The organism is Anoxybacillus sp. UARK-01 (assembly GCF_002075365.1).
Taxonomy (GTDB): Bacteria; Bacillota; Bacilli; order Bacillales; family Anoxybacillaceae; genus Anoxybacteroides; species Anoxybacteroides rupiense.
Genome location: NZ_NASY01000048.1, coordinates 1 through 57671, shown reverse-complemented (window position 1 = coordinate 57671; position 57671 = coordinate 1). Strand labels below are relative to the sequence as shown.

The 57671-nt window shown below is 43.5% G+C and carries 44 protein-coding genes, 10 tRNA genes, 2 rRNA genes and 3 pseudogenes; 9 read left to right on the top strand and 50 right to left on the bottom strand.

The genetic code is table 11. From position 1 onward, the window contains the following. Nucleotides 1–233: 233 nt before the first annotated feature. The 19 genes from B6A27_RS14995 to B6A27_RS14905 all read right to left on the bottom strand — a co-directional run bounded on the left by B6A27_RS14995 (nt 234) and on the right by B6A27_RS14905 (nt 27230). Nucleotides 234–1097, bottom strand: a complete 864-nt coding sequence (locus tag B6A27_RS14995; protein ID WP_066148975.1) for an alpha/beta hydrolase — start codon at nt 1095–1097, stop codon at nt 234–236. Between the two features lie 43 nt (nt 1098–1140). Next, nucleotides 1141–1902 (bottom strand): alpha/beta hydrolase, encoded by a 762-nt coding sequence (locus B6A27_RS14990; protein ID WP_080862528.1) that lies wholly within the window; start codon nt 1900–1902, stop codon nt 1141–1143. Nucleotides 1903–1936: 34 nt separating this feature from the next. After that, nucleotides 1937–2503, bottom strand: coding sequence for a nitroreductase family protein (locus tag B6A27_RS14985; protein WP_080862509.1), 567 nt, complete (start codon nt 2501–2503; stop codon nt 1937–1939). Nucleotides 2504–2547: 44 nt separating this feature from the next. Further along, the gene (locus B6A27_RS14980) at nt 2548–3573 is read right to left on the bottom strand and encodes a FecCD family ABC transporter permease (RefSeq protein ID WP_044742585.1); all 1026 of its coding nucleotides are present in this window, start codon (nt 3571–3573) and stop codon (nt 2548–2550) included. After that, nucleotides 3566–4573, bottom strand: a complete 1008-nt coding sequence (locus B6A27_RS14975; protein WP_044742586.1) for a FecCD family ABC transporter permease — start codon at nt 4571–4573, stop codon at nt 3566–3568. The genes B6A27_RS14980 and B6A27_RS14975 overlap by 8 nt, the downstream gene beginning before the upstream one ends. Nucleotides 4574–4594: 21 nt before the next feature. After that, nucleotides 4595–5581, bottom strand: a complete 987-nt coding sequence (locus tag B6A27_RS14970; protein ID WP_080862508.1) for an ABC transporter substrate-binding protein — start codon at nt 5579–5581, stop codon at nt 4595–4597. 99 nt (nt 5582–5680) lie between these two features. After that, a complete protein-coding gene (locus tag B6A27_RS14965) occupies nt 5681–7318 on the bottom strand; it encodes an AraC family transcriptional regulator (protein WP_201722571.1) in 1638 nt (545 codons plus the stop codon). A gap of 313 nt (nt 7319–7631) precedes the next feature. Further along, the gene (locus B6A27_RS14960; RefSeq protein ID WP_236631850.1) at nt 7632–8423 is read right to left on the bottom strand and encodes a 4'-phosphopantetheinyl transferase family protein; all 792 of its coding nucleotides are present in this window, start codon (nt 8421–8423) and stop codon (nt 7632–7634) included. Between the two features lie 246 nt (nt 8424–8669). Further along, entirely contained in the window at nt 8670–8876 is a 207-nt protein-coding gene (locus B6A27_RS14955; protein WP_019416996.1) for an MbtH family protein, read from the bottom strand. 19 nt (nt 8877–8895) lie between these two features. Beyond that, entirely contained in the window at nt 8896–16056 is a 7161-nt protein-coding gene (locus tag B6A27_RS14950) for an amino acid adenylation domain-containing protein (protein WP_080862506.1), read from the bottom strand. Between the two features lie 17 nt (nt 16057–16073). After that, nucleotides 16074–16976, bottom strand: a complete 903-nt coding sequence (locus B6A27_RS14945; protein WP_066148967.1) for an isochorismatase family protein — start codon at nt 16974–16976, stop codon at nt 16074–16076. Between the two features lie 23 nt (nt 16977–16999). Beyond that, the gene (locus B6A27_RS14940) at nt 17000–18625 is read right to left on the bottom strand and encodes a (2,3-dihydroxybenzoyl)adenylate synthase (protein ID WP_044742592.1); all 1626 of its coding nucleotides are present in this window, start codon (nt 18623–18625) and stop codon (nt 17000–17002) included. A 17-nt stretch (nt 18626–18642) separates the two neighbouring features. After that, nucleotides 18643–19881, bottom strand: coding sequence for an isochorismate synthase DhbC (dhbC, locus tag B6A27_RS14935; RefSeq protein WP_080862505.1), 1239 nt, complete (start codon nt 19879–19881; stop codon nt 18643–18645). Nucleotides 19882–19903: 22 nt separating this feature from the next. Next, the gene (locus tag B6A27_RS14930) at nt 19904–20689 is read right to left on the bottom strand and encodes a 2,3-dihydro-2,3-dihydroxybenzoate dehydrogenase (RefSeq protein ID WP_066148965.1); all 786 of its coding nucleotides are present in this window, start codon (nt 20687–20689) and stop codon (nt 19904–19906) included. A gap of 876 nt (nt 20690–21565) precedes the next feature. Then, nucleotides 21566–22363, bottom strand: a complete 798-nt coding sequence (pdxK, locus tag B6A27_RS14925) for a pyridoxine/pyridoxal/pyridoxamine kinase (RefSeq protein ID WP_080862504.1) — start codon at nt 22361–22363, stop codon at nt 21566–21568. Nucleotides 22364–22782: 419 nt separating this feature from the next. Next, nucleotides 22783–24273 (bottom strand): NCS1 family transporter, encoded by a 1491-nt coding sequence (locus B6A27_RS14920; RefSeq protein ID WP_080862503.1) that lies wholly within the window; start codon nt 24271–24273, stop codon nt 22783–22785. Between the two features lie 286 nt (nt 24274–24559). Continuing rightward, nucleotides 24560–25795: a Zn-dependent hydrolase gene (locus B6A27_RS14915; protein ID WP_080862502.1), complete on the bottom strand. Its 1236-nt coding sequence runs from the start codon at nt 25793–25795 to the stop codon at nt 24560–24562. Between the two features lie 432 nt (nt 25796–26227). Then, entirely contained in the window at nt 26228–26545 is a 318-nt protein-coding gene (locus B6A27_RS14910) for an AzlD domain-containing protein (RefSeq protein WP_066148960.1), read from the bottom strand. After that, the gene (locus tag B6A27_RS14905) at nt 26538–27230 is read right to left on the bottom strand and encodes an AzlC family ABC transporter permease (RefSeq protein WP_080862501.1); all 693 of its coding nucleotides are present in this window, start codon (nt 27228–27230) and stop codon (nt 26538–26540) included. Before B6A27_RS14905 ends, B6A27_RS14910 begins: the two co-directional genes overlap by 8 nt. 211 nt (nt 27231–27441) lie before the next feature. On the opposite strand from B6A27_RS14905, the gene B6A27_RS14900 reads away from it, so the two are divergent. Beyond that, complete coding sequence (locus B6A27_RS14900; RefSeq protein ID WP_044742600.1) at nt 27442–28017, top strand: helix-turn-helix domain-containing protein; 576 nt, start codon at nt 27442–27444, stop codon at nt 28015–28017. 446 nt (nt 28018–28463) lie between these two features. Here the strand turns inward: B6A27_RS14900 and B6A27_RS14895 are convergent, their stop codons facing one another. From B6A27_RS14895 to B6A27_RS14875, 5 genes are all read right to left on the bottom strand, one after another. Next, nucleotides 28464–29033 carry a hydrolase gene (locus B6A27_RS14895; RefSeq protein ID WP_044742601.1) on the bottom strand — a complete coding sequence of 190 codons (570 nt, stop codon included), beginning with the start codon at nt 29031–29033 and terminating at the stop codon, nt 28464–28466. Between the two features lie 15 nt (nt 29034–29048). Continuing rightward, nucleotides 29049–30272: a multidrug efflux MFS transporter gene (locus B6A27_RS14890; RefSeq protein WP_044742613.1), complete on the bottom strand. Its 1224-nt coding sequence runs from the start codon at nt 30270–30272 to the stop codon at nt 29049–29051. A 105-nt stretch (nt 30273–30377) separates the two neighbouring features. Beyond that, the gene (locus B6A27_RS14885; protein ID WP_044742602.1) at nt 30378–31208 is read right to left on the bottom strand and encodes an AraC family transcriptional regulator; all 831 of its coding nucleotides are present in this window, start codon (nt 31206–31208) and stop codon (nt 30378–30380) included. 67 nt (nt 31209–31275) lie between these two features. Continuing rightward, nucleotides 31276–32025 carry an oxygen-insensitive NADPH nitroreductase gene (gene nfsA / locus B6A27_RS14880; protein WP_080862500.1) on the bottom strand — a complete coding sequence of 250 codons (750 nt, stop codon included), beginning with the start codon at nt 32023–32025 and terminating at the stop codon, nt 31276–31278. 115 nt (nt 32026–32140) lie between these two features. Next, a complete protein-coding gene (locus B6A27_RS14875) occupies nt 32141–33067 on the bottom strand; it encodes a helix-turn-helix transcriptional regulator (RefSeq protein WP_080862499.1) in 927 nt (308 codons plus the stop codon). Nucleotides 33068–33221: 154 nt separating this feature from the next. Here B6A27_RS14875 and B6A27_RS14870 point away from each other — a divergent pair, with 154 nt between their 5' ends. Next, on the top strand, nt 33222–33665 hold the full coding sequence (locus B6A27_RS14870) for a VOC family protein (RefSeq protein WP_044742605.1): 444 nt from the start codon (nt 33222–33224) through the stop codon (nt 33663–33665). 248 nt (nt 33666–33913) lie between these two features. Here B6A27_RS14870 and B6A27_RS14865 read toward each other — a convergent pair whose 3' ends face one another. Together B6A27_RS14865 and B6A27_RS14860 are read right to left on the bottom strand one after the other, a co-directional pair. Next, a complete protein-coding gene (locus B6A27_RS14865) occupies nt 33914–35341 on the bottom strand; it encodes a polysaccharide deacetylase family protein (RefSeq protein WP_080862498.1) in 1428 nt (475 codons plus the stop codon). 293 nt (nt 35342–35634) lie between these two features. Next, complete coding sequence (locus B6A27_RS14860; RefSeq protein WP_066148956.1) at nt 35635–36006, bottom strand: SH3 domain-containing protein; 372 nt, start codon at nt 36004–36006, stop codon at nt 35635–35637. A 349-nt stretch (nt 36007–36355) separates the two neighbouring features. On the opposite strand from B6A27_RS14860, the gene hxlR reads away from it, so the two are divergent. The 4 genes from hxlR (at nt 36356) to B6A27_RS14840 (ending at nt 39607) form a co-directional block, all read left to right on the top strand. Further along, nucleotides 36356–36721, top strand: coding sequence for a transcriptional activator HxlR (gene hxlR / locus B6A27_RS14855; RefSeq protein WP_044742606.1), 366 nt, complete (start codon nt 36356–36358; stop codon nt 36719–36721). A gap of 298 nt (nt 36722–37019) precedes the next feature. Continuing rightward, nucleotides 37020–37877: a carbon-nitrogen hydrolase family protein gene (locus B6A27_RS14850; protein ID WP_080862497.1), complete on the top strand. Its 858-nt coding sequence runs from the start codon at nt 37020–37022 to the stop codon at nt 37875–37877. Between the two features lie 12 nt (nt 37878–37889). Further along, a complete protein-coding gene (locus B6A27_RS14845; RefSeq protein ID WP_080862496.1) occupies nt 37890–38558 on the top strand; it encodes a GNAT family N-acetyltransferase in 669 nt (222 codons plus the stop codon). Between the two features lie 425 nt (nt 38559–38983). Further along, nucleotides 38984–39607 carry a GNAT family acetyltransferase gene (locus tag B6A27_RS14840; protein ID WP_066148954.1) on the top strand — a complete coding sequence of 208 codons (624 nt, stop codon included), beginning with the start codon at nt 38984–38986 and terminating at the stop codon, nt 39605–39607. A gap of 217 nt (nt 39608–39824) precedes the next feature. On the opposite strand, the gene B6A27_RS14835 is transcribed toward B6A27_RS14840, so the two are convergent. The 3 genes and pseudogenes from B6A27_RS14835 to B6A27_RS18870 form a co-directional block, all read right to left on the bottom strand. Beyond that, nucleotides 39825–40478: an HAD family hydrolase gene (locus tag B6A27_RS14835; RefSeq protein ID WP_080862526.1), complete on the bottom strand. Its 654-nt coding sequence runs from the start codon at nt 40476–40478 to the stop codon at nt 39825–39827. Between the two features lie 173 nt (nt 40479–40651). Next, nucleotides 40652–41098 (bottom strand): annotated as a pseudogene (locus B6A27_RS14830) (transposase); the annotation flags it as partial. Nucleotides 41099–41664: 566 nt separating this feature from the next. After that, nucleotides 41665–41792: pseudogene (locus tag B6A27_RS18870) on the bottom strand (ATP-binding protein); the annotation flags it as partial. A gap of 146 nt (nt 41793–41938) precedes the next feature. On the opposite strand from B6A27_RS18870, the gene B6A27_RS19160 reads away from it, so the two are divergent. Beyond that, the gene (locus tag B6A27_RS19160; protein WP_236631854.1) at nt 41939–42301 is read left to right on the top strand and encodes a transposase; all 363 of its coding nucleotides are present in this window, start codon (nt 41939–41941) and stop codon (nt 42299–42301) included. Between the two features lie 255 nt (nt 42302–42556). On the opposite strand, the gene B6A27_RS14815 is transcribed toward B6A27_RS19160, so the two are convergent. Then, nucleotides 42557–43984, bottom strand: a complete 1428-nt coding sequence (locus tag B6A27_RS14815) for a formylglycine-generating enzyme family protein (RefSeq protein ID WP_044743295.1) — start codon at nt 43982–43984, stop codon at nt 42557–42559. Between the two features lie 400 nt (nt 43985–44384). Between B6A27_RS14815 and B6A27_RS14810 the strand changes: the two genes are divergently transcribed. Next, nucleotides 44385–45620, top strand: coding sequence for an MFS transporter (locus tag B6A27_RS14810; RefSeq protein ID WP_052660959.1), 1236 nt, complete (start codon nt 44385–44387; stop codon nt 45618–45620). Nucleotides 45621–45689: 69 nt separating this feature from the next. After that, nucleotides 45690–45848 (top strand): annotated as a pseudogene (locus B6A27_RS14805) (ATP-binding protein); the annotation flags it as partial. A 242-nt stretch (nt 45849–46090) separates the two neighbouring features. On the opposite strand, the gene B6A27_RS14800 reads toward B6A27_RS14805, so the two are convergent. The 20 genes from B6A27_RS14800 to B6A27_RS14700 all read right to left on the bottom strand — a co-directional run. Further along, entirely contained in the window at nt 46091–46438 is a 348-nt protein-coding gene (locus tag B6A27_RS14800; protein ID WP_080862525.1) for a DUF4260 domain-containing protein, read from the bottom strand. A 556-nt stretch (nt 46439–46994) separates the two neighbouring features. Next, nucleotides 46995–48797, bottom strand: a complete 1803-nt coding sequence (gene glmS, locus B6A27_RS14795) for a glutamine--fructose-6-phosphate transaminase (isomerizing) (RefSeq protein WP_066148950.1) — start codon at nt 48795–48797, stop codon at nt 46995–46997. Between the two features lie 392 nt (nt 48798–49189). Then, on the bottom strand, nt 49190–50536 hold the full coding sequence (gene glmM / locus B6A27_RS14785; protein WP_080862495.1) for a phosphoglucosamine mutase: 1347 nt from the start codon (nt 50534–50536) through the stop codon (nt 49190–49192). A gap of 21 nt (nt 50537–50557) precedes the next feature. Continuing rightward, complete coding sequence (locus B6A27_RS14780) at nt 50558–51796, bottom strand: CdaR family protein (RefSeq protein WP_201722570.1); 1239 nt, start codon at nt 51794–51796, stop codon at nt 50558–50560. Beyond that, nucleotides 51789–52610, bottom strand: a complete 822-nt coding sequence (gene cdaA, locus B6A27_RS14775; protein WP_066148944.1) for a diadenylate cyclase CdaA — start codon at nt 52608–52610, stop codon at nt 51789–51791. The genes B6A27_RS14780 and cdaA overlap by 8 nt, the downstream gene beginning before the upstream one ends. A 101-nt stretch (nt 52611–52711) precedes the next feature. Beyond that, nucleotides 52712–53314, bottom strand: coding sequence for an anti-sigma-W factor RsiW (rsiW, locus tag B6A27_RS14770; protein ID WP_066148942.1), 603 nt, complete (start codon nt 53312–53314; stop codon nt 52712–52714). Nucleotides 53315–53327: 13 nt separating this feature from the next. Next, nucleotides 53328–53891, bottom strand: a complete 564-nt coding sequence (sigW, locus tag B6A27_RS14765) for an RNA polymerase sigma factor SigW (RefSeq protein ID WP_080862494.1) — start codon at nt 53889–53891, stop codon at nt 53328–53330. Nucleotides 53892–54037: 146 nt separating this feature from the next. Beyond that, a complete protein-coding gene (gene rocF, locus B6A27_RS14760; protein WP_066148937.1) occupies nt 54038–54940 on the bottom strand; it encodes an arginase in 903 nt (300 codons plus the stop codon). Between the two features lie 275 nt (nt 54941–55215). Then, nucleotides 55216–55288: transfer RNA gene (locus B6A27_RS14755), tRNA-Ala, on the bottom strand. Between the two features lie 24 nt (nt 55289–55312). Continuing rightward, nucleotides 55313–55384, bottom strand: a tRNA-Gly gene (locus tag B6A27_RS14750). A gap of 10 nt (nt 55385–55394) precedes the next feature. After that, nucleotides 55395–55467: transfer RNA gene (locus B6A27_RS14745), tRNA-Lys, on the bottom strand. Between the two features lie 13 nt (nt 55468–55480). Beyond that, nucleotides 55481–55555, bottom strand: a tRNA-Gln gene (locus B6A27_RS14740). 121 nt (nt 55556–55676) lie between these two features. Continuing rightward, nucleotides 55677–55761: transfer RNA gene (locus B6A27_RS14735), tRNA-Tyr, on the bottom strand. Nucleotides 55762–55771: 10 nt separating this feature from the next. Next, nucleotides 55772–55847: transfer RNA gene (locus tag B6A27_RS14730), tRNA-Thr, on the bottom strand. A 175-nt stretch (nt 55848–56022) separates the two neighbouring features. Continuing rightward, nucleotides 56023–56095, bottom strand: a tRNA-Val gene (locus B6A27_RS14725). Nucleotides 56096–56111: 16 nt separating this feature from the next. Beyond that, nucleotides 56112–56183 (bottom strand) — tRNA-Glu (locus B6A27_RS14720). A gap of 15 nt (nt 56184–56198) precedes the next feature. Next, nucleotides 56199–56271, bottom strand: a tRNA-Thr gene (locus B6A27_RS14715). 1 nt (nt 56272) lies between these two features. Further along, a tRNA-Asn gene (locus B6A27_RS14710) sits at nt 56273–56347 on the bottom strand. 162 nt (nt 56348–56509) lie between these two features. Next, nucleotides 56510–56626, bottom strand: a 5S ribosomal RNA gene (gene rrf, locus B6A27_RS14705). Nucleotides 56627–56891: 265 nt separating this feature from the next. Then, nucleotides 56892–57671: ribosomal RNA gene (locus B6A27_RS14700) — 23S ribosomal RNA — on the bottom strand; the annotation flags it as partial.

Genomic DNA, 57671 nt, shown 5'->3' with positions numbered 1-57671 from the left:
TTTACCTGATGATGCCAATAATAACACCTTGATATCCCCCGCTCCTAACTTAAGAATAAGAGAATGGCCCTCATAGAAAAGCAGCTTGTATCCGATTGAGATTCAAATAATAATAAGGGCTCAGATCTTCCGATCCGAGCCCTTTTTGTCTGCCATCTCTAATGGCACTGATATTTTTATTGCCTAACATGTGAAGATGAACATTTGATGCAACCTAAGGACGAAACGATTCGTTATATGCTGTTTCTCGATACAAACCGTAGAGCTCGGCTGATGAGGGCTGGCAATACCGAAACATGCCCTTCTCCGGCAAATTCCTGAAACTCCACATATACCCCCAAATCAGCTAAAGCGGAAAGGCGTTCCGCCAGTTCTTCAGCATGAGCGTTAATTCGGCTTTTGTGGCTTCTTTCCAACTCTCCAGCCGCCAGAAGTACGTCAACGTTGAGCGCTTCTTGTTTGATGCGAGCAACAAAGCGTTGTTCCGCTTCAAGCAATAGCTGTTTGCTCCAATGAATCGAAGGGCTTCCAGCAATATACGTTCTGAAAGCAGTCGGCTTCGTAAAAAGCACCTGCAGAGCAAAGAGGCCACCGAGAGAATGGCCAAAAATGGCCTGCCTCGTCCGATCAATTGGCCATTCTCGCTCTATTTCAGGCTTCAGTTCCGTTTCAATAAATTCCAAAAAAGCCGCTGCTCCTCCCATTTCCGGCCATGCGGTTCCATCTGGACGAGCAGGTAATTCGCTTTCCGGAACAGACATGGTAAAATCGTAAAAACGGGCAGGAGAAAATGGCTTTTCTGTTGGATAACCAATACCAACAATCACCGCAGGAACAACTCCTGTGCGATCAGGACGTCCTGCCTGCACGCGCATCGCTTCCACCATCGTGCCAAATACCGAATTGGCATCAAGTACATAAATCACCGGAAATCCCGAAGGAGGCGGATCCGCATAAGGTTGAGCGACAAAAATCCGATATTCACGATTCCCATAGTGAGAATACATCACACGCTGCTTCGTTCGCGGAATTGTGAACTCACTAACGCCTGCCGTATGAACAGCTGAAGAAAACAACTCACTTTTTTTAGCATCCAACCCTACTCCCTCCTTTCTTGCTCATCGAATCATCAGCCGCCTTCTACTGCTCCCCTTCTGTATTTGAATATAACCACTTCACTGCGCTTGGAAATCGTTTAATAAAAAAAGGGCGAGCATGAGGAGCCCCCTCCTCTATGACAAATTTGAGTCTCTTGTTGCTTAGCTGTTGATTCATTAATATCGCATAGGCTGCTTTTGTTCTTGAAACCATTTCTCGTTGAACATTTTGTTTTTCAATGCCCTCTATGCTTCCTACGTCCATATAAATCTTTAAATCGGAGGCAACTATATGTGACTCCATGAAATGAAGAAAACCTTCATACCAAAATGAACCTGAAAGACAGCCGATTTTGCCAAATACATGCGGATATAAATAAGCCGCATACATCGAGATGAGACCGCCAAGAGAAGCTCCGACCAGGCCTGTTTGCCGCTGACATCCATCTGTTTGATAGGAAGCATCTATATATGGTTTAAGGTCTTCGGCAAGAAAGGCGAGGTAATGTGAGCCCTTTCCGCCAAAATCGGCAAACCGTTCAGATAGCGCCTTCGCATGCCACGGTGTATATTCATCCAATCGGTTCTTTGTCTCAATCCCCACAAATAAAAGCTCCGGAAGCTCCCCGTGGGCAAACATAAGCTCAAGCTGGACTAGAGCATCACTTTGAAAGGGATCAAATAAATATCCTCCATCTTGAACATAGACAACTGGATATCGGCTAACGCCTTTTGCATAGGAGGGAGGAAGATAAATCAACAGCTTTCTCCCTCTCCAACTCTCCGTCGTCAATGTTCCCCTAATATGACTTTCCTTTAACATACGACGAACCTCGGCTTTATGCTTGATTAAAAATAGTGGTCAATTGCGCAGCTGGAATACGCGGCCGAGCGGGTGGAATCTTTGCAGGATAGCCGATATGGAGATTGCCAACGGCTTTCTCTCCGGGCTGAATTCCCATCGCTTTCCGAAAAATAGGATCATGTAGCCATCCATATGTCTCCCACACCATGCCGATCCCCTTTTCCCATGCGAGCAGACTAAAATTATGGATCACACAACTCGTTGCTGCATAATCTTCTTCTCTAACCACCAAATTAGGGTCCTCCCTCATCAACACCGTTAAAATCATGGGAATAGACATGATTTTATCGTAAAATTTTTGGCCGATTTCCTTTCTTTTCAATGGGTCCGCTTCTTTGTTTTCTTTCATTGTCCGCACGGCATCAGCAATTTTTCTACGGCCTTCTCCATATGTTAAAATAAACCGCCAAGGCTGAGTCAGACGGTGATTAGGAGCCCAAACAGCTGTATCAAGCAGCTCCATTACAAGCTCAGGTGATACAGGACGATCTTCAAATATATGAACGGAACGGCGATCTCGCAGCAATTGGCTCAGCTCCATAAGCAACCCTCCATTTTTCAGTTTTCAAGATGTCCCCTGTTCTCTTACACTTTCGTTTTAAATAGCAAGTACACGAAGTAAGGAATGCCAATGATGGCGATAACAATTCCGACAGACAGTTCGACAGGTGCAAAAACCGTTTTAGCAATAAAGTCTGAAACCACTACTAGCAACATGCCAATCGTTCCGCTAATAGGGATGACGCGCTGATGATAAATCCCGACGAGACGCTTGGCGATATGGGGAGCAATCAAACCAACAAAACCGATGTTTCCAGACACAGACACGCACGCACTGACAATACCAATACTCGTCAGTAGCAATATATTTTTTTCCTTTTCAGTAGAAACCCCTAAGCTTTTTGCACTATCTTCCCCCAATTGGAACAAATCGAGAATATAAGCTTTGCTTATAATAATCGGCACCAGCAGAATGATCCACGGCAACATGGCAACAATATATTGCCAATTGGCGTTCCAAATGCTTCCCGCCAGCCATACCGTCGCCATTTCAAAATCCTGTGGATTCATCTTTAACGATAAATATAAGGATAGAGCCCCAAAGCCAGACCCCGCGGCAATTCCCACAAGAATGAGGCGCTGCGTATCTAAATGGCCATTCTGTCGAGCAAATAGATAAATCAGCAGGGCGGCACCCAATCCGCCAACCCATCCAAACAGCGGCATCGCTAAAATCGATAACCAATCGCTTTCCACTGTCATGCGCCCTCCAAAGAAAAGCATAAAAATGACGATCATGGCTCCAGCTCCAGCATTAATGCCCAAAATTCCTGGATCAGCCAAACCATTCCGGCTAATTCCTTGGATGGTCGCTCCGGCAATTCCCAAGCCAAAACCGACCAACGCAGCAATGACAATACGCGGCAGACGGAAATCCAAAATCACCAAATCATGCTCCGGGACCGGATCAATTCGCAGTAGTGTTTTTAAGACATCTTGAACGGTTATATCAAATATTCCATTTGTTAGACTAATATAAATGGCCAACAATATAATGACAATATTACTAAATAACACTAACCAATAGCGCTTGGCTGAATGATTAAGCATCCTTTCCTCCCCCTCTCGTATAAATTAAATAGAGGAAGAAAGGCACACCAATCAAAGCTGTAACGACCCCGATCGGTGTTTCAAACGGATAATTTAAAAATCGGCTTAAAATATCGGAAAGCGCCAAAAAGATCGCCCCAAGAGCACCGGCACAAGGAATAATTCGGCGATAATCAACCCCCACTAAAAACCTCGTCATATGAGGAATAATCAAACCAACGAAACCGATATTGCCAGCCAAAGCAACAGAAATACCTGTCAAGATAACCACGCTGGCGATCGCCAAGGCCTTGATCACCATCGTTTTCTGACCTAAGCTGACCGATATTTCCTCTCCCAACGACAAAATAGTAATCGATTTAGAGATTATGATGGCAATAGCAAGGCCAACAATGGCAAAGGGCACTGCCAATTTAATTAAATGAGGGTCCATTTGATGCAGCCGGGCATTGTACCAAAAGCTCACATCCTGTGAAACTTGAAAATAAGAAGAGAGAGCGGCTGATATGCTGCTCAAAAATGTTCCGATAATCGTTCCAATAATCGCCATTCGAACAGGCGACATTCCATTGGGCAGGACGGAGGCCATCCAGAACACGAAGCCTACGGCAACAGCTGAACCAACCAACGAGTACATGATCATCTCAAGCGAAGAGGCGCCCGGCTGAATAATCATGCAAAGTGTAATCGCAAAAACCGAACCATCTGAAACCCCCATAATGGAGGGAGACGCTAAATAGTTCCTTGTCATCCCTTGCATAATCGCTCCTGAAATCGCAAGGAATGCACCAATCAAAAGAGCACCGATCACTCTTGGCAGTCTGGAATGCCTGACAATTTGATGATTCACATTATTCGGGTCAAAATCAACTATCGCTTTCCAAACAGTCCACGCATCTATATTTTTGGCCCCATACAAAATAGATGCGATGATGATAAACACCATCGCAACCGGTGAAAGCCATAAAATCAGGGCTGACGGAGAAATTCTTAATTGCATATTGACGCTACCTGCCTTGTATTATTCGTTGCCGAGCTTCTCCACAGCTGCTTTCAAGAAATTGATTTTGCTCCACGCTGTGCCGCCTTGTGCAAGCGGGTCGACAACGTTGACGAACACTTTATCATTTTTCACAGCATTGATGCTTTTCCAAATTGGATTGTTTTGCAGCTCTTCAAGTGCTTTAGGATTGTTTTTATTTTCATCTTCTGAGAATTGCACAAAAATATAGTCCGGATTCATTTCGCTAAATTTCTCTAAAGAAATCATTTCCTGAGCTTTCGCATTTTGAATTTCTTGAGGTACGGTCAGTCCTAAATCCGTATATAGCGAAGGATTGAAAAATACATCTGGCGGATAGATCATAATATTTCCGCTGCGAATGCGAACCGCCACGACCTTTTTATCTTTTAGCTTGTCTCCCAGCTTCGCTTTCGCTTCTTCTAAGTCTTTTTTATATTGGTTTAATACTTCATCAGCTTTGTCTCGTGTTCCAGTAACTTCTGCCAACACACGCAAATTCGCTTCCCAATCTGTTGAGATGTGAGAAACCGGGATCGTTGTTGTTATTTTTTCCAGTTTTTGTGCAACATCTGGCGGGAATTTTGTCGTCGAGAAAATAACGTCTGGTTTTAATTTTAAGATTTCCTCAATATTAGGCTGCACTTTCTCACCGATAGAGACAGTAGAGCCTGTAATGTCCTTAAACATTTCTGGGAACTTGCCGCCAACCGTAATGCCCCCAAGCGGCTTTACTCCTAACACAAGCGCATCTTCCATGGTTTCCATGCTTCCAGTGATAACGATTTTATCCGTTTTGACTGGAACTGTGTAATCTTTTCCAAGATAATGAATCGTATGCTTTTCATTTGGATCTGCTTGTGTTTCTTGTTTTTTATTCGAGCTATCCCCCGATTTTTCAGGCGCTGATGATTCTTTCGCGCCGCAAGCGCTTAATATTAAAATAAGTAGAGCTATCAGACCTAGATAAAGATAGTTTCTCTTCATGTCTCTCTTAAGTCCTCCCCTCATCCTCTAGGTGATAATGATTATCATTTATGATTATAATTTAGATCTTCCACCCTGAACATGGACAGTATCCGAAATTCATTTTGGACAAATTCCAGAAAAAAACTTTAACGATTCATCAATAATTCGATCATGGGCATATGCCGAGTACTCCACCCACGGATCGGAAGGAAGCACATATACTTGATGATGGCGAACCGCTTTCAGTTCTTGCCATGGAAGTGAATATTGCAATTGATTCCAAAAAGCTAACGTTTCTTCTTCCTGCCTAATTAATAGCAACAAACGATCCGCATCTATTTGAGCAAGCTGATCGAGCGCAATCGGCTCGTTGTAAGCACCGCTCTTAGGATACGCGGCATTCATTTGCAAATCCTGATAAAACACCTCTGACATGCCACGATTGCAATGAGCATATAAATGCTGCTTCGAGATTCGCACGACCAAAAATGTGTCCTCTCCTACTTCTCGCTTTAGCTGTTGTCTAGCAAACTTCACCTTTCGATCATACATTTGAAGCCAGTTCTCTGCTTCCTTCTCTTCTCCTAAAAATTCAGCCGTCAGCATCAGCTGCTCCCGCCAGTTTTTCTCAGTCCACGGAACATAAAAAATAGGAGCAATCTGTTCAAGCCTCGCCTTCTCCATCTTTTCGAGATCGTCTGTGCTAATAATCACATCCGGCCGCTCATGGGACAGAGCCTCAACTTTCGATTCCCAATCTTGGTTTTTGCGATAAGCACTGAGAGGGACAGAAATATCGTCACGGTACATTTTATAATAATAAGCCGTCCATTTCGGATGAAGCGGCGCCGCATAAGGAATAATCTTTAATGCAAGCAATTGGCCGGTAATCGGAGACGTATAAGCAGCAATTTTTCGCCGGCGGCTTTTCATATAAGCGGTCGGCGTAACCCCTACCTTCTTTTTAAATTTACGGCTAAAGTAAAATTCATCATGATAACCAACCTGATGGGCGATATCACGCAGTTTAGCGTCAGATTGCGCCATCAGACGCTTCGCCTTATTCAGCCGAAGCTCTGTTAAATAATCCATTGCGCTCATTCCATACGTTTTTTTGAACAAATCGACAAAATATTTAGGACTAATATTGGATATCCTTGCTAATTGCTCAATCGTCAAATTCTCATAAAAATAACGTTCCATATAGTTCTTAGCGGCCTCTAGCGATGTTCGTGATTCTTTAGGAAAAGGCGAACGATGCTTCATGATATAATAAAACAGCTCTTGGAAAGCAAGCTGGCAGCGAAACCGTTCCAGCTCATCCTCGCTTCGCCAATGATCATAAATTTCATCACATAACGAGATCAGCCGATCCGCAGGAAACACAGGGATTTCCCCCTGTAACGGAAAGAAGCATTCCCCGTGATCGGATAGGCACTCATATCCTGAACCTTTCCGTTGAAACACGTCAAACTTAAACAAGAACATTTTACTTCTTGCTTCTATTTCAATTCCATATGTATCACCAGGGGAGCACATATAAGCGGTATTCTGCCGCAGTCGATACCTGTGACTATTTAACATAAAATGTCCTTGTCCACCTTTAACGATCATCAGTACATGAGAAGTTGTAAGCTGCTGTTCGATCCGCCAATCGCCTTCTTCTTTGATAAACTGCATCTCCCGCATTCTAAAAAACGAGCGATCCCAAGCAAACTCATCGGCCTCTTGCTTGATCATTTCAGATTGGACCATGATCTTTCTCCCTCCTTCTTGCTTCTGCATCTATACATGAAAAAGAGCGATTTTATTCGAGCTTTGACCATTCATTGTTATTTAGCATTTGATAATGATTATCATTATTATAATAATTATATCAAATCATTCCCTTTTTCACAATATACTCCCATTCAAGTTCAACTATTTGATATAGATAGCATCTGAAAAGAAAGAGAATAGGGTGTTTTCAACACACGAAGATCAGGAACACGCAGACACACGGCAAAAAAACAAGGCTGTTCTCCTGTTGAGAACAGCCTTATCCATCCCTTCTCAATCATTCACATCTTTATTTATTATACTCATCTTTCCAGCCAAACCCTTCCCTCAGCAACCTTCCAGAATCATATCGTTCTATTTTTTGGCTCGCTTCATCCAGCAAAGCTAATGAGGCCACATAACCGTTATCAATCTCTAACGGATACATCGTTGCACGGTTTAGGCAATCAGGGTCATCTTTCAAATAAAGTAACCGTGGGGTTTGATGAGGCGCAGATACGATCACATGCAATGGAGAAATTTGCAATCCCTTGCCCGTTGCTTTCAATATCGCTTCTTTCCTTGTCCAATATGTATAAAAAGCCCTCTTTTGCTCCTGAGGCGATGCTTGAAGCACATGATATTTTTCTTCCTCTGCTAGCACTTCATTGGCCATTTGCCTTACATCTAAAGCGTGAGAGTCATCCATCCACTCAATGTCGACACCAACGGGGATGCCAGCTGTAAAAGCAACGAGAACTCTCTCACCGGAATGAGAAATCGACCATTGCAATGAACGGTCAGGCAGCTGCGGACGGCCATGAGCCTTACGACAAGCTGAGCAAGTGCGATCAATCGGCACTTCATGCGGAGCCATATTGAGCTGCGCCGCTAATACAAAGCGACTTAATACACAACCGATCATAAAACGAGCTCGATCTTGCTCTTTCCGAAATGATTGTACTCTTTCCTTTTCCTCCGCATTCAGCAATCGAATATGCCACGATTGTAGATCGCGGATGTTAGCGAGCCAAACCTGGCACGCATGCTTCGTTAAATGAGGAACTGAATTCGCTATTTCCCATTCCACCACGGCAACCATTCTCCTCTCTCATTTCCGTTTTGCTTGATCGTGTGGAAAATAAAAGAAGAGTTAAGCAGGTGTTCTAAGAGCTTGATCCTTTCCTGCTCAACTCCGATTTGGCACCGTTCATTGCCAAGTTAAAGTCGTTAAGTTTTTATTTAACCTATTCATCAGGTGTAAGTGGAAGAGTCCACAGAAGCCACTGCTCTACGACAAGTGTTGAAGCTACTGAACTTGATCCACGGTCTAGGCGGATGATCTATTTTATTTTTTGATTTCTCGCAAACTGTTAGGCCTCATGTCCGTCCAGTGTGTATGAATATAATCGTGGCAAGCGGCACGTGTATTTTCTGAAAACACAATTTTCCAACCGGAAGGAACCGCAATGGAGGACGGCCAGAGCGAGTACTGGCCTTCCTCATTGATTAAGACAACATAGGTCCCATCTTGATTTTCAAAAGGGTTGGTCATTTTATACCTCTCCCTCCATTCATTGGAATGAAATCACTTTATTTCTTAATTGATCAGCAAGAACGCGGCCAATTTCAGCCAATGGCCCAGGCTGGCACATATCCTTATGGCGGCATTCGATATCATATTGAATGATTCGGCCATCGATGTATGGTAGCCATGCCTCCGGCTCGATTGGATCAAACCATTCCGGAATAATGGTTGAGCGGAAGAATAGGAGATCTCCCTTATAGCGCCGTGGCATATATTCACTTAAAATACGGACAGAATTTACATACGTGTTTTTAAGATTTAAGATGGTGGACTCTTCTAAACTAGCTAGCGCACTACCGTCACCCCGAAGCATCTCAATCGTATTCTCCAAATTCAACGGCTTCCCATCCATGTTATCCGGATCATATCCTCCTAAAGCAAGCAATGCAATCAAGGCCTCTTGCTCATCCGGCGCCTTAGCAATCGGTAAAAAGTGGCTAGGGTATGCGTCTAACATCACTAGAAGTGCAATCTCGTCTCCTTGCTGCTGCAGCTGTGTCGCCATCGCATGCACGACATTTCCGCCTAGCGACCATCCTAATAAGTAATATGGTCCTTTAGGCTGAACAGCCTTCATTTGCTCAATATAATCAGCAGCCATCTCATCTAATGTCTCTGGCAATCTCTCAGCTTTCGCAATACCTCGAGCCTGCAATCCGTATATTGGATATTCCGTTCCGATCGATGTCATCAATCCTGCATAGCACCAGCTAAGACCTCCCGCTGGGTGTACGCAAAATAGCGGAGGCTCTGTACCAGAAGCTCGCAATGGCAACAATATATCCAACGCATTATGACTGCTTCCCATTTCTAATTTCTCAGCAAGACCCGCAACGGTAGGAGCTTCAAATAAATCACCTATGCTCAGCTCGACTCCAAACGTCTCACGAATACGGCTCATTAACTGAACGGCCAAGAGTGAATGGCCTCCAAGTTCAAAGAATCCATCGTCAATGCCGACACGCGGTAAGCGGAGAATCTCCATAAAGAGGTCACATAACATCTCCTCTTGAGGTGTTCGCGGCCCGCGCCCATTCACTTCGATCGCTAAATCAGGCATTGGTAACGCTTCGCGATCCAATTTACCATTCGGAGTTAACGGTAAAGCTTCGATCATGACAAAAGCGGATGGAATCATATAATCAGGCAGGCTAGCCGCAACATATTTCCGCAGCTCGGATGATTCAAACACGGCATCCTTTGCAGGCACAATGTAGGCTACAAGCCGTTTATCCCCCGGCTGATCTTCCCGAACAATAACGGCTACTTGGGCAATTTGAGGATGTTTTGCTAAAACCGCCTCAATCTCTCCCAACTCAATTCGATAGCCTCTAATTTTAACTTGATGATCGGCTCGACCAATATAATCCAAAGTCCCATCTACGCGCCATTTTGCTAAATCGCCCGTGCGATACATTCTTGAGCCCGGCGGTCCAAATGGATTAGCAATAAAGCGTTCAGCGGTTAAATCAGGGCGCCCTAAGTATCCTCTTGCTAATCCAGCTCCAGCCACATACATCTCGCCAATCACTCCCGGCGGAACCGGCTGCAGCTGATCATCTAATACATACACCTCTAAATCAGGAATGCTGCAACCAATTAAGCTGTTCCCTTTCAGAGAAAGAATCGTTCGATCCAATTCAATATAGCTGACATGCACCGTCGTTTCCGTAATACCGTACATATTAATCAGCTTCGGCTGATTCTCAGGGTGCCGCTCATACCAATCTTCTAAACGGCTCAACTCCAATGCTTCTCCACCAAAAATCACAAAGCGCAAGGAAAGCTGCTTCGACCATTCGCTGTTTTCCCGATCAGCCTGCATCAGCTGATAAAAAGCGGATGGCGTTTGATTAAGAACCGTGACGTTTTGCTCCACGAGCAATTGAAGAAACTCCTTCGGTGAACGGCTTACATGGTGCGGAACGACAACAAGACGTCCGCCATATAAGAACGGTCCCCAAATCTCCCAAACGGAAAAGTCAAACGCATAAGAATGGAATAATGTCCAACTATCATTTTCGGAAAATTGGAACCAATGCTCCGTCGACCGGAAAAGCCGAACTACGTTTTGATGCGGAATCATCACACCTTTTGGTTTTCCTGTTGAGCCAGAAGTATAGATGATATAAGCCATATGATACGGTGATAAAGCTTCGATTCGATCCGCATCATTCGGATTCGTTTCCGGATAGTGGCCAATTTGCCCCACAACATGCTCCGCATCGACTACGATATGCTCCACATTCGGCGTACGCGGAAGCTTAACGGCCATTTGCTGATTGGCAATCACATACATCGGCTGCGCATCTTCCATCATATAGGCAATGCGATCTTCAGGATAATTCGGATCTAAAGGCAAGTAAGCGCCTCCCGCCTTCAATACCGCTAAAATGCCGATCACCATTTCCAATGAACGCGGCAACGCAAGAGCGACTACTCTTTCTGGGCCCACTCCTTTACTGATGAGAAAATGAGCCAGCTGATTCGCTTTTTTATTTAGCTCGGCATAACTAAGCTTTTGATCTTCAAAAACAACGGCTGTCGCATCTGGAACTCTTTGGACTTGTTTTTCAAATAAAGCTGGCAGGGTTTCCGCAGACAGATGCCGCTGTCGATGCTCTGCTTGATTTAGAAGGAGCTTGCGTTCTTCTGGCAGCAGCATATGAATTTGTCCAATCGGCAATTCTGGATTCGTCACCACTTCTTTAAGAAGCCGACATAACCGCTTGGCAAATCGTTCAACGGTCTCCTGCTGGAATAAATCTCGGCTATACTCAAATAAACCTATTAATCCAGCTGGCGAGCCATCTCCCATCCGGTTTTCGCGAAGCTCCAGCGTCAAATCAAATTTGGCAGAACCGACGCTGCGAACCTCTAATCGACTTTCCAGACCTTGCAACTCCAACTTTGGCTCCGGTGTATTTTGAAATACAAACATGACTTGGAATAGTGGGTGCTTGGCCCGCGAACGAACCGGATTTAAAACCTCCACTAATCGTTCAAATGGAAGATCTTGATTTTCATAAGCTGATAGATTCACTTGCTTCACTCTAGCAAGCAGCTCGCGGAAGCTTGGATTCCCTGATGTATCCATACGCAGCACAAGCGTATTAATAAACATTCCCACAAGGTCTTCCAGTGCATCGTCGTTTCTTCCTGCGATTGGACTGCCGATTGGAATATCTGTTCCCGCTCCCAACCGAGTGAGAAGAGCGGCAAAGCCCGCTTGAAGCACCATAAATAAGCTTGTTTTATTCTCACGCGCCAAAGCTAATAGCCGTTGATGGAGCTCCGCATCGAGCTTGAATTCGACAACTCCCCCTTCATAGCTGGACTCTGCAGGGCGCGGATAGTCAGTCGACCACTCCAGCTCTTCAGGTAAATCAGCAAGCGTCTGCTTCCAGTAATCCAGCTGTTTAGCAACGAGATGATCCGGATGGTTTTCGTTTCCTAAAAATTCCTGTTGCCAAAGAGCATAATCAGCATATGTGACTGGCAAAGGTGGCCAATCCACTTTTTGCTGCTGGCAATGCGCGTGGTAAGCGCTAGCCAAGTCACGAGTCAGCGGAGTGAGCGACCAGCCGTCTGCTGCAATATGGTGCATTAAAAGCAGCAGCACATATCGATTCGCTCCAAGCACAAACAGTTGCGCTCGAATGGGCGGCTCTTTTGTTAAATCAAAGCTATAACGCACCGCCTCATTTAGCACGCGAGATAACTCATTTTCGCTAATTTCTTGAACGATCAGCTCCGGACGTGCTTGATGCGGCTCCAAAACGATTTGCCTTGAAGTGCCAGAACGATCCGGGAAAATAGTCCGCAACGTTTCATGCCGTTCCACCACATCATATAAAGCTTGGCGCAAAGCAGCAATTTGAAGCTCGCCTGTTAAATGCACAACGACCGGTATATTATACGTAGGGCTTGGACCTTCCAAATGATGTAAAAACCATAAACGCCGCTGAGCAAATGATAGAGGAATCTCGTCTTTATGAGCATACGCTTTCACTGGCGGCTTCCCGTGCGCCGCTTCCTTTAGATGATGAACAAGGCTCGCCACCGTCGGTGATTCAAACAGCTTGCCGATCGCCAGCTCCACGCCCAACACATCGCGGATGCGGCTGATTAAGCGCGCGGCCAGCAACGAATGACCTCCCAGTTCAAAGAAGTTATCGTCAATGCCCACTGCCGACAAATCAAGCACCTCAGCAAAAAGCTCACATAAAATTTCTTCTTGCGGTGTTCGCGGCTTGCGTCCCTTCATTGTCACCGTCCAATCTGGAACCGGCAGCGCCTTGCGATCAATTTTTCCGTTTGGAGTCAGCGGAAATTCCTCTAAAATCATAAAGGCCGATGGGACCATATAATCTGGCAGCTTTTCGCTGACATAAAGCCGCAGTTCGGTAAGATCAAGCGCGCCTTTTGAACCGCGAGGAATGAGATAAGCCACCAATCGCGGAGCGCCTGGTTGATCTTCACGAGCCACGACTACCGCCCGCTCTACCTCATCATATTTGGTTAATATGGCTTCAATTTCACCGATCTCAATGCGGAAGCCGCGCAGCTTCACTTGATAATCGACACGCCCGATATAATCTAAAGAGCCATCCTTGCGCCAACGTACAAGATCCCCTGTCCGGTACATACGGCTTCCTGGTGGGCCGTATGGATTAGCGACAAAACGCTCGGCGGTCAAATCCGGCCGTTTCAAGTAGCCTCTCGCTACCCCCTCGCCAGCAATATATAGTTCACCAGCTACCCCAGGAGGAACGGGCTGCAGATGACGATCCAAAACATACACTTGTGTATTCCAAATAGGTTTACCAATCGCAGGAGCAAGAATATCATCCTGCTGCAAAGTCGCCATCGTGGACCATATCGTTGTCTCCGTCGGTCCGTATAAATTCGTGATCTCGCACCCGAGCTGATCCAAAGCCGATGCAAGGCTGCTTGGCAACGCTTCTCCTCCAACAAGCACCCGCAACCCGGCGATGCTGTCTGGATGATACGTCACAAGCATATGCCAAAGTGTCGGCGTCGCCTGCATGATCGTAATCTCTTCATTAGAAATCAGCGCAGCGAGCGTTTGCGGATCATGAATGGCTTCTTTTTTCGCTACGATTAATCTTGCTCCGCTCATTAATGGGAGAAAGATTTCTAAAGCAGCAATATCAAAGGCAATCGTTGTCACTGCCAGCCAACGGTCACGCTCATTGAGCATAAATTTGTCTTGCATGGCAAATAAAAAGTTATTTAGGTTTTGGAATGGCACAACCACTCCTTTTGGCTTTCCTGTTGAGCCAGACGTATAAATAACATAGGCTGGATGAAGAGCAGAGCGCCCATTTTCAACATTTGTGCTAGGATAGCGTTTGATTGCCTCTTCGGTTTCTGGATGATCAAGCACAATCATTGAAAGCGGAGAAATCGCCGATAATTTCGGTTGTGTCGCTGAGTTTGTAATGATGCAAAGCGGTTCCGCATCATCAAGCATAAAGGCTAAGCGCTCTTTTGGATATTCAGGATCAATCGGCAGGTAGGCTGCACCTGCTTTTAGTACCGCTAGCATCGCGATAACCATATCAGCGGAACGCGGCAGAGCCAATGCTACATACTGTTCGGGGCCTGCTCCCTTTTCTACAAGCAAATGGGCCAAACGATTGGCTTGTTCATTCAGCTCTTGATAACGAAGCATTTGATTTTCGCAAATGACCGCCATCGCTTCTGGATGTTGCTGTGCTTGTTTTTCAAACAACTGTAAAAAACTTGCTTCTGAATGATGCCGTGTCGTCTCGTTCCATATTTCGATGACTTGGCGGCGTTCTTGCTCAAGCAGCAGCTCTACACTTCCAATTGTCACATCCTCTTGCAACACTGTGATCATATCCAAAATCTGTAAAAACCTAGATTGATGAATGGCAAGGTCATCAGCTTGATAAATCTCCGGATTTGCATCAAAATCAATTCTTAGACCATTTCCATCTGTTCGGTCGTATACATTAATCGCCAAATCATCCACAGGCCCAGCTGAAAGGTTATGCGTAATTCCTTGATATCCGTCAAAACGCAATCCATAGTCAAACGGCATAATATTGACTTGCACGCCAAATAGGCGTTGATTTTCCCCTAATAGCTTCAAATCGCGGCGCAGCTGCTCATGGCGATATTTATGATGCTGCTTGATTTCTTTGATTTCCTGGCGAACAGTGCTTAATAGCTGTGACATTTTCATATCTGCATGCAGATGCAGACGAAGCGGAACCAGATTCATCACCATAGCCGGCACATTCAACGCCACGGAACCTAAGCGATTCATCATCGGCAAGCCAAGAATAACATCGGTGGCGCTTGTCAACCGATGAAGATAAAGAGCCGTTGCCGCAAGGAAAAGCTCATGCCATCCCGCTTTCCAATATTGAGTCGATTGTTTCAACCGTTCGGTTTGAGCCACGGATAAATGGACGGTTTTCCGAATAAACGTATGCGAAGCGCGCGCCGCTCGATCAGAAAGGCTTACGGCTTCAGGCTGATCGCGAAAACGCTCTAACCAAAATTGGCGGTCACGCTCATATTGCTTAGAGGCATGATAAACTTTCTCTTCTTCTATCACCTCACGAAATGAAGCAAAGGCTTCATCAGCGATCATTCGATCGTTCATAAGCGCCGTATAAGTCTCCGCTACTTTTTGGGCAATCAGTGAAAAGCCAAAGCCATCGATGGCAATATGATGAATGCGCTGATACCAGAAAAAGCGCTGATCAGAAAGCTTAAATAACGCTTCCGTAAAAAGCGGATCGCATTTTAAATCTACCGGTTTAGATAGATCTTTTTTCATCCAAAAAAGCGCTTCAGACTCCGGATTTGCGGCTGTGCTCACGTCGATGAAATAAAATGGGAAATCCGGCGAAGGATCAATGATCTGCCATGGCCCATTTTCATCTTCGCCAAATTGAGCATGCAATGATTCTGCTTGGACCAACACATGACGCAATGCTTGTTCAAAGCGAGCCGGATCAACCGGCCCGTGAATTTCAACGTATTCTCCTGTATTATAGATAGGATTTGCTGGATCGAGCTGTTGAGCAAACCAAATACCCGCTTGCGCCCCCGATAAAGGCAAACGCAGACGCTGATTCATGGACATGGATTCGGCCTCCTTTACTACGAATCTTGGTGAGATAGCACCTTTTCTCGTGGAAAATATAATAAGTTCCACCAATCGGAAAGAGTCGGCCGCGCAGCAAGATCCGCAAAGGTAACTTCTGCTCCCGCTCTTCTCCATTTTTCTACTAAACTCATAATGCGAATGGAGTCCAATCCTCTGTCGATTAAATTCTCTTGATCGGAAAGATCAGCCGCTTCCTCTTGCAGAAGCTCGGCTACCTGACGCCGCACATCTTCTAAGCTGAGCGGCAGCGGATTTTGCGCTCTTTTTAACACCCCAAGAAGCTGCTGCGTAGACATGGTAAATGCGCAACGGCTGGCCGCATATTGGATCGCCATTTGGTGCTGTTCACGCGAAAAATCAGCCACTGCATCGGCGACAAAAAAGACTTGGATATCTTGCATAAAAGCATCGCTAGCTGTTAATAAGCAGCCAATATGAGCGTAAACTCCGCAAATGATTAACTGATCTCTCCCTTGTTCTTTTAATATTTCAGAAAGATTCGTCTTTTTGAATGCGCTATACCGCCATTTGGTCAGAACGATATCATCGGCATCCGGCGCTAGATCATCAATAATTCCTTTTTGATAAGGATCGTCGGCAATGCCTTTTCCCCAAAAATCTTGAAGCAATCCGCGCTCCTCCGGGGCTTGCCCTCCTGGCTGTGCCGAGTAAACGACAGGCACTCCTAGCTTTTTGCATTCCTGTTTAATCTGTTGAATATGGCTTACAAGCTCCACTAAAGGAGAAGCGTTTGGAGTAAAAGCGTCAAGAAAATAATTTTGCATATCGTGGATCAATAAAACAGCCCGCTTAGGGTCAAGTGTCCATAACACTTTATTTTTCGGCAATTCTGACAACAAAGGCATCGGATAAGCTGGAATAGCTGGAATACCCATCTGACCACTTCCTTTCTCTATGGTTATACCGTTGTCTTTTGAGATGCTTGCAGCTTTTCAGTAATCCTTTTGCGCAATTCTCTTTTGTTGATTTTTCCAACAGGCGTCTTTGGAAATGAATCAACAAACTCAATTCGATCCGGTATTTTAAAGGCGGCTACCCCACGCTCTCGCAAAAATGCTCTCAATTCCGTCGCTTTCAAGGACGCATCACGCGGAATGATAAAAGCGCATGACCGTTCGCCAAGAAATTCATCAGGCATGGAGACAATTGCCGCATCGCGTACCGCAGGATGAGCAAGAAGATGATTTTCCATTTCCTCAGCGGCGATTTTTTCACCGCCCCGGTTAATCTGATCCTTTACGCGCCCCTCCACCACCAAGTAGCCGGACGGAGTCATTCGCACTAAATCACCCGTTCGGTAAAATCCATCAGAAGTAAACGCTTTTGCATTATGCGCCTCCGCTTTATAATAGCCGCGGATCGTATAAGGTCCCCTTGTTAACAGCTCACCCACTTCTCCCGGTTCCACTTCGCGATCCTCCTCATCAACAATGCGGATTTCATCGTATGGTGACATCGGCCTTCCTTGCGTATGAATCACAATTTCCTCCGGATCGTCTAATCTCGTATAATTAACGAGCCCTTCAGCCATACCGTATACTTGCTGCAGCTTGCAACCCAACACAGGCTGAACTCTTTTCGCCACTTCCGCACTAAATTTAGCACCGCCGACCTGCAAAACTTGCAAGCTCGATAAATCATATTGCCGGGAAGAGGCGGCATCAAGCCAAATCCAAACGAGCGGCGGCACAAGCGCCGTAATGGTCACCTTTTCCTGCTGGATCAGCGGAAACGCCTCATCTGGGCTAGGACTTTCCGACAAAACCACTCTTCCGCCAGCATACAACGTTCCTAGCACTCCTGGTGAGCTAAGCGGGTAGTTATGAGCCATCGGCAGAGCAGCAAGGTAGATGCTATCTTGATTTAACTGGCAAATTTCCGCACTGATGCGCAGGCTGTAAATATACTCATCATGAGTGCGCGGAATCATTTTTGATAACCCTGTGCTGCCGCCCGATAATTGAAAGAACGCAATGTCGCTGGAACGGACAATAGGGAGCTCAATCGGCTCGATAAACAAGTCTTCTAATGATAGAAACTCTTCTGCTTCTCCTGTGACGATGACATGCTTCAATGTTGGAACAGCTGCCTTTACCTGCCGGGCAAGTGATCGAAAATCAAATCCCGCATGCTGATCAGCAATAATATAGGCGGCCGCTTCGCTAAACTCGCAAAAATAGCGAATTTCACTGAATCGATGGGAAGGCAAGGCAAAGACAGGAAGCGCCCCCAAGCGAAATAAGGCAAAGCATACTTCAAAAAATTCCACTTGATTAGGCAATTGAAGAACCACGCGATCCTTCGGGCGAATCCCCATTTGATAAAGTCCCGCCGCAAGCTGGTCCGCTCGCCGATCAAGCTCTTGATATGTAAGCTGTCTTTTTCGAGAGGTAACGGCAATCCGTTCACCATACTTCATTGCTCTTTGCCGCAACATATCGCCGAACGTTTCACCCGCCCAGCATCCTTCCTTACGATAAAAATCAGCCAATTCTTTTGGCCAGGCAACGCATCCGCTTAACATGGCTTTCCCCTCCGTACTTACTTAAGAATGTCGTCATTTAATCCCATCGCTAACAACATGGTGCGAAACTTAGCCGATGTTTCCGCCAATTCTTCCTCCGGCTTTGACCCTTCTACAACGCCAGCACCGGCAAACAAGCGAAGCGTATGATCTTCAATTTCGGCACAACGAATCGTTACGATCCATTCTCCATCTCCCTCTTCGTTGCACCATCCTACCATTCCGGTAAAAAAGCCGCGTTCAAACGGTTCAATCTCTTGAATGGCCTGCTTCGCTACTGGGGTCGGCGTGCCGCAAACCGCTGGGGTCGGATGAAGCGCAAACGCCAAATCAAGCGAAGTAATCGACGATGAAGATAGTTCGCCGCGAATAACCGTGGATAAATGCCACATCGTTTCTGTATGAATCAGCGAAGGCTCTTCCGGCACATCCAATGTCTTGCAAAACGGTCTGAGCGCATTTGCTACCGCTTCGATGACAACTGCATGCTCATGGCGATTTTTCGCTGAAGACAGAAGCTCCTGAGCGCGTCGCCGATCTTCTTCTGGATCGCTGCTGCGCGGCGCTGAACCTGCTAATGGATTCGCGATCACCTGCATGCCAGATTTGGCAACGAGCAGTTCCGGACTCGCTCCAACAAGCGTGCGATTCCCGGTGATTTCGTGGGGCGCTGCATCAGCACGTACAACGCGATCTGGCAAGGCCGCAGCAAATGTATAGCCTGTTGGATTATGTACAGCCAGTTGCCGCAAAAGTCGCGGAATATCAACCTTTTGGGTTGAAGTAAGCTGAAGGGATCTTGATAAAACGATTTTGCGAAGATCCCCTGCTTTGATGCGCTGCAATCCTTGTTCCACTGCATCCTTATAGCCTTCCGGTGATGGAATGGGGGTTACCTTATATTCTCGATCTGCCTGCTGTTCAATCGGCTCCTTCCATTGGCCAAAGGACAGCGGACCGGCCCATTCCACCTCTGAAGGCACCATCAATTGAGCGGGATACAGATGGTCAAAAGGAATGGCGCCCACCACCATAGGATGATGACTGATTCCCTGTTGTTTTACCCTTTTTAACACTTGTTTGATATGATCCATTATTTGTGCTTTTTCATTTTCATAGCCATTCGTTGGCACAACCGCAACCATTCCTTGAGCTAACAGAGTTTGCCGCGGCGAAGCTAGAAAAAAAGAGGCCCCCGCTTTATATTCAGCAAGCAGCTGTTCAGCTGTAGCATGATTCATTGTTTTTGTTTGCATCCGTCGTTCCCTCCATGGAATGTTATGAATCTAACGTAGCGCCTCCATCTACTCTGAGATCATGCAGTGTAATATGGCGTGATTGCTCAGAAGCAAGGAATAGAACCGCATCAGCAATATCTGAAGGCTGCGCCAGCTTTTTTAAAGGAATGCCAAGGCGGTATTCCTCCAATGAGCCAGCGATCACTTTATTGGCCCCATTGTCATCTGTCCACATCGCTCGCTGCATATCGGTTTCAGTCGAACCAGGAGAAACTACGTTGCAGCGAATGTGATAAGGAGCCAACTCTAAACCAAGGCATTTCGTAAACATCGTTGCAGCCGCTTTTGACGCTGCATAAGCAGCCATTGACATCCGTGGCGTCGTCGCTGCGTTTGAGCTTACTGTTACAATCGCGCCCGAGCGGCGAGGAATCATACGCCGGCTCACAGCACGAGACACATAAAAAACACCTGTTGCATTGACCTTGAATACCTCTTCCCAATCTTGATCCGTCAAGCTGCTTACAGGCCCTGTCCGCAAAATGCCGGCAACATTGACTAAAATCTCGATCGGACCTAAACTCTGCTCCACTTTCTCCACTACTTCATCCACTTGAGTGCGATTCGCTACGTCGGCCAAAAACGATTGCACCCGATAACCTTGTCCCTGCAATTCAGAAACAAGGGCATCTAATCGTTCACCATTTCGGTCAACAGCCGCAACCAGCACCCCTTGCTTAACAAAAGCCCTTATTACCGCCTCGCCAATTCCTTGGGCAGCGCCGGTAACAAGAGCCACTTTTCCTGCTATTCCGCATTGATCCATCCTTTTCACTCCTTTCCCGCCCATGGGTCAATGAATGACAACTAGCGAAGCATGCCTTCCCAGCATCTTTGCTGATTTCAGCTAACTGCGTCGAGCATTTTTACATAAAACCAAACAAACAGAAATGGTCATCATCATTATCAAATGGTTGCAAATACATACCATAATTGATAATGATTATCATTATCGAAAATTCTTCACTAACTATGCTACATAAACAGCCTCTCCACGTCAATGCATTTTCGATATTAGCAAAAAAATGCTACATTGGCCCCATTCTGTAGAAAATAACTTTAGTATTAATTGGCAATTTGGTCATATCAACCAGTTCCAATAGATTATATTTCTAGTTTTTCATCTACTATCCTCGTAAAATACAAATGATAAAAATGATAATTATTATCAATGGAATTATATGTGATTTCCTGTTTGCTGCACATGGATAGATTCCAGATTTATAAATAGACAATTTTCCGAATACAAGAAAAAGGACAGCGATTTACTAAGTAATAAACAGTAAAACAAGTTTCCGCCTAGTCAATCTAGCTTTTTTAGTTAATTTTCTCCTTAGTTCAAGAAAGAGAACGATAAAACTTTTAAAATATAGACTAAATTTCTGTTTTAATATCTGTACTGTACAAACGCCTACAAAAAATAAATCATGTTTGACAAATAGAGAGAAGGATTTACATGTCAAAGAAGGTTTTGTTGAATACGAACGATAAAGAAGGAAATAGAGATACCATGAAAAGCGGATATAGCCTTAGCCGGAAAAACAGCTAAGGCTATAAGGGGCCATGAGTCCTATTATAATCGTGCTTATGAACCTCCACCACCTTCACTTCGTTTAGAGGTGAGAGACTCTCGGTGGATGTGTTAAAAACGGCGGTGGGCCGCATGCATCACCGGACCGACAAAATCATTGAGACGGAAGCCATGGCGGACCGCTTTTGAGATAAATTGCTTGGCCAATCCAACGGCATCTTCGACAGTCCGGCCCTTCGCAAGCTCAGCTGTAATGGCCGCAGCATACGTACAGCCAGCGCCGTGATTAAACGTTGTTTCTACTTTTTCTGCTTCAAATAGGCGATATTCTTTTCCGTCATACAATAAATCAATGGCTTTTTCGTGCTGCAATTGCTTGCCGCCTTTAATTAATACATACTTTGCGCCCAGTTCATAAATAGTCGTGGCCGCTTGTTTCATATCATCCAATGTTCGAATGGGTTCGCTTTTTGCCAGCTGGCTCGCTTCGAATAGGTTCGGAGTTACAATGAGCGCACGCTTGACAAGGACATCCCGCAAAGCGTCGGTTGTTTCAGGATGGAGCACTTCATTTTCCCCTTTGCATACCATAACTGGATCAATCACCACTCGCTCCATTTCGTATTTGTCAATATAGGCTGCCGCTAACTCAATGACCTCCACCGAACCGAGCATTCCTGTTTTCAAGGCATCAATCTCAGCAGAAAAGGCAGTCTGCAATTGAGATTCTAGCACATCCGTTCCTAATGGAAATACTCGGTGCTGCCAGGTTTCTGGATCCATTGTGACAATGGTCGTAAGAGCCGTCATTCCATATACATTAAGCTCTTGAAACGTTTTTAAATCTGCTTGAATGCCGGCACCGCCGCTTGTATCGGAGCCAGCAATCGTTAAGGCTTTTTGCAACATATCCCGATTCCCCTTTACCCTACAGAATGAAAATAGATATGAATGATCTTTTTATCATCCCTTTCCCATGAGCCCTCGGCAGTACTCAGCCAAAAGCAGGGAACAGGAAGTTTCTATCACTATATTATAAACGAAACGAGCGACAACAGCCTATCAAAAAACGTTACCTTTTTCGCTTTTCCATAATGATTCGGCATGGATGCATGGATGATTTGCGGTGAACGAATGAATGTGTCACGCATATGGTTGTTATATTATATAAAAACGCAGCAGTCTTCAGGATTGACCCACTGCCATAAAAAAAGAGCCAAGCTCTTCGCTTGCCCCTTTCAACGACGAATGGCACCGTGTCATACAAATGTAACACCAACAATAGAAATATGAAGGAAGAAACGCCAAGATTCCGCTGAACTTATCTCTTAATTTTCCTTCGCCTCCATCGCTGGTGAATGAGCGATTTCTGGCGCCATATACGCTTCTTCATCTGTCGCGATGTGCCAGTCGCGTCCAACAGTGATCCCCAAATATTTCTCATCCCTCGGCTCTTCCATTTCCGCTTGAGGATATTTTTTAAACCACCAATATTTGGCCAGCACATAATAAAAGAGCGCACCGGCTACAAAGCCGACAAGCGACGAATAGGCCGGAAACAGATTCGCAATAAGCCCTCCCCCGATCCAAGCGATCATGCCGGCCCAGTTAAAGCCCTTGTGATACCGATATTGCCCATTCATTTCGTAAAGCTCTGCTACATTGACTCGCCGCTTGCGAAGCAAATAATAATCAGCGAACAAAATGCCAACAATGGAAGATAAAATGGCGCCAATAATCAATAATGCGGTGTTGAGCACATCAAACAAACTCCATGGCTGAGCGAGAATTCCAATGATTCCGGCCACTATCACTCCCACCCAAAACGGCACCTTGGGACCGCCGACATTGGAAAAAATCGTCGCCGCCGGAATGACATTCGCAGACGTATTCGTAGACCATTGCGCCAGCACAATCATCAGCAGTAAAATTCCAAGAATAAAGCCGCTGGCTGTTTGTTGCAACGCCGCAATAGGATCAGCGCTGGAAACAGCCATATAAGATATAGCTCCAATCGTCACCATAAATGTATTAAAAATCGGCATAACAATCAAACTGCCCACAAGCTGGGTTTTATTGCGCTTAAACCAGTTACGCTCATACGCAGGCGCTTTAAAAAACCGCGATAATGACGGCATATCCGCCGCCAATGTTCCCCAAAAGCCCATATTAGCCATCACAATAATCATAAACGCTGTAAAAGCGGCTCCTCCTGTCGCCGGACTTTCCACCCATGACCAAATGTCTTTGCCCGCTTCTGCCGCTTGGTCCGATAAGGTGATATACATCCAACAGGAAATTAAAATAATAATGGGCGCAGCTAAATCCGCAAATCGTTCAATTGATTTGATTCCGAGTGCCGTATTCAGGAGCTGGACCGCCGCGAACAAAAGAAAACAAAGAAACCAATTATCAAATCCGACTAATAAATGTAAAATCCCATTAATAGCGGAAGCTCCAAAATAGGTGTTAATTCCAAACCAGCAGGCGGCTGTTACTCCGCGCACGATCGAAGGAATATGAGTCCCAATGGTTCCGAACGGAGCCCTCATATAAACAGGAAAGGAAAGCCCGTGCTCGACGCCAATATCCCCAATAATAACCATAAAGACCCCGATACCGATAGACCCTAGCAGTGTAGCCACGATGACAAGCCATAGCGGCAAGCTTTGGATCGCCGATCCGCCAATGGCAAATGCAGCCAGCACAATCGCCATTCCCACCCAAATCACAGCAAAGCCAAACGTTCCTATATTTCTTTTCGACTGCCCAATCGGAAGCAAATCTGGAGACTTCAAATAATTGCTCTTCTTCGCCATGGGTATACCTCCCTTTTCCTTATACATTCTCAACGGACTCTAGCTTCACCACAGAACTCGCCATCTATTCTCCAGAATGTTTCGTATGGCCATTCGCGCGACGGTTAGAGGGCCGAAGAACGAACCGTTTCACGGCCCCATTCAATAGCTTTGAAACTAGCAAAACCCCTCCTTTTGCTTCATGAATCTGTGAAGAAGAAATCGGTCTCCGTTGATCCTATTTGTTTACATCTTTTTGCTATATAACGAGAGCAGCTGTAACCCTTCCTCCTTCAAGAGCGCTGTTTTAGATCGATTGCAGTGCACAAACAGCATCAAGCAAAACATTCACGCCTTTTTCGCAATCCTTCCACGCCGTCAACTCTTCTTCACAATGACTCTTTCCTTTAACACTCGGCACAAAAATCATCGCCGTCGGTATATAACTGGCGATAAATTGCGCATCATGCCCTGCTCCGCTTACCATTCTTTTATATGAGTATCCTAGCGACCGAGCCGATTGCTCCAGCTGTTGGCAAAGCCCGCTGTCAAACCAAACCGTATCCCGTCCCCACAATTTCTTTACAGTTACCGTGCAGCCATCCGCTTCCGATGTCTGCGTCAATCCTTGAATGATGCCTTCAACCTGCTTGATGATATCCGGATTTTGATGTCTCGCTTCCAGAGAAAACACGACTTTGTTTGGAATCACCGTATGAATATTAGGAGAGACATCCATTCTACCGATTGTAAAGACAAGCGCCTGATCAAGTGATCCAAGCCGACGGCGCGCTTCCATGATAAGTTCGTTAGCCTTAAACAAGGCATCCTTTCTCATCGTCATTGGTGTCGTTCCCGCATGATTGGATTCTCCAGTTACCTCGATTTCATAACACACCATGCCTACGACGCATTCCACTACGCCAATGGTTAATGATTCTTGTTCCAATATAGGCCCTTGTTCAATATGCAGTTCAATAAAAGCGGTTGCCTCGGTTAAACGATTTTCCGGCTGCCCGGCATATCCGCTTGCTTTCAAGGCTTCCGCAAACGTCACTCCGTCCGCATCTGCCTTTTGCAGCATCACTTCCTTCGCAAATTTTCCTGATAAAACTCCTGACGCCATCATGGACGGCTCGAATCTAGCTCCTTCTTCATTGGTAAAATTGACAATCGTCAGCGGAATTTTTGGTTGAATTTGATTTTCTACTAATGTACGGGCTACTTCCAAACCGGCGGCCACCCCTAGTACCCCATCAAAGCGACCGCCTTTTTTTACCGTATCGAGATGAGAACCGATGACAATGGGCGGCTTGTTTTCTACTCCTGGCAATGTCGCATAAATGGTTCCCATATCATCTACTTTTATGGCCATTCCTAGCTGTTTGCAGCATTCACAAAAATAATTTCGCGCCTGCTGATCTTCTTTCGACAACGCTAATCGTGTAACACCGTTATGAGCTGTACGGCCAAAATCAGCGAATGTTTCCAATGTTTCCTTCAATCTGTCGCCATTGACTAATAATCGTTTTTGTGTTTCCATATAAAACGTTCGCTCCTTTCAAACAGGCATTTTTATATTTTTATTATTCCGAAAACAATAAATATTCATTATGTTTTATTATAATGATGTCTGATGTTATATTTCATTACACATTATGTAACTCTTATTCTTCGTTTGTCATACAAAATGTAAAAATCACTGGACTTATCAATGGAGCTCATTCAGCCCATGATAACATGATATTCCAGCGATTTGGAGAATAGCACGGGCATGCCCATTCACTTCTTTTGTTCATAAGAAAAGCGCAATCCGAGACGACGGCGCTTGATTCTTGAAAAAGGACAAGATATCCATTGTACGATATGATAAAAAACCGTATGCAGGATGTTCGCATACGATTTCCCTTGTCGGCTATTTCAGGTATGTTAATGATTTAATTTGAATAGGTTGCAAATATATAACACGGTCCTCCTATCCTCCAAAATAGCGAACAAACCAACCTATGACAACGCCAACTACAACAGAAGGAAGAAACAGGTTGCTGATTTTCATCACGATAGCCGCAGCTAAGCAGCCGAGCAAAACAGGCGGCGAGAAGGTTAGCTCCCCGCCTGCGGGAAGAAAAACTTGTTTGATAATAAGTGCGGACATAATGCCAATCGGCACATAGCTAAAATACAAGCGTAAAACTGGACTCATCCGGCGCCCCGCCATTACTTCCACACCGAGCAGCCGCGTCAGATAAGTAGAAACAGATAGTAAACCGATCAGAAGCCAATGGTTAAGCATGTTGTTGAGCCCCCCTGCTCCAATAAAGACCCGCAAACGGCGCGACCATTCCAGTCACAATAATGGTCCACTCATTTCCTGGCTGCCAAGCTTCAAGCCCAAGCGCAATGAAGACAGCAGCCAGTGCCGTCGCTACCGCCGGTTTTTCTCTAATGCCCGGAATGAGCAGAGCAGCAAACGTCACCGGAAAGGCCAAATCCAGCCCCCATTTTTGCGGGTCGGCTTGATTGCTCATGAGCGAACCAACCAATGAGGAGACCACCCAAACAAAATAAAAGGTTCCGGCCACAACCGCAAAATAAAGCGGATCCGGTCCATACTTCTTAAACCGCGAGCTTCCTAATACAAAAGGTTCATCAGATACACCAAAGGAGAGCAGCCAGCGCCATTTCTTCGCGGGCGCAATGTCTTCAGCAAGAGCAGCACCGTATAATAAGTTACGCAAATTAAGTAGTGTGGCGGTAACGAAAACACTGCCGACACTAGCTCCCGAAGTAAGCATTGCCACGGTTATCAGTTGAACAGAGCCAGAAAAGACAAACATAGACATCGCCACCGCACTGATCCAGCTAAAGTGCGCTTGTACAGCAAGCACACCGTAAGACAATCCGTATGCCCCGATCGCAATGGCCAGCGGCAGTGCTTCAGCTATCCCATCTTTCCAAGATTTCTTTTTATCGCTCATTTTACTTACCACTCCTTATGTTGAAATGAACCCTACTTACTCATTCCCGCCTGTCCTTCAAAGAAAAACTTTATAGTATATAAGGAGAGAAAAAGCTGATATAATAAAATATACTTATAATATATTATAATATAAAAAATTACATTTTGTATATTAAAATATACTTTTTCATTTAATGAAATATACAATGTTATTGATAAAGGAGGTCAACATGAACAAGGAAGCAGCCTTTGAAGAACAAAATGTAGGAAAGCGCATCGGCGCCAATCTCCGGCAATTTCGAATCAGTAAAGGAATGAGTATCGAAGCACTAGCTAAACAAACCGGTGTCAGTAAATTAACACTACTTAAAATTGAACATGGAGAAGCCAATCCAACCTTATCCGTCATCTGGAGAATCGCCAATGGCCTCCATATTCCCATTACGGCACTATTATCGATCGAAGCAGAGGTCTCCATCGCAAGGAAGCAGGATGCTCTTAAATTGAGCAGCTCCAATGAGGTATTCATTGCTGAACCGTTATTTCACTCCCACGGTTCTATGGAACTGTATCGCGGATATTTGCAGCCATATGGAGAATATACTTCAGAAGCCCATCGGCCAGGGGTGGTTGAATTTGTAACGGTTATGTCTGGACAACTAGCAGTGGAGGTAGACGGACAAACGTATCATTTAGAAGAATTCGACTCGATCCGCTTTAAAGGAGATCGCCCTCATAAATATATCAATCCCTCTTCAGCGCTGGCGATTTTGCATTTTGTTATTTCATACGTTCCTTCCTCGTGATGCTATGAGGAGTTCACACCATATCGATACAATATAATGCGTCAATATTTAACAAGTTAAACCACACCCCGTACGGACCGATGAATGGGCCTAGAAGCGGCTGGTTGTTCAGCGGTCGAATCACACTTGAGCACAACCGAGGCAAGCGAGTGACTTGCCTCCCGCCGCCGCAAAAACAGGGTGCTTTTGCGGCGGTTATAAGTTCCATCTTTGATGATAAGCGGATGAGCGTATATCAAAAAACACACGCTTAGGATCATGACAAAATCCACTGCGTGTGTTGAAAGAGTCACAAATGATAGACCTCGTTTTGATGCACCCCGTTTCATATGTCTGCCCGTTTGAAATCACTTATCCTTTTTCGCCACATCGGGCTTATAAGTGATTGGCTGCTTCCATATAACCTTCACTTCGTTTAGAGGTGGGAGATTTTTCGGCGGGGCATGTTAAACAAGAAGCTCAAGCACTTCCTGACTTGTTCGAATTCGGCCGATTCTCGGAAAAATATATCGACAAACATACTCATGCTCTTCTTTTGTTGCAGCCGTCATGGCGTCTTCCACAAAAATTTGCTGATAACCATGCTGATATGCTTCCCGTGCGGTCGTATCTACACCAATGGAAGTAGAAATTCCGCATAACACAATCGTATCAATTCCGCGGCGGCGCAGCTGCAAATCAAGCTCCGTACCATAAAATGCGCCCCATTGTCTTTTGGTGATTACATGGACATTTGGGATCTGATCGAATTCAGGCACTAAACGATCCCATCCTTCCGGAAACGAGATCGACTGGGTTTTCAAGTCTGCAGGCGGCTGTAACATATCCTTCCCATCTAGAGAGGAAACTTTAACGAGAACAACAAAAGCCCCCTTCTGCGTGAATGCATGCACTAATTTACTGGCATTTTCAACCACTTGTGCTCCTGTGTAAGGAGAATGTGATCTATTGACAATTCCTGTTTGCAGATCAATGACGACAAGTGCTGTTTTCTCGGCTTTAATGTTTTCATTCATCGCGCTCTCTCCTCATTATAATATTTTGCTTTTCATATAGATTGTCTCTTGTTGTAAATTAAGCTTTTTATACACCTTCACATAAACCCATAAAGCATTGATCAGCAACAGCGCTCCTGTCATCAAAAAGACATATCGAACGCCTAAATGAGCGGCCACTTGTCCGCCAAAAACAGAGCCGCCAAATACGCCTAAATACCCTGCGGCCATGCTGAAACCAAAAACTCTCCCTGTCAAAGAATCCGGTGTGATTCTTTTTACTAGCGTATTAACAGAAGGAGTCAAGCCTGCTGCTGCCAATCCTAATAAAAAGCGAAGAATCATCAACTGCCACGGATGATGCACAAAAGCTTGCGGGATAAAAATGAGTCCAGCGACGATTAACGCCCCTAATATGACCTTCTGCGCACCAATTTGATCCGAAAGCCGTCCCAACCTTGGAGCAGCAATAATGTTTGCCAGCCCCGAAGCCGAAAATATCATTCCAGCTAATAATGCAATATGATCAGCATTTTTAGATAACTCCGCCACATATACAGTGATAACGGGTTCAACCGAATACATCGCCAGCGTCAATATAAAAAAGGTGACAAGCAACGTGATCGTCAGGCTTTTTTCAGGAACAATATTCCACACCTCTTTGCTGCTAAGCGCCTCTCGGTTTTGTCGAGAAAAAACTTCTTGCACAAATAAAGCGGTGGCCACAAAGGCGATCAGCAAAAGGGCTCCTGTCATCAAAAAGACATTTTGCAAACCAAAATGATCTTCGATAAAGCCGCCAATCAACGGTCCGAGCAAAGAACCAGCGATATTGGCGGTTGAAAGTGTTCCTAGAGCCCAGCCGGCGTGTTCATGATCCGTCTGCGTGGCAATCAAGGTCGTACAGGCTGTACCATAGCCTGTAATCACTCCTTGCAATGCCCTTAAGCCGATCAGCTCATACACATTGCGGGCAAATCCCATCCAACCTATCACGATGGCCATGCCAAGACTCGCCCGCAAAAGCATCGGCTTTCGTCCAAATTTGTCTGCCGCCCGCCCCCAAATCGGCGAAAAAATGGCAGAAATGATATAAGTAATCCCAAAAGCCATTCCGGAAAATTGATCAATGGAAGCGGAGTTGTGAACGCCAAGCTGCTTAATATAGAGCGGCAATACGGGCGCAAGCTGGCTCATTCCGACACTTGTGACAAACATTCCAAACCAGCAGACCAATAAATTCCTCTTCCAAATTTGCAAAAAAAATAAGCCCTCCTTCTGCTTATCATTCCATTGTCCAGCAAGAACAATGAACAATCACATTCTCATTTTAGCTTCCGGATGGGCTTTATACCATGCACGATATTATAATCCATGGACATTTTTGCTATAAAATTCAGAAGGACTGATCCCTTCCATTCGCTTGAATAGCCGGCTAAAATAAAACTCATCAACAAACCCAAGCGCCTGCGCCACTTCTTTCACTTTTTTGTTGCCTTCCATCATCAATTCTTTTGCTTTATCCATTTTGATCTTATTAAAAAAACCAATCACAGAATATCCGGTAATGTCTTTAAACATTCTCGACAAATAGGAAGGGGATAGCTGTGTCATTTCCGACAATTCAGCCAACGTTATCTTTCGCGTCACGTTTTGATGCATATACTGAATCATTTTTTCCACTTTTAAAGCGACAGAATCATTGCGATCTTTCCTTTTATTGTTTTGATAAAGGGCAATGAGCAATTGCTGCAGCAGCGTTTTCGCAAGAAATTCATATCCGGGCAGCTTCGCATTCCAGCTATCCACTAATTTTTTAAACAGATCTCCCACCTGATAATTGTCTTTCACTTCTTGAACAGACGGCAAAGGAAGGATATCCGTCTCTTGTTTGATCTCCCATTGCAGATCATTAAAATGCACGCTCGCATAGCTAAAATGGACGGTAAGACAACAGAAAGGCGTCTTTGGATCCAGTTCAAGCGAATGGAATACATGAGGAGCAACATAAAACAGCCTGCCTTCTTGAATGGCATATCGCTTTTTTCCGATCGTAAAATTGCCCTTCCCTTTATCAAAAAATAGGAAAGCATGATGCTGCAAAGTTCTGGCGACTTTCCGCACACGATTTCCCGATGAATGGGGGTCCTTCCAATTGCAATAATGAATATGAAAATAAAGCTTACTAATTTTCATATGGCCTCCAAAGTAAAAAATAGTTCCTGTGCCCGCTTTCCATCCATATCCGATATCGCAATAAAAGCTATTTTAAGTTGAAGCCTTGGCTTTCGACAAATTCCTTCATATACATTCTGACTGGCTTACTTAACATATTGGCCATTTGTTCCGTCCATGTGTCATCCCGTTTTCCATTGGTGCGTTTTTGATAATATGAAGAAATCACTTCATTATATTGCCCCAATTGTTTTTCGAACTCGGTGCGATCCTGCCGGTATGTATCCTCATGGTAAATATGCTGAAAAGGCAACCGCGGCTTTTTGTCTGGGGCTTGCGCCGGATATCCTACGGCAATTCCGAATAACGGAATGACCCGTTGCGGGATGTTTAAGAGTTCACATACTTCAGGTAAATGGTTCCGTAAACCCCCGATATAACAGACTCCCAATCCCATCGACTCCGCCGCTATTACAGCATTTTGCGCAGCCAACGCCGTGTCGATCAGGGAGACCATAAACTTTTCGGTGCTTTCTAATGACGCCGATACATCCATATGTTCCATTTCACCAATGATTTGATGGCGATATAAATCCGCGCAAAAGACAAAAAAGTGGCCATTATTCTCTACATAAGACTGATTCCCAGCCAGCTCGGCAAGCTTTCGTTTCACTTCTTTATTTTTGACTCCAATGATTGAGTAAGCTTGAACAAAGCTGGACGTAGAGGCCGCTTGGGCGCACTCGACAATGGTGCGAATTTGCTCATCGGACAAAGGCCGATCCGCAAAATTCCGAATAGAACGGTGCTGTAAAATCGTTTCAATGACTGGATTCATTGGATTTCCCTCCTATACAAGCCATGCAAAATTTCTGAATGGTTCATCATGATCATAACAAATTCAGCCTTTTTCCTCATGGTTTTTAGCTTGGGGATAGTTGTCTTTTTATTTTTTATAACTGACGAATGAAATCCATATAATATTCTTTCATATGTATTTTCAATTCCTCCGGCTCAATGATTTTTAACGATTTTCCATACCTGCTTAAGTATCTCACGATAAAATTCCATTCATTTGGCTCAAAGGTGCCTATTAAATAGGTGTGATTCTCCTCGTGAACAAGCCGCATCGAAGGATAATGCTCGGTTTGAAAAATAGCGATCCCGCCGTCATCCAGTAAACACTTAAACGATATCGCCTTCTCGGAAGGCTTCCATAAAGAGTGGCTATTTAACATCGTAACATGCTCCAATTCGTTCAAAGGCTCTGTTTCCGTCAACTCTGCATGCAAGATGCGGTCACAGCGAAAAACGCGATATTCCCTCTTTTCCATATCAAAGCTTTGGCAATACCAATGTCCTTTTAAAGCGTAAATAACCAATGGCTGAATCAATCGCTCCGCATCACGGTAACGGATTTTTAGCACGTTATGCTCAATAATCGCGGTCATCATCATCTCCAGAAAGGGACATTTGGTTACCTGTTTCGTTTGATAAAACACTACCCTGTTTTTGATTCTGGCGATCTTCTCCTTTTGCTGATCGCTTAAAGCATCATGGAACTTTTTATGAATCGATTCATAGGTGACTTTAAACGGGAGATCGGTAAATCCTTCTAATACTTGAAGCGAAAGATAGAGGGCATACACTTCTTGGCTACTAAAGGAGATGGGCGGTAATTTCATTTGATTGAGCAAGTAATATCCTCCGTTCCGTCCATACTCTACATATATGGGCGCTCCCATTTCTTCCAACGAAGCGATGTCGCGAAGGGCCGTTCTTTTGGAAATGTGAAATTCAGCCATTAAGTCACTTAAAGTAAACCGCTTTTTTTGATTGATAAATTTGAGCATCAGATTTAATCGTTCGGCTTTTTTCATAAACATCTCCTCTATTGGTGCCTTATTCTGTCACCTTTTTATTATACACTAAAAAAGCAATGGTGATTAAGAGGTGGGGTGTGTAGGATGAATTTTTTTGCATGATTTATGCATGGATCCACACATTCATAAATGAAAAGCAGGAGGGAGCTATATGAATTTTGAAGTGATTCCGTTTCTATCTTTAAACGGCCAAGCGGCGAATGCTATCGCATTTTACGAAAAATATTTACAGGCCAAGGTGCTTTTAAAAGTGACTTATAAGCAAATGAAAGAAATCGATCCCGCTTTTGAATATAGCGAGGGGCAAGATGAGTATATTACACATTCGGTACTAGAAATCGGACAAAATAAGATGATGATTGCCGAAGAAGCGACAGATCCATCGAGACCGTGGCAACTTGGAAATAGCTTTTCTTTGTGCATACAATCGAAAGATCAAGCAACCATTCAAAAGCTTTATGAGGCTGTTACGGAGCAGCAAGATGTGACCGTATTAATGCCGCTTCAGGCAAACTCCTTCAGCTCCGGCTATGCCATGATTCGAGATCCATTTGGTGTTGTCATTCAGTTCGTTGTCACAAGACACGATTTTTAATTATGGGGATTATTCGGCTTTAGCGAGACTCCTTTTCATCCGCAGGGAGACAGCAGAAGCAAACAAAAGAACTGTTGGCGATCCTTCGCTTTATTGGCATATTTTGCAATGACACGAAGCCCCTCGGAATTTTCTCCACGGGGCTTTCTATCGTTGTGTTGATAAAATCCATACAAAGTTCCTTTTTAATGCTCAGCCATGAATCTTGTTTAACATACTTCCGGAGAAGTCTCTCACTCTTTTTTCAATTAATGTTGTTCTAACTCTGAAACCGTCACAAAGGTATAGCCTTCATCTTTTAAATATTTCAACACCGGCTCCACGGCTTCAGCCGTTGATTCATGAATATCGTGCATCAAAATGATGGATCCATCTTTCACATTTTTTTTGACTATTTGCAGCATAGCATGAGGATCGTGAGATTGCCAATCCAACGTATCGACTGTCCATAATACAACAGGCATGCCCACCATTCTCTTGACTTGATCGTTTATGGCACCGTACGGAGGGCGAAACACAGTAGGCTCTCGACCGGTTGTCTTTTTGATCATCTCATTTGTATCGCGAATTTCTTTTCTTATTTCTGCGCTATTAAGAGTCGTCAGATCTTTGTGATCCCAAGTATGGTTTCCTAACTCGTTCCCTTCCTCCGCTATTTTTTTAGCAATGTCTGGATAAAAATCAACCCTGCTTCCCAACATAAAAAAAGTAGCCTTAGCCTCATACTTTTTTAATAAATTTAATATCTTCAACGTATTCTGCGGGTGCGGCCCGTCATCAAAGGTGAGCGCCACCCTCTTGGATGGAGGGGATGATGGCTTCTCTGCCGGCGGATTAGAAGGAGACTCATTTCCACGATCTCCATTCGGAACGGTTAAATCTTCCGGCTTATCAGGGATAATGCTTAACCGATCCGCCCATTTCTCTGTTAAAATATTTTTGACTTGATCATAGGACAGTGAGATTTCAGGCGTTCCCGCAGCCCCCGCCGTTACTTCATATTTATCAAAAATAAATACGAATGACTGGTTAGTCAAATACATATTGGCATATGCACCATCTTGTTTCATTTTATTTTCTAATTCTTCTTCAAACAAAAATGGACCGTATTGCTTGGACTGCTTAAAGGCATTCAGTAAAAGATGGTATAGCTTTTCTTTCGCTTGTTCGGTATTCTGAATCATCTCTGTTTGGTTAATGAATTGATCATTTTCCACATCTACAATGAAAACTTTTACACGTTGATTACCGTTTGCTCCTCCATAATAGCTTTCTTCATGAAAAACAATAGAATAAATATGATCCATCACTGGATAAATGTCAAAGGTCAAGTAAAAAACAGCCGGACGTTTCTTTAAAAAGGTTTGATCACCTTTGCCCAACTCTTCATGGAATTTTTGTTCCGTGCTTTTGACATATTGACCGATTTCACGATTTAATCGCTCCCCTTGAAATTTCGGGTAATGAATCGCGCTGCGGTACGTTTCTTCATCGTCCGTATTGGTGATAATATCCACACCAGAGTATTTGGTATGCTCCATCTTCTCGTTTTTTCCTTTGATATGATGATCTTGATGCTTAGCCCCATCTCCCTTTATGAAAAAAAACAGGCTGAGAGCGATTCCTGCGATCATCATAAAAATCAATATCTTGTCATGAAGTCTCGTTGTTTTCAAAATGTCGCACCTTCTAATTCACTAGCGTTTTCACTTATATACATGCACTTAAAACGGAATGCATAACGTCCATAAAAACCCACAATCGCAAGACAAGTCTTTGGACTTGCCTTCAGCGCACAACAAAGGACGAACGGTAAACCAAACGCCCAAAAGACGAACCTAAAAACGATGCCGCTCAGACACCTGCATCGTCAAAAACAGATCCTTTGAAGCGTTTTACATTCATCCTTCACTATATTCATGCATAAGTATAAAGGACAGAGGCTCCTAGATATTCAGATTGAATACGTTCATTTTAATTCTACTACATTCTCAATCGGCACCCAGCCTTCTTCTAGTGTTTCTATTTTTTTCATCCAATACCACCCATTGAGTTCTTTGCATTTTATTAATTGTTCACCGATTTCAACATCTAATTCTTTCGCCGTATAATCCTCTACAATTACCCCATGTTTCCCTTGTTTTTTGATGATTTGTTCTGGCACCCAGCCTTCTAAGCGATTATCAACAGTGAAACAGTATATCCCATTTTTCCAGTCTTCATTTCCATTATATTTTTCACCAATGATAACCGTTTCCCCTTTGCGCAGCTTGATTGGATTCGGATAATGGCTCTTATGTTGTTTGATTGCTTTATAAGTTTTGCTATCATCCCTTTTCAAAAAAACACCCCCGAATAAAAAAGACACACCTTTATAACTATATCATTCATCATTTAAAATTATTTTTGAATCTACGCTAAAAATAATCCATTCTTCGAACAGAAAAGTAGGGATTTTCACAAATCAGCCGCTCTCATAAGCATATTCCTATCATACTATAATCAAACAAACCTGTAAAAACGGTCGTTCAACTTGTCGTAAGGTAGAAAAAGACCTTCTGATCCGTTTTTCACATGAGCAGGCAAAATCAGGACATGTTCCCCGCTCGGTTTTTACACTTTTATCCACTCGCGCGGAAATGGTGTTTCGTTTGAAATCTTCGTTATAATAGACACGGAGGTGAGCCAATTTGGGACGTGTTTGTGGAAAAACGTATAATTGCGAAAAAGAATTGACACTCGCCGTTATCGGCGGCAAATGGAAAATGTTAGTTTTGTGGCATCTTGGAAAAGAAGGAACAAAGCGATTTAGCGAACTTAAGGCTCTTATGCCAGGAATTACTCAGAGAATGCTTGTCAATCAACTGCGGGAACTGGAAGAAGACCTCATTATTCACCGAAAAGTCTATCCTGTCGTACCTCCAAAAGTGGAGTATTCTTTAACAGAGCTCGGAAAAAGCCTCATGCCGATTCTCGATGCCATGTATGAATGGGGGAAAAACTATATGGAGACGGTCGCAAAGGACCACGTATCCAGCAACGAGCCTATGAAATAAACATTCCCTTTCCCGCATGGTTTAGGGAATTCATGTGATCAATCAAGATGATGGATTGCTTTTTCAGTCGCAAGGACATGGAGAGATGCCGGTTGTCCTTGCGAAATGTTTATTCATCGTTTGCCCGTCCTCTTTTCACGCTATCATCCGCTTCCTATAGTATACTTTTTTACACTAAGTGCTATAAAAGTGTGTACTTGTGAAAATGGCTCATGTATCTAATAATATCAGTATCACCATTTCATGGGTGAATCATGAAAAATTTCGGCCGTGAATGTCAAGAAAGGAGCATGGGATGATGAAAATCAGAGTTTCTGCTGTTCAGTATCATTTGCATACGATCCACTCATTCAAAGAATTTGCCCAGCAAGTGGCGCATTATATAAAAACCGCCCAAGAATTTGAAGCGGATTTCGTGTTATTCCCAGAATTTTTTACCACCCAACTGATGTCCATCGAAAGTGGCAAAGGCCGGCCTTTGACCATCCAAGAATTGCCTGATTTTACAGAATCCTATCGTTCTTTATTTATAGATTGGGCGAAGAAAACAAAGATGCATATCATTGCGGGAACCCATGTTATTCGCAAAGGTGACAAATTGTACAACGTGGCTCATTTATTTTATCCAGATGGCAGAGTCGCCGAACAAGCAAAGCTGCACATTACACCTACGGAAGTGAAAGAATGGAACATGTCTCCTGGCGAAGGATTGCAAGTGTTTGAGACGGAAAAAGGAACGATTGCGATGTTGACATGTTATGACATTGAGTTCCCAGAAATCGTTCGCATGGCCAAAGCAAAAGGAGCGGATGTGATTTTCTGTCCTTCTTGCACCGATGATCGTCATGGATTTCATCGGGTTCGCTATACGAGCCACGCAAGAGCCATTGAAAATCAAGTATATGTCGTGACAACCGGCACAGTCGGTTCGCTTCCAACCGTCGACTTTATGCGCGCGAACTTCGGCCAAGCGGCTGTCATTACCCCAAATGACATCCCGTTCCCTCCGCGCGGCATTTTAGTGGAAGGGGAAATCAATCATGATATGGTCGTGACCGCTGATCTTGATTTAGATCTGCTATATCAAGTTCGCGAGCGCGGATCGGTGACAACATGGCGCGACCGCCGCACAGATTTATATCCGGATTGGAAATAAGGAGGAAGCATCATGTACTGGAAAGAGCTTTACGTGTTTGAGAACGATCGGCCTGTTCGAGCCGTGATTCGAAATTATGAAGAAAAAGATTTTCCGGGCTTAATCCGCATTCAACAGGAAAGCTTCCCACCTCCCTTTCCTTCTGAACTATGGTGGAACACGGAACAATTAAAAAACCACGTGACGCTCTTTCCAGAAGGAGCCTTATGTGTGGAGGTCGATGGCGAAATGGCCGGATCGATGACCGGGCTCATTGTTCATTTTGATCCGAATCATCCGGAACATACATGGGAAGAAATTACCGATCACGGCTATATTCGCAATCATCAGCCAAACGGGAATACGCTTTATGTTGTCGATATTGGCGTACGCCCCGCCTATCGCAAATTAGGGCTGGGAAAGTGGCTGATGCTTTCCATGTATGAAGTCGTCATTCAGCTCGGATTAGAACGTTTGTTAGGCGGAGGGAGAATGCCCGGCTATCATCAAAAGGCAGATCAAATGACAGCGGAGCAATACCTCGAAGCGGTGATCAAAGGCGAATTAAAAGACCCCGTCATTACATTCCTGCTTCGCTGTGGCCGCACTCCGGTGAAAGTGGTAGAAAACTATTTGGAGGATGAGGAATCTCGTAACTATGCGGTCCTGATGGAATGGAAAAATCCGTTTTTGAAAAAATGACGGCAAGGAGAATGAGGAAATGGAATATCGGAGAATCACGAGTATTGAAGACCCTTTATGTGAACTACTCACCACTTAGCTAAAGCTTGAAGTGGGAGCTTCTCAGTTCCACGACGAAAGCCGCCTTTCGTCTCCCTGAGCGTGACTTCGGGTCGTTCCAACCCTAGATGTCCGACAATTCGGAGTTCTTTTGTACCTTGGATATTTTACGCATGGAAGGATCAGCTTGGTTTTCGCATTTTATTTTCTCCATGCAACCTCCTATATCCAGTTATGAAAGAACGACATAGGTTTATTTTACCACAGGGTCAGACAATTGAACAGGCAAAAGCCTGTCCTTGTCCGAAGTCGATTCATCTCCCACTTTCATCAAGCTTCGCAAGATTTAGAAGTGGGAGACTTCTCGACTGAAGAATGTTAAAAAAATGCACCAATTGATGCAAGAAGTATTTCCACCTGAGGAAGTATTAGCATTCGATTTTTGGAAAGAACCTCTAGAAGATCCGGGAATCCGTGTATGCGTGGCCGTTCATGAAGGAAAGGTCGTGGGCGCAACAGAGTACCGTTATTATGAAGATGTCAATATTGCCATGACGGATTTCACCATCATCGGGCAAGCGGGACTTGGAATCGGCCGATTTTTAGCCAAAAAGAGATTAGAAGACTTAAACGCTTGGGCAGCCGCTTGTGGAAACCAATTATTTGGCATGTTTGCGGAAATTTATGACCCGTATCGTGTCGAACATTATGAATTTGGCGGCGTGAAGCCGATGGACCCATATGTCCGTCGGGAAGTCTTGTCCCACCTCGGCTATAAACGCCTTGACTTCCCTTATGTTCATCCATCCTGGAACAATGACGGAGAAGCGGTAGAAGGACTTGACCTTTGCTTCCTTCCGATGGACGAAAATGTAAATGAACTTCCGACTGAGCTTATCGTGACATTTTTAACACGCTACTATGCGGTCTTGCCGAACAAACCGCAAGCATGGTATGACATGATCGAACGTCTAAAAACGCGAGATACGGTGGCGCTTTTCCATCTGTAACCCGTCTTTTTCCAAGGGCTCAATTTTCACTTGTGTCCCTATTTTGCCTGATATAAAGCGGCGGGCATGATCGTCTTGCTTGAGACGATGCCAAATAACAGCTGGCTTCTTTTCAAAAGAAATCATGCCCGCACAAGACTCCATGCCACTATGATCGCATTTCTCTTTCGGCTAAGTAGATTTTCACATTTATATAAATGTAAAATGCCCCTCTCCATTATCCTTTGATCAGCTCGATCACCTCCGCTAAACGCTTTTCCGCCATCGAATTTAGCTGCAAGCTGTGCTGTTGAAAGTTTAGAAATTTTGTGACTGGATTAGGCACAACCACACATTTTAATCCCGCGGCCAAAGCGGCTTTCAACCCATTTAACGAGTCCTCAAAAACGACTGCTTCATCAGGACGGACAGCTAAAGCAGCCAGCGCTTTTAGATACAAGTCGGGAGCTGGTTTGATGCTCTCCACATCTTCACTTGTAATAATCACTTCAAAATAGGACAGCAGACCGAGCCCATTTAAATAATGAATGACCCATTCCTTGTTAGAACTTGAAGCAATCGCTATTTTGTAGCCCAATTGCTTTGCCTCTTCTAAATAGTCCTTCACCCCTTCACGCGCCTGAGGGGTTTTCATCTTGATTTGATAAAAACTTGCGGCTTTCGCTTCAATTTCTTCAATGCTGACGTTTTCCCCCAGCTGCTGTTGAACAAATTCATAAAGCGCCGCATTATCTGTTCCAACAGTTTGAACAAAACGTTCCAGCGGCAAATCGACATCATAGACATTCATCGCTTCTTTATAAGCCTCAAACCAAGCTGTCTCTGTATCTACAATTAAACCGTCAAAATCAAAAATAATCGCTTTGATCAAAATGGCTCTTCCCCTTTCCAAAAACTTTGCTGCATTCACGCTTCCATTCCACTATTGGTTTCAAAAAGCGCTTCCTCTCTATTTTAACAGAAATCTATAAATCAAGGCCTGGTAATGAATATTGTACCTTATTCTCCAAAATCATAGTTCATCACCAAGAGCTGTACTTGCATCTACCATTGAAGTATGGTAGACGTTTCTAGCCGCACCCGTAATGCCAATTGTTGGATATTTCTGTATCCATCCCCTCGACGTTTGATCAGCTTGATTTTGTTGTTCGTTCCTTCCATTCTACCATTCGAATAAGGCAACAATATGAACGAAATGATTTCTTCTGTTCGTTTAACAAGTGCTTTTGCGATGGCACTCTTTACGGTACCGATCTAAAGCTTCTGTAAACAACTAAATGACATAAAAATAATCGGCTACACGTATCGCTTCTGGATATACCCCTTGAATGGCTTTTTCAAATCGCTCACGACCCACTGGACCGAAGAAGACACACACGCCAATACGCTTCGAATGGCTTCCTCCTTCTTTCCTGCTTCGATAAAATACACTTCTCCCATCGCCGCCACTCTATCATCATGCCCTTTTCGAAAAACAAATTCGTCGATACACCGCCTTAGGTTAAATGGGATTCGACAGCTGTTTTCTCCCTCATCCATTCACATCATTCGATTTTATATTGTATACTCAATGCAACATCAAATGACCTTTAATTGAGTCCATAGATTTTACCGGCAAACAGACAGCAACGACTTACTAGTTCGGTCGCATATGCCGCGGTTCTATGAACTCCCACGAATTGAATGGCCGTATCATGTTGGATGGATTCGATGATTCCATTACAAAATTGATCAACATTTTTAACATTGACAATGTGTTAGGAACGCAAATGACAAAGAAGTTCACCGGACTTGACCATTAACCAAACACATCTTCAACATTTTAGTATTAATTACTGGTTATAATCGATTAGTCTCTTCATATTTTTTGATAATAGTATTCCTCAAATATTTCCGGATAAATAGTCAATATAAAGGCTTTAAATTAATCACAATGTTATCAGATTCAAAAAATAAAAACTTATTAATTTCTAATATATTACCTTTTTTAAGGGAAATTTTGTAAATATCTTTATTATGGTGTCAATAACGATTTTAAAATTCCCCATTATGAACGTTTAATTAGGCAACTGGGCAGGATAAATTCCTACTTTTTCTTTTCTCGTAAATGATAAGAATCGCCTTTGATATTAAAGGTAATGGCGTGATGTAATAGGCGATCTAAAATCGCTGTCGCTTTCCCGTGCGGCAAAGTGGTTTTGGGAACAGAGATTTTCTGTTTTTCACGCACAGCTGCTCAAAGATCTAGAAGTACGGTATCTCAAAATCGTCCTGATCGACAGCACGGTCCTTCTAAGCAGTCTTTATCATTCATAGGCAAAGTGGGGGGCCATCCGATGCTACTGGTTTAAAGGATATAAACTCCATCCCTGTACCACTACCGAGGGAATCATCTTATCTCACGTATTGACCACAGCGAACAGGAATGATGTGGCAGTGACACCAGAATTACTTGCTTCTTTTGGGGCAATGGGATATGGAGTTTGTGTGTTAGGGGATGCCGCGTATAACAGCGAAAAGGTCCGACAAACTTCTGAGCAAGCAGGAATCTTATTCATGTCTCCCACCGACCGCCGCAATAGCAAGGAACGAAAAGATGCCTATGGTCAGGGTCTTCCTGTCTTGTTGAAAACGAGATTGGGCCAATGGTTGTTTGGGCTTCGCTCGAGATGGAGCGGGTATTTAACGAGCTAAAGAGTAACGGGGTGGAGCAACCCCGATGGTATGGATTTCATCGATATTTACTGCATGTGTTATGTTGCATTCTTATGCACAACTTCGAGTTTTTACTTTATTTTTTTACAACACTATCACTCTTCATTACATGGATTCACAAATAGTGACGATTTGTCCAGAGTCAAAATTATATATTTCTATTATTACGAAGTATATAAATAATAAAGGCTGACGTAACATTTATAATAACTTACGTCAGCCATTCCAGTAATTTTAATAAATAGCCGTATTTGTAATTGGTTTACCTATAGCTTTTCTTAAAGTATAAATAGGAATGTTTTTCACACACCTAAAACCCATTTCATTATGCCTGCAAAATGGAATATCCTTCCCCCTAAAAGAAGGATACATTAGACCCGGTAATGAAAAGAAAGAACCTCCTTTCAACACCGCAAAGGCATGATGTTTACTCTGTTTATTCGAGAAACCAGGGTGAAACTCTCTGCCAGTTAATAGATCACTTCGTGTCCATTCCCAATGATTACCCACCATTCCAACAACGCCATAAGGGCTAACATATTCGTCCTTTTCAAATTCGGATGCTCTCTTGATAGGTTCTTCCGGAAATTCTTCAGAGAACGAGGTAATACCCTCCCGCCATTCATCCAAACTTTCAGGTGTATAATTTAACCAATGAGCACACCAATTTGCTGCATTTCTATTAAAAGCATTACCCCAAGGCCATATTCTACCATCTTCTCCCCGTGCAGCCTTTTCCCATTGAAATTCAGTTGGTAGCTCCTTGCCTTTCCACCTTGAAAACGCAAATGCATCATACCAGTCAATCCCCGTTACAGGATGATCGGGTTTAAAACGTTCATCCCAAAAAGTGTTTCTTGTATGATCTTTTTCTTGAGGTTCATTAGGATGGCAGAATATATGACCATTTTTCTTAGTATATTCAACAAACTCATCATACTCTTCATTGGTTACTGGATACTTATCAATAAAAAATGGAGGAAGCCAAACTTTCCTAGAAGGTATTGCATCATGCCACCCGAACGTTTTATCAGGCACTTGATGCGGATCAAGCCCAAAAGTGAAAAAACCACCAGGAATTAAAATCATTCCTTCTTCTTCTTTTTTACAAAACTCTTCTAATAGTTCGTTAGGGATAGGTTCTTCAAAGTCATACCTATTAAACAAATGTCCGTGTTCTTTATAGTAATTTTCTATTAATTGTAATTCTTCAGGATCATCAGTACCTAGCAGGTCAATAAGTGATTTTAGAACTTTCTGTGCTCCTAATCCTACTGGTTTATTAGGTGAATAAACTTTTTTGCTAGCACCACCGATAATAGGTGCTAGTAATTTATAGCTTTCCTCAATTTTTTCTTGTCCACAAATTTCAATAGCTTTAAAAGAAACTAAATCATCAGGATCGTGAGTTAATCTAACAATGGTTTCTACCGCAGAAAAATACGGTAACCAATTTTTTACGATATCTATCAACCTATAACGTACATATGTATGTGGATGTCCAATTGACATCCCAAATATATATTCAGCAGCAACAGGATGGGACACTTTTAACAACTCTGGAATGATACGTGAGTTAAATAAATCTTTTAACTTCGGCACAGTAAGTGAATCTAAATAGTCTGGTTCTAAAACCTCTTCAATTTGAGAAAGTAAGTTCATATCGTTTTCATATATTTCTATATGTAAATGTTTAATTTCAGTACTCACTCTTTTTCCCCCTCAATCTTCAGTATAAGGGCAGGGAAAAAATATTCTCCCTGCCCCTTAGAATTTTACCATTTTTCTTCTTGCAATACTGGCATTACAATAGCAAGACGGTTGCGCCAATTTTTCTTCATTTTCATTTTAATCCCTCCTCAAAATATTCCTAAAAAATAAAATATTTTTTTAAAAATATAAAAATAAAAATTAAATTTATATTAAAGGGAGGATCATTTCAAAGCTAGAGAGTATTTATACTCAGCATTTAAAGAGAAAAGATTAATTATTTGATAGAGGAGGTGACAGTGATTTTGGGTGTGTATATGAACCAAAATAAACTTGTAGAGGAGGATATTAATTGAATAAATCTTTTTATTTTTTGTGGATGGGAAATTCACTGGGGAAATTAGCTAATTCCCTATATATGATGACAGTAACTATGATGATTTACCATATTACAAGCTCAGGGACTTTAGCGGGTTTAGTTACCATGATTCATGTTATAGCAAAGTTTCTAAGTAGCTTTTTTATGCCTATAATAACAGATCGATATCCTTTAAAGTTCATCTTAAGAATTTCTTTATTTGGACAATCGTATTTACTATTTATACTTATTCTTTTGTTTTACTTCAAAGATATCAATCATTTTTTGATTAATTTAATTATTTATTTAATCATTTTTTTCATCGGTTTCCTAGATGGATGGACAAATCCTGCAAGAAACTCTTTAACACCTAAAATCGTACAAAAAGAGAAATTAGCAAAAGCCAATAGCTTAATAAGTACGACGGACCAATCCCTTGCTTTGTTGGGTTGGTCTTTGGGTGGGGTAGCAGCAATTCACTTTGGGAACATTAATATTTTGTATTTCGCATTAAGTCTCTATATATTGTCTGCTCTATCTACTCTTCTCATATCTGAAAAATTTCGCGGAGCTAGTAAATCTAGACCTAACTGGGATTCCATAAAAATTGGCTGGTCTATACTATTTAAGAATGCTAATCTTAGGTTAATAACAATTATGGGGATAATTGAAGGAATTGCAGGGGGAATTTGGATTGGAGGGATCACATTAGTATTCGTAAAAGAAATATTAAAACAAAATGAGACTTGGTGGGGGTATATCAATGCCAGTTACTATTTAGGTAGTATAATTGGTGGTATTTTCATTGTCTTAATTTCAAAATGGATGCAACGAAATTTAGTTTATAGTATAATATTGGGATCCTTTGGAGTGAGTGTTTTTGTTTTAATTTATGCCTTTACTAAATCACCAATTGTAGCGCTTACTTTAGTATTTATTATGGGACCTTTCTATCAACTTAGAGATGTATCGCAAAATACCTACTTTCAGTCATCTATAGAGGAAAGTTATCTACCAAAAGTTTATTCTACTCAAAGTAACATATATTATATTGTATTTTCTATATCTGTTTTCCTAATGGGAACCATTTCTGATTTTTTAGGCGTTAAACTTGTATACATATTAGCCTCAATATTATATTTCACATCTTCTTTTTTAGCCGTATCAATTAACGTAAAAAGATATAAAGATACAGAAATTAAAAATATTAAGATAAAAACAGAAGGTTGACCTGTTTTCAGGTCAACCTGCGGCCGCTAAATAAAACTGGTTCTTACGCTAATTTGGGGGGATGACTTTCTATTAACTACATGTTTAGAATTTAGCCAATGGAATAGAATCTTTACAGATTCGAGGTTAACAGCAGCACTAGTTGACCGCTTAATCCATCACGCTCATATACTTTCATTTCACGGAGAAAGTTATGGGTTGGCTAACGCTCTTTCTAAGAGAAAGTAGCTTATAAGGGTGGCAACACTCTGCATTTTTGATCGCATTTTTCTGCACTTTTCTATTGCAAAATACACCTATTTTATAACCATCTGGATTCTCAGCAACAGAATCATGACTACAGGAGCTCGATGCCAAATGCTTCACTCTCTCACTATTAAAGAAACAGGCATTTAGTTAGGATAGAATGAAAGTGTCCAAAGATTTGACACAGATCCAGACCAACAACATCCTTTAGTTCAATCGTTTATTTAAACACGATTTAAATGCGTGTCCTTAAAATGTGTTGGATATTTTAATCCATAACCAATCATCCTATCCATTCCGATATGAGCAGACCATATTAAGCCTATCTCTAAAACCACTTCGCTTGATAACAGCACTCCTAAGATAACAGCTCCAATTGGTAAACTATATGTATGAAATAAATTATAAAGCACGGCACCAACTTTATTATTGAATAAATAACCAATCATTGATATATCTGGAGCGAATAACAAAACGAAAAACAAAAGCCAACTAAATTGGTTATAAGAGTAAAAATAAAGACTCAACAATAGGATAGCTGCCCCTTCTAAGTGTAAAAGAATTTTATTCATACTATTCTCCCTTAATAACTGTAATTTAGCCATTTTGATAACAATCATAAGCATGTAAACCAGAACCTTTAAAATTATTTTATAGGAAATAGATGTATTTAGTGACAATCTACCCCTCATTTAAATATCCGGAATAATTTGAATAGTTTTCATTTTTATTTTTATTATAAAATTGTTTGAACGTCAACCAAAAACTGTTAAAATATGAAAAACAATAATGATGCTGCAAAGCTAGAGCAAGCAAATAGCCAAAATCATCATACAGAACTAACACATAACGATAATGCCGTAACTCTTAGATCGTTTTTCATTAAATGTACAAACAAAGTGGATTGGTTTATGTGCATTTATATATCCATATACGTTGGGCAACACGTTCATTTTGTTTAAAGTATGCCTGTCTAAAATACCACTATCGTTTACAAGAATAAAAGTCTCGAAACCTTCATTTCCTCCCCCTTTTTGAATTCCTAAAAAAATGAAAAAATAACCTCTTGCGGATATGATATCCGCAAGAGGTTATTTTTATCAAACTTTAAAGCAATATAAACCTTCTCTATTCCACCGTTACGCTTTTGGCGAGGTTGCGCGGTTTGTCGACGTCGCAGCCGCGGTGTAAAGCGGCGTAGTAAGCGATCAGCTGCAACGGCACAACGGCCACAAGCGGCGTCAGCATTGGATGAACAGCCGGGATGACGTAACGGTCCTCGTCTGTTTCCAAACCTCTCATGGAAATAATGCATGGGTTGGCGCCACGGGCCACCACTTCTTTCACATTGCCGCGAATGCTTAAATTCACATGCTCTTGTGTCGCCAAAGCAACCACCGGCGTGCCTTCCTCAATCAAAGCAATCGTTCCATGCTTCAGCTCACCGCCAGCGAATCCTTCTGCTTGAATATAGGAAATCTCTTTTAGCTTTAATGCTCCTTCAAGCCCTACATAGAAATCGGACGCGCGGCCAATGAAGAAGCAATTGCGTGTGGTCTCTAAATATTCGCGAGCAATTTGCTCCATCTCTTCTTTTGCATCACAAAGCATTTCCATGACATTTGCGATGATGCCAAGCTCTTTCACCAAGCTAAAATCAAGCGCAATGCCTTTAGCTTTTGCTGCGACTGTTGCTAAAATCGCAAGAACGGCAATTTGAGCCGTATAGGCTTTTGTCGAGGCAACCGCAATTTCTGGACCAGCATGAAGCAATAGTGTATAGTCTGCTTCGCGTGATAATGTAGAACCAGGTACATTGGTGATCGTCAACGCTTTATAGCCAAGTTTTTTCGTTTGAACAAGTACAGCGCGGCTGTCTGCTGTTTCGCCGCTTTGTGAAATGTAAATAAATAGAGGCTTTTTCGATAACAATGGCATATTGTATGAAAATTCGCTAGCAATATGCACTTCAACCGGAATGTTCGCCCATTTTTCAAGCAATTGTTTGCCGACTAAGCCCGCGTGATAACTTGTGCCGCACGCAATAATATAGAGGCGGTCCGCTTCGAGTACCGCATTGACAATGTCTTTATCAATGGTTAAAGCACCTGACGCATCTTGATATTTTTGAATAATACGGCGCATCACAAGCGGCTGCTCGTCAATTTCCTTTAACATATAATGCGGATAGGTTCCTTTTTCAATATCGCTTGCATCCAATTGCGCAGTATATGGAGAGCGTGCCACCTCTTGACCGTCCAATTTTTTAATCGTGACCGCATTCCGCTTGACAATCACCATTTCTTGATCCATTAATTCGACGTATTGGTTTGTCACTTGCAGCATCGCCATAGCATCGCTGGCTACGACATTAAATCCGTCCCCAAGGCCGACAAGCAATGGGCTCTTATTTTTCGCTACATAAATCACCTCTGGATCTTCTGCATCGATGAGAGCAATCGCATACGATCCCTTTAAAAGTGTTAATGTTTTGCGAAATGCTTCTTCCGCTTCGAATCCATCATTCACAAATTTTTCAACCAACTGAACAACCACTTCTGTATCCGTTTCGCTTTGGAACTGTACATTCTGCAAATGATCACGCTGTAATAATGCGTAGTTCTCAATGACTCCATTATGCACTAACGTAAAACGTCCAGAAGCGCTTTGATGCGGGTGAGCGTTCGTACGGCTTGGCACCCCATGTGTCGCCCAGCGGGTATGGCCAATGCCAAGCGGTGCTTGTACATTGAGATCAACCGTTTGCCGCAAATCAGCAATGCGGCCTTTTTCTTTAAAAACATGCACGCCATCTTCGTTTAACACCGCAATTCCAGCTGAATCATAACCGCGATATTCTAGTTTTTCCAGTCCGCGCAATAAAATCTCTTTTGAATCCTGTTGTCCAATATATCCAACAATTCCACACATATTTGTTTTCCTCCCTATTTTCAAGGGGCAAGCAGGGGCCTTTCTTGCCCCTTTTCTTTGATTAAACGATTGGACTTTTCCCTTTGTGCAAAGAGTCGCCTCTTTGTTTTAAGGAAAAGTTTGCGGCTGCAATCGCACCAGCCGGGAGGCATCCGCCGAGCATTCGATCAACCTCCTCCTCGTCAACTAAGCGGTTATCCGATCATCGCTTAGTCCAGGCGCTTCTTCATGAAAGCTTCTTCTACCCACCTTTCTATATGTGAATGACAACAAAATTAATATTACAGGAAACGCCCTAAAGACGTCAACTGTAATATCCTTTACAACATAAAATATGCATAAATGGAATAAAGCGTTCCATTTATGCATAGGATGTCTACCAAAAAGGGCCATTATTCAGCTCCCATTTCAGCTTGAATCACCTGAACAATACGAGCTACATAGCTTTGACACGCTTCTTTCGTCGGCGCTTCTGCCATGACGCGAACAAGCGGTTCTGTGCCGGATGGGCGGACAAGAATTCGTCCATTCCCATGCATTTCATTTTCTACCTCTTGAATGATAGCCTTCACCTTTTCATTCTCCATCACTTGATGTTTGTCCGTTACTTTCACATTGACAAGCAGCTGAGGGTATTTTGGCATCTCGCTCGCCAGCTCAGAAAGAGATTTTTTCGTGGCCTTCATAATGTTTACAAGCTGTAATGCCGTCAATAATCCGTCTCCTGTTGTATTGTAATCAAGAAAAATAATATGTCCTGATTGTTCACCGCCAAGGTTGTATCCGTGTTTCTTCATTTCTTCTACAACGTAGCGGTCGCCGACGGCCGTCTGCACGCTTTTTATTTCATGTTCATCTAATGCCTTATAAAACCCAAGATTGCTCATCACGGTCGATACGACTGTTTGATGCTTTAAACGTCCTTGTTCTTTTAAAAATTTTGCGCAAATGTACATAATTTGATCGCCATCCACGACATTCCCATGCTCATCAATCGCAATTAAACGATCTCCATCTCCATCAAACGCCAGCCCAACATCTGCTTCTTTCTCTCTCACAAATTCAGCCAGCGCCTCTGGATGCGTAGAACCAACCCCGTCATTAATATTAATGCCGTTCGGCGAAGCTCCCATCGTCAATACATCTGCCTCCAAATCTGCAAAAAGATGGGTTGCTAATGAAGAAGTGGCTCCATGCGCGCAGTCAAGCGCAATACGAAGCCCGGAAAAATCCTCATCGACTGTTTGCTTTAAATACTGCAAGTATTTTTGTCCACCTTCAAAATAATCGTTAACTTGACCTAACTCTTTTCCTGTCGGTCTAGGCAGTGTATCCTCGGCACTGTCCAACAGTTGCTCAATTTCTTGTTCCTGCTCATCTGAAAGCTTAAATCCATCGGGCCCAAAAAACTTAATTCCATTATCTTGAACTGGATTGTGCGACGCGGAGATCATAATTCCCGCTTGAGCGCCCAATGCTTTTGTCAAATAGGCCACTCCTGGTGTTGAAATGACGCCGAGACGCATAACTTCTGCACCGATTGAAAGCAATCCGGCAACAAGCGCCCCTTCAAGCATATGTCCTGAGATGCGTGTATCACGGCCAATTAACACCTTTGGCCGCTCTTTATCTTTTGTTAAGATATAGCCGCCGCAGCGTCCTATTTTAAACGCTAATTCTGGTGTCAGCTCACTATTCGCCACTCCGCGTACACCATCAGTGCCAAAATATTTACCCATTATGCATATCTCCCCTTTATCTCATGATCGCTGGATGATTCGTATCTTTGCTTTATTTTTAGGCAAATTCCATTTAATATTTTCTGGCCCATTAACCTCTACCTCTACGTCGTGTTCACCGGCTCCTAATTCATTGGCATTGACATAAAGCTGGATATCATCTGGCTGAATGTGATCCAGCACACTCGCCGCACCTTGCAGCTGGACATCCATCGTCCCATTTTCCGGATCAATAAACTGCGCGGTATATTGATCGCTCAATCCCAATATATCAATAGGCAGAGAAGAAAGGGTTTTTTCTTCCTCCTGCTGGACTTGTATATTCACTTTTACTTTTTGAGGATCTACATTTTTAACTCCCTGAGGTAAAGGAACTTTCACTTCTAAAGTTGTATTTTTTGTAATTTCATCTAAATTAATGGTGAGGCCATCAATAAATTCAATGGGATCAATGACCTCTTTGGGACCGAAAATCGTCACTTCATTTGGCACGGTTTCAATTTTAACAATACTGAGGCCCTTTTTTAAAGTTCCTGTTTGATTAATTCTGAGCGGAACCGACTTGCTTGGACTCTTAATTGGTACAGTGATATCGACAATCGAAGGATTAATATCGACATCTAGCACCCGTCCGTCACGGTCGTAAGCGATCACTCGAGATTCCTGACGCAAAATATCTGCAGCTCCGGATAAATCTACTCTTGCCTTGACAAGCGCTATTCGATCAACTAAATCCTTCGCCCCCGTAATGGTCACTGTATCCGGTTTGACGATAGGCTGCTCGGTAGTATACCCATCCGCCATTTTATTTTTATGAATAAAATCGACATCGACCGAAAATTCTTTAGAAACCTTCTCTTGAATGGTGACCTTCGCCGTCGCTGGCTGAATAGCGACCGTCAGCTTATCAGAGATATTTTTATATTTAAACGGAACGGTGTAAGTGCCAAGCTCCAAATTCGTTAAATCCACATATACTTCAAAATTCCGCTGCAATACGGTCGGCTTTAAAATACTTGCCGGTCCTTCCAATGTCACGTTCACAAATTTCGGAACACCTGAAACCACTAAATTTTCTTCATCATAATACGTAACGACAGGAACATTTGTAACCGTTTCGATATCCGTCTGTCCCACCGAATTGCGCGTAGCCCCTGATTTCATCTCCTTTTCCTCGATATTGACGAACATATACAGCATGATCGCCAATAACAGAGCAAAAGCTTTCATAAACCAGTGATTATTCATTAATTTATCCACTTTTCTTCCCCCTCCATTGCCAACGAGATGAGGAAGTAGTCTTCGTTGTCCGTACTAACTCCTTCGTGAGCAGTTCACGAAATTGCTCTGGAGTCAAATCTCGATGCAGTTCCCCGTTTTTTGTAACCGATACAGCCCCCGTTTCTTCGGACACAACAATGGTCACGCTATCGGTCACCTCACTGATGCCCAAGGCAGCGCGGTGCCGGGTTCCTAACTCTTTTGAAATAAAAGGGCTTTCTGATAAAGGTAAGTAGCATCCCGCCGCTGCCACTTGATTTTTCTGGACAATGACAGCTCCATCATGCAGCGGTGTATTCGGGATAAAAATATTAATTAACAGTTCGGAGGAGATTTGCGCATTCAGTGGAATTCCTGTTTCAATGTAGTCGCCCATGCCTGTTTCCCGCTCAACGGATATTAAGGCCCCGATGCGGCGTTTTGCCATATACTCTGTTGCCTTAATAATCGCTTCAACCACTTTCGTTTTCCCTTCTTCTTCTGGTACGCTGCTTCGCGAAAATATCCTTCCGCGCCCTAATTGTTCAAGCGCTCGTCTTAACTCTGGCTGGAAAATAATGATGATCGCCAAAAATCCCCATGTCAACGCTTGATCCATCAACCATTGCAATGTGCTAAAGCCTAAAAAGTTGCTGGCCATTCGCACAAGTATAATCAAAATAATCCCGTTCAAAAGCTGAACCGCTTTTGTTCCGCGAATAATCATGATCAATTTGTAAAAAACGTACCATACAAGAAGAATATCAACAATTTTGCTTAGATAACTTAACACCGGGAGCTCTCCAAAAGGCATTCTCACACTTCCTTTATCATTCTAATTCCTATTTATTTTTTTATGTAAACAACTCCTTTATTATATCACATGACGAAAAAAGCCATCAAAAGAGATGGCCTTCACTCAAGCATAGCTTTCACTGCGTTTTTTATATTATACCAAATCCAATCAAACATCTCATTAATTTCTTCCACATCTCCAGTTACTTGTCCAGCGGAGGCTAAATATTTTTCACCATGAATGACGGTCACGTCCCCATTTACTTTTCCCTCAATCTTGATGCTTCCATTTCGCACGACGATATCGCCGTCTACCGTTTCTCCTTTTGGAACAATCACCGTATGATCATGAATAATCACGTTTTCCCTAGTAGAAACGGAAAATTGCTGCTCTTTGTTCCACGTTGTAAAAAGGCTTCCCACAGTTAAAGCAGCAAATAAAGAAGCAGCTGTCAAAACGGGATGATTTTTCAGCCATCTTCCTGCACGGACTCGTTGTTTTTCTTTCGGCAGCTTTGCCATCACATTTGCCGTAAAATCCGCCGGCGGAGCAAGAGGCGAAGCATATTGAATAAACGCTACCGTCTTTTTCAGACTATTGAAATGCTGAGAACACGCAGAGCAATGTTGTAAGTGTTCTCGTAGCCTCTTCTCATCATCCGGAGCAATATCGCCATCTAAATAATCATGCATCCACTCTATGATTTGATCCGGACATTTCATGTTTGTTCACCTCTCATAAATAGCCTAAATGCTTTCTTAATGCTTCTCTTCCCCGATGAATCCTCGTTTTGACGGTTCCTATAGGCAGATCAAGAATTTCACTAATCTCCTGTAACGATAAATCATTCATATATTTTAAGACAATAACGCTTCGGTATTTTTCAGGTAGCTTTTCAATCGCCCTTTGAACCGTCTCTTGAAGCTCTAGGCTTTCGACTGTTTCTTCCGGAGAAGCATCATTCGAAGGCAGTTGAGAATATAGCGTTAAACCGTCTGTTCCGCTTACTTCTTCATCCAAATACATATCCGGCTTTTTTTTGCGCAATTTATCGATGGATAAATTCGTCGCAATGCGATAAAGCCATGAAGAAAATTTCATTGCTGGGTTATACGTATGGATGTTGACATACGCCCGAATAAAAGCTTCTTGGGCAGCATCCTCCGCTTCATGACGATTCCCAAGCATTCGATAGCATAGCCGATAGACCTTGTCTTTGTAAAGCTCGACAATCTCGGCATAGGCATTTTGGTCTCCTTTTTGGATCGCTTTAATATGCTTTTTGACAAACATCTCCATAATCAATAATACCCCCGCTCATGCGGCTATTAATTGTATACGTTCGTAAAACAAAAAAAGTTTCTCTTTTGGACGCACTATCTATTTTAACATATTTACAAAAAAAAACAGCAGACGGATTTTTCCGTCTGCATCTCTCGTCTTGACTACACTAGTTTTTCTCCAAACAGCGATCCCATGAGCGCAACGGCGACAGATGCTGTTTTATTTCTCTCATCTAAAATTGGGTTTACTTCTACAAATTCAGCGGAAGTAATCAATTGTGCTTCAGCCAGCATTTCCATAGCTAAATGGCTTTCACGATACGTCAGACCGCCGATAACAGGAGTACCTACTCCCGGAGCATCATGTGGATCTAAACCATCTAAATCTAACGATAAATGGACGCCATCTGTCCGCTCTTTTAAATAAGCAATCGTTTCCTCCATTACTTTCGTCATGCCCAAACGATCCACTTCATGCATTGTATATACTCTAATTCCCTTTTCGCGAATAAATTGCTTTTCGCCTTCATCAAGCGCCCTTGCACCAATCAATACAATATTTTCTGGCTTTACCTTCGGGCTATATCCGCCAATGGCGGTTAGAGCCTGATGGCCGAATCCAAGGCTGGCCGCAAGCGGCATCCCATGAATGTTACCCGATGGAGAGGTTTCAGCTGTGTTTAAATCACCATGGGCATCGTACCAAATAACCCCTAAATTTTTATAATGTTTTGCGACACCTGCTAAGGTGCCAATAGCAATGCTATGATCGCCGCCTAATACAAGCGGAAAATGTCCTTTTTTAATTACTTCATCAACGGCTTGAGCAAGCTTTTCATTTGCTTCAGCAACCGCTTTCAAATTTCGCAAATTTGATTTGATTCCTTCCTCATCTATTCGTTCAGGTTTGCCGATTGAAATATCCCCCAAGTCTTCAATGTCATAGCTGAGGCGTTCGAGTCTTTCTACAACGCCAGCATATCGGATCGCGCTGGGTCCCATATCTACTCCGCGCCGAGTCTGTCCTAAATCCATTGGAACACCAATGATTGAGATTTTTTTCATGCTGTCTCTCTCCTTCATCCTTATTCTATTTATTATTGTATCTAATAACTGAACGTTGACTCAACTTGACACTTTTTTGAATATTTATTCGATTATTAATAAGAAAAACGCCCGCCGATCGGCGAAGATGGCACAAGCCATGTTGAGGAAGGCTCGAACCAAGCTTGATCTTGCGCGGATGCTCAATAAAGTGATTCAACCTGCCGTCGCTGGGCCTTTACTTTTTAAAAAAATAAAAACTCCTTAAATCGACGAGATTTAAGGAGTTTTTATGATGGAGCCTATCGGGATCGAACCGATGACCTCCTGCGTGCAAAGCAGGCGCTCTCCCAGCTGAGCTAAGGCCCCACGTTAAAAGGATTCATGTTGATAAGCGGAAGACGGGACTCGAACCCGCGACCCCCACCTTGGCAAGGTGGTGTTCTACCACTGAACTACTTCCGCAATAAAAAAATGAGCCATGGAGGACTCGAACCTCCGACCCTCTGATTAAAAGTCAGATGCTCTACCTGCTGAGCTAATGGCTCATTAAGAAAACAATGGCTGGGCTAGCTGGATTCGAACCAGCGCATCACGGAGTCAAAGTCCGTTGCCTTACCGCTTGGCTATAGCCCAATATGTTGATGAAACGTCAAATTTCATAAAGCTTTTTGGAACAAATGATCGAGCACTCAACAATACAAAAAGCTATTCCATCAAATCGAAATAACTTCACGATCCATCATTAATGTATGAATGGTGGAGGGGGACGGATTCGAACCGCCGAACCCACAGGGAGCGGATTTACAGTCCGCCGCGTTTGGCCACTTCGCTACCCCTCCACGACCATCGTGGTGCCGGCTGCAGGACTTGAACCCGCAACCTACTGATTACAAGTCAGTTGCTCTACCAATTGAGCTAAGCCGGCATAATATATAGAAATCGAACCAGAAAAGGATAGGTTTTGTGCCTCTTCCTCTCCAAGACATTCCAAGATGTCCAATGCGTCGAGGCAACTCGTAATCATTTCACCGATGCTTCGCTCGTCTCTACCAATTGAGCTAAGCCGGCGTCACCTATACTAGTTTTCATTGAAATAATGATGGAGGATGACGGGATCGAACCGCCGACCCCTTGCTTGTAAGGCAAGTGCTCTCCCAGCTGAGCTAATCCTCCAAAACAAAAAAGAAAATGACCCGTACGGGATTCGAACCCGTGTTACCGCCGTGAAAGGGCGGTGTCTTAACCACTTGACCAACGGGCCAAAAATAATAACACAAGCTTCCAACCGGGCTTGAACCGGTGACCTCTTCCTTACCATGGAAGTGCTCTACCAACTGAGCTATGGAAGCATGGCTCCGCAAGTAGGATTCGAACCTACGACCTACCGGTTAACAGCCGGTTGCTCTACCGCTGAGCTATTGCGGAATAGCGGATAAACACAAAAACTAACGAATCATTATTCGTATTTTTCTACTGCCTCTTCCTCTTCAAGACATTCGAAGAAGCACAATGCGTCGAGGCAACTCGCTGTTTGCTCAGAGGAGAAATGCTCGTCGCTGAGCTATTGCGGAATATGTTTAATATAAAGCCTAGCAACGTCCTACTCTTGCAGGGGCGTTAGCCCCAACTACCATCGGCGCTGGAGAGCTTAACTTCCGTGTTCGGGATGGGAACGGGTGTGACCTCTCCGCCATCGTCACTAGGCTTGTTATTTCAAACAGACAAGTATTATTATAACGAGCATTTCGCCCATGTCAAGAACTTTTTGGTTCTTTCAAAACTAGATAACAGATCAGGGAAGAAAGGATAGGCGGTGCTTTTCTTGATGTCTTGCTCCACTTTTCGTATTGTCTAGTTCCGCAAGCTGCATCCTACGGTCGTTTCCGCTTCTTCTGTCCCAGTCTCCTGACTTGTCCGTCAGAAGCTTGAACGCCCTATGGATGCAAGCGAGCTTGCTCCCCTTTTCGTATTGGTTAAGTCCTCGATCGATTAGTATCCGTCAGCTGCACGTGTCGCCACGCTTCCACCTCGGACCTATCTACCTCGTCATCTTCGAGGGATCTTACTTGCTTATGCAATGGGAAATCTCATCTTGAGGGGGGCTTCACGCTTAGATGCTTTCAGCGCTTATCCCTTCCGCACATAGCTACCCAGCGGTGCCCTTGGCAGGACAACTGGTACACCAGCGGTGCGTCCATCCCGGTCCTCTCGTACTAAGGACAGCTCCTCTCAAATTTCCTGCGCCCGCGACGGATAGGGACCGAACTGTCTCACGACGTTCTGAACCCAGCTCGCGTACCGCTTTAATGGGCGAACAGCCCAACCCTTGGGACCGACTACAGCCCCAGGATGCGATGAGCCGACATCGAGGTGCCAAACCTCCCCGTCGATGTGGACTCTTGGGGGAGATAAGCCTGTTATCCCCGGGGTAGCTTTTATCCGTTGAGCGATGGCCCTTCCATGCGGAACCACCGGATCACTAAGCCCGACTTTCGTCCCTGCTCGACTTGTAGGTCTCGCAGTCAAGCTCCCTTCTGCCTTTACACTCTTCGAATGATTTCCAACCATTCTGAGGGAACCTTTGGGCGCCTCCGTTACTCTTTGGGAGGCGACCGCCCCAGTCAAACTGCCCACCTGACACGGTCTCCCACCCCGATCAGGGGTGCGGGTTAGAACTTCAGTACGACAAGGGTGGTATCCCAAGGGCGACTCCGCCAAGACTGGCGTCCTGGCTTCTCTGTCTCCCACC

What these genes read in the sequence shown, in the direction of transcription:
- B6A27_RS14975 (WP_044742586.1), bottom strand. Translation starts at nt 4,573, where the DNA reads ATGCAATTAAGAATTTCTCCGTCAGCCCTGATTTTATGGCTTTCACCG.
- cdaA (WP_066148944.1), bottom strand. Translation starts at nt 52,610, where the DNA reads ATGCCTTTTGGAGAGCTCCCGGTGTTAAGTTATCTAAGCAAAATTGTT.
- B6A27_RS14945 (WP_066148967.1), bottom strand. Translation starts at nt 16,976, where the DNA reads ATGGGTATTCCAGCTATTCCAGCTTATCCGATGCCTTTGTTGTCAGAA.
- glmS (WP_066148950.1), bottom strand. Translation starts at nt 48,797, where the DNA reads ATGTGTGGAATTGTTGGATATATTGGACAACAGGATTCAAAAGAGATT.
- B6A27_RS14905 (WP_080862501.1), bottom strand. Translation starts at nt 27,230, where the DNA reads ATGAGCGATAAAAAGAAATCTTGGAAAGATGGGATAGCTGAAGCACTG.
- B6A27_RS14885 (WP_044742602.1), bottom strand. Translation starts at nt 31,208, where the DNA reads ATGAAAATTAGTAAGCTTTATTTTCATATTCATTATTGCAATTGGAAG.
- rsiW (WP_066148942.1), bottom strand. Translation starts at nt 53,314, where the DNA reads ATGAAATGTCCGGATCAAATCATAGAGTGGATGCATGATTATTTAGAT.
- B6A27_RS14895 (WP_044742601.1), bottom strand. Translation starts at nt 29,033, where the DNA reads ATGAATGAAAACATTAAAGCCGAGAAAACAGCACTTGTCGTCATTGAT.
- B6A27_RS14980 (WP_044742585.1), bottom strand. Translation starts at nt 3,573, where the DNA reads ATGCTTAATCATTCAGCCAAGCGCTATTGGTTAGTGTTATTTAGTAAT.
- B6A27_RS14815 (WP_044743295.1), bottom strand. Translation starts at nt 43,984, where the DNA reads ATGAACTTACTTTCTCAAATTGAAGAGGTTTTAGAACCAGACTATTTA.
- B6A27_RS14960 (WP_236631850.1), bottom strand. Translation starts at nt 8,423, where the DNA reads ATGGTTGCCGTGGTGGAATGGGAAATAGCGAATTCAGTTCCTCATTTA.
- B6A27_RS14845 (WP_080862496.1), top strand. Translation starts at nt 37,890, where the DNA reads ATGTACTGGAAAGAGCTTTACGTGTTTGAGAACGATCGGCCTGTTCGA.
- B6A27_RS14920 (WP_080862503.1), bottom strand. Translation starts at nt 24,273, where the DNA reads ATGGCGAAGAAGAGCAATTATTTGAAGTCTCCAGATTTGCTTCCGATT.
- B6A27_RS14915 (WP_080862502.1), bottom strand. Translation starts at nt 25,795, where the DNA reads ATGGAAACACAAAAACGATTATTAGTCAATGGCGACAGATTGAAGGAA.
- B6A27_RS14910 (WP_066148960.1), bottom strand. Translation starts at nt 26,545, where the DNA reads ATGCTTAACCATTGGCTTCTGATCGGTTTACTATCTGTTTCTACTTAT.
- B6A27_RS14870 (WP_044742605.1), top strand. Translation starts at nt 33,222, where the DNA reads ATGAATTTTGAAGTGATTCCGTTTCTATCTTTAAACGGCCAAGCGGCG.
- nfsA (WP_080862500.1), bottom strand. Translation starts at nt 32,025, where the DNA reads ATGAATCCAGTCATTGAAACGATTTTACAGCACCGTTCTATTCGGAAT.
- B6A27_RS14985 (WP_080862509.1), bottom strand. Translation starts at nt 2,503, where the DNA reads ATGGAGCTGAGCCAATTGCTGCGAGATCGCCGTTCCGTTCATATATTT.
- B6A27_RS14965 (WP_201722571.1), bottom strand. Translation starts at nt 7,318, where the DNA reads ATGGTCCAATCTGAAATGATCAAGCAAGAGGCCGATGAGTTTGCTTGG.
- B6A27_RS14900 (WP_044742600.1), top strand. Translation starts at nt 27,442, where the DNA reads ATGAACAAGGAAGCAGCCTTTGAAGAACAAAATGTAGGAAAGCGCATC.
- B6A27_RS14940 (WP_044742592.1), bottom strand. Translation starts at nt 18,625, where the DNA reads ATGTTAAGCGGATGCGTTGCCTGGCCAAAAGAATTGGCTGATTTTTAT.
- B6A27_RS14840 (WP_066148954.1), top strand. Translation starts at nt 38,984, where the DNA reads ATGCACCAATTGATGCAAGAAGTATTTCCACCTGAGGAAGTATTAGCA.
- dhbC (WP_080862505.1), bottom strand. Translation starts at nt 19,881, where the DNA reads ATGCAAACAAAAACAATGAATCATGCTACAGCTGAACAGCTGCTTGCT.
- rocF (WP_066148937.1), bottom strand. Translation starts at nt 54,940, where the DNA reads ATGAAAAAAATCTCAATCATTGGTGTTCCAATGGATTTAGGACAGACT.
- B6A27_RS14850 (WP_080862497.1), top strand. Translation starts at nt 37,020, where the DNA reads ATGAAAATCAGAGTTTCTGCTGTTCAGTATCATTTGCATACGATCCAC.
- pdxK (WP_080862504.1), bottom strand. Translation starts at nt 22,363, where the DNA reads ATGTTGCAAAAAGCCTTAACGATTGCTGGCTCCGATACAAGCGGCGGT.
- B6A27_RS14955 (WP_019416996.1), bottom strand. Translation starts at nt 8,876, where the DNA reads ATGACCAACCCTTTTGAAAATCAAGATGGGACCTATGTTGTCTTAATC.
- B6A27_RS14875 (WP_080862499.1), bottom strand. Translation starts at nt 33,067, where the DNA reads ATGAAAAAAGCCGAACGATTAAATCTGATGCTCAAATTTATCAATCAA.
- glmM (WP_080862495.1), bottom strand. Translation starts at nt 50,536, where the DNA reads ATGGGTAAATATTTTGGCACTGATGGTGTACGCGGAGTGGCGAATAGT.
- B6A27_RS14800 (WP_080862525.1), bottom strand. Translation starts at nt 46,438, where the DNA reads ATGAATAAAATTCTTTTACACTTAGAAGGGGCAGCTATCCTATTGTTG.
- B6A27_RS14950 (WP_080862506.1), bottom strand. Translation starts at nt 16,056, where the DNA reads ATGTCCATGAATCAGCGTCTGCGTTTGCCTTTATCGGGGGCGCAAGCG.
- sigW (WP_080862494.1), bottom strand. Translation starts at nt 53,891, where the DNA reads ATGGAGATGTTTGTCAAAAAGCATATTAAAGCGATCCAAAAAGGAGAC.
- B6A27_RS14930 (WP_066148965.1), bottom strand. Translation starts at nt 20,689, where the DNA reads ATGGATCAATGCGGAATAGCAGGAAAAGTGGCTCTTGTTACCGGCGCT.
- B6A27_RS14970 (WP_080862508.1), bottom strand. Translation starts at nt 5,581, where the DNA reads ATGAAGAGAAACTATCTTTATCTAGGTCTGATAGCTCTACTTATTTTA.